Source organism: Arthrobacter sp. UYEF20 (assembly GCF_040546335.1).
Classification (GTDB): domain Bacteria; phylum Actinomycetota; class Actinomycetes; order Actinomycetales; family Micrococcaceae; genus Arthrobacter.
On record NZ_JBEPNP010000015.1, the window covers coordinates 55398 to 111292 of the forward strand.

Genomic DNA, 55895 nt, shown 5'->3' on the forward strand with positions numbered 1-55895 from the left:
CGACCGCTGACAAGCGTCATCACTTCCGCGTGACTCAGGACCGGGAACTGGCCCAGGCTTGCCAGGAGGTCCAGCACAACCTCGCGCTGCTTGATCGACCCGAGCGCCAACTCCTCGATCACGTATGGATGGCACCCAACCTCGTCGTCATCCAGGAGCGTGATGAGTCCGGGCTCGGATGCGCGCAGGTGGCCGATCCAGATCGAAGTGTCGACCAGGATCACGCGGCACCCTCTCGGCGTCGCGGCGCCGAGGTCGCGGAGCCGTCGGAGCCGCCCAGGGCTGCGAGCCGCCTGGCGCTCTCGACACGGATCAAAGTCTTCAGTCCGTCGCGCAGGAGAGCTGATTTCTCGGTGATGCCCGTCAGCTCACTTGCCCGGGCCAGGAGCTCGTCGTCGATGTTCACCGTCGTCCTCATCAGAACCTCCTTCCAGCATCAAAAGTATCATCATATGATGCCGAAACAGATGATCAACGAGCTCTGCCGCCAACGGAAACCATCCTGTTTTGCCAGGCAGCGTGACGCCCGAACGGAACGCAATTACACGTTGAAGCGGAACTCCACCACGTTCCGTAGCTAATCAACCTCTGCAGAAATCAGTTTCCCTGGGGATCTACGCCCGGTACTTCTCACCGCGTGGATTGGACGGGTACGACGCGCTCACGCCGAATGTCAGACCAGCGGCTCCAGACGTGGGTTCGCCTTCGGCGGCAGTTCCCAGCCGTGTCGTGCGTGGAGCGTCTTGGTAATGTCATCGGCGTGTGCCAGTAGCTTCGACAGCGATGGTATTTATCGAAGGACTGTCCGCGTTCGCAAACGTAGTCAAACTCAAGCTTTGCGGAGACTCCGTCCGCCAGCCGCTTCCCAACATCTTTTCGCTGCATCTGGTAAGCGTAGTGGAGCCGCCCGTTAGCCGGCCCCCCACCGACGCAAGCGCCAGCCAAGGTTCCAGATCACCATCGCCGTCTTTCCGCGGCCGGCCGATTCCCGTAAGACCCGCCCGCAAAAATGCGCGGTGACGCGGGGGATAAACGGTCTGGGAAACGCCGACCGCCTGCCGAAACGGGGAACACCCTGGTCGTGACCAAACTCAACCGCCTGTCCTCCATGCGGGAGTCAACTTCGGCCGCGGGTTCTGGCTGTGCCGGTTCTTCCGGTTTTGCTGCGTCGGCCATGAGCTGGTCTATGCGTGCCGAGTCCGTCTGGGCGGCTTTGAGCGCGTCGGCGTGCTTGAAGGGTTCCGCCAGTGCTTTATCTGCCTGTTCGACGCGCGACCCGTACGGTTCACACCGCCATCGAGCGGGTGGTTAGGCTGGGTGGATGGCGACAGTTATTCTCGTGCGGCACGGCCGCACCACAGCCAATGCCACTGGACTGCTGGCCGGTCGGGCCGTCGGCGTCAGCCTGGACCAGATCGGGCGCGACCAGGCGGCTCTGACCGGAGACCGGCTCGCGGCCGTGCCCGTAGTCGGGGTGGTGTCGAGCCCTCTTGAGCGTTGTCAGCAGACCGCCCAGCTCATCCTCGAGCGCCAGGCTGGCACGCCGTACGCGCCGGTCGATCTCGATCTCACCGAGTGCGATTACGGCCGGTGGCAGGGCCGCACACTCAGTGATCTCGCGACCGAGGATTTGTGGCCGGTTGTGCAGTCGCAACCGTCCGCCGTCGTCTTTCCCGGCGGTGAATCCATGGCCGCGATGCAGGCTCGGTCAGTGGCAGCGATTCGACGCCACGATGCAGCCTTCGAAACCGAGTACGGGCCAGGGGCGGTGTGGGTGGCGGTGAGTCACGGTGACATCATCAAGTCAATCCTCGCCGACGCGCTCGGCATGCACCTTGATCTGTTCCAGCGTATTAACGTGGGCCCCGCCTCCGTATCGATCGTGCGCTACGGCGCTAGTCGGCCGAGCGTCTACGCAACCAACACCGACGCGGGTGATCTGTCGTGGCTGTCGAACGGCATCCACTCTGGCGATGCGCCGGTGGGCGGCGGTGCAGGGCAAACGGCGCCATGAACCTCATGTGCCTAGAATACTGACATGCCTACACGTGTTCACGAGTTTGCCTGGCCTGATCGGGTCGTCGTTGGCACCATTGGCCTTCCGGGGGCGCGCACGTTCTACCTGCAGGTGCGCGGAGGGACGCAGATCGTGAGTATTGCCCTGGAGAAGCAGCAGTCGGCTCTGCTCGCGGAGAAGATCGACGAAATTCTCGACCAGCTCATCGCCGTCGAGGGCAACCCCTTCAGCGTCCCCACGAGTACTCCCATTGAACTTGTCGACAATGACCAGCTCGAGGCCGTTCAGGAGCAGTTTCGCACCGGCGCCATGAGCTTAGGTTGGGACCCAACCACGGCCCAGGTCGTAATAGAGGCCCACCCCATCAGCGATGTCGATGCTGATGACAACGACGAATCGCTTGAGGAGGACGGCGCTAACGAGCCCGAAATGCTGCTGGTACGAATGCCGGTCGGCACCGCGCGCGCATTCGCCAAGCGCACCCGTGAGATCGTGGGCGCGGGGCGTCCTACGTGCCCGCTCTGCGGTTACCCCATAGACGCCGACGGGCACATCTGCACCCTTCCCGAGTTCTGATGCCACCGCCGGACCTAGAGACCGCCGAGCTGACGCTCACCGGCCGCATCACGACGGCTTCAAACGCTACATTCCTGGGCAGCCTCGGCGACGTGGTGGTCGTCTATAAGCCGATAGCAGGCGAAAGTCCGCTGTGGGATTTTTCCCACGGCACCCTGGCTCACCGGGAGGTGGCCGCCTACCTGGTCTCGCAGGTCTTCGGCTGGGACGTCGTGCCGCACACCTGGCTGCGCGATGGTCCGATGGGCGAAGGAATGGTGCAGCTCTGGCAGGAGCAAGATCCCGCCCAAAGCGCCGTGAATCTGGTCGCGACGGAGCACGTGCCGGAGACGGGCTGGAAACACGTTCTCGAGGGACGAGATGAGAACGGACGGATGGTCGCCCTCGTTCACGAAGACTCGCCAGCGCTCAGACGCATGGCGGTGTTCGACGTGGTCGTCAACAACGCCGACCGCAAAGGCGACCACATTCTTGCCATGACGGACGGACACCGGCACGGCGTGGACCATGGGCTCACCTTTCACCGTGATCACAAGCTGCGCACGGTGCTGTGGGGGTGGCTGGGAGACGCTCTGACCGCCGAGGAACGCGACGGCATCGATCGTGTCAGCGAAGGACTGCACGGTGGGCTGGGCCGAAACCTGGCGGACTTGCTCAGCGCCGAAGAAATCGCTTCGCTCGCCGCGCGCTGCGCCCGGTTGCGCTTGGCAGGGCGGTTTCCGGCTCCGAGCGGTGAGATGTCGGCGGTCCCCTGGCCGCTGTTCTAAGGGAATGACGGCTACTGGCTTCGCAGTCTGTGTCACGTTGAGTCGTCCTCTGCGGGCGCGCCCGCAGAGTGGATCCAATGCCAGGCAAGAACGGTGCCTTAAGTCTTTTGACCGACTTTGATTGCGGCCACGAGTTTGGTCACTCGTTCGTCATGCAGCAAAATGCTGGCGGCATCATTTTGACTTCGCAACAGGTCGCAGAAAGCGCATGGCCGCCTAGAACATGTGTTCTTAGCGGCCATCGCAAAAGGTCTCAGGGGGTCAGGGGCTACACATTGAATCTAAATTCAACCACGTCGCCGTCGGCCATGACATATTCCTTGCCTTCGATCCGGACCTTGCCGCGGGCCTTCGCCTCGGACATCGAGCCGGCTTCGATCAGGTCGTCGAAGGACACCACTTCAGCCTTGATGAAGCCGCGCTGGAAATCGGAGTGGATCACGCCTGCGGCCTGCGGGGCAGTATCCCCCTGGTGGATGGTCCAGGCCCGGGTTTCCTTGGGCCCCGCCGTCAGGTACGTCTGCAGCCCGAGGGTGTGAAAGCCGACGCGGGCCAGCTGGTCGAGGCCGGATTCGTCCTGGCCGTTCAGTTCCAGCATTTCGCGGGCCTCCTCCTCGTCCAGCTCGACGAGGTCGGATTCCAGCTTGGCATCGAGGAAGATGGCGTCCGCCGGGGCAACCATGGCCCGCAGTTCTTCCTGCTTCTCCGGACTGCCCAAAATGCCCTCGTCCGCGTTGAACACGTAGATGAAGGGCTTGGCGGTCAGGAGGCTGAGCTCCTTGAGGTGCTCCATCTCCAGCTTGTCGCTCTTGACCGAGGCGAAAATGGTGTCGCCACGTTCCAGCACGGCCTGGGCCGCCTTGATGGCAGCGAGCTCGGCGGCTTCCCGCTTCTTGATCTTGACTTCTTTTTCGATCCGGGGAATGGCATTTTCGATCGTCTGGAGGTCAGCCAGGATCAGCTCGGTGTTGATGGTTTCCATATCCGAGCGGGGATCCACCTTGCCGTCAACGTGGATGACATCCGGGTCGTCGAAAACGCGGACAACCTGGACAATGGCCTCGGCCTCGCGAATGTTCGCAAGGAACTTGTTGCCCAGGCCCTCGCCCTCCGACGCGCCCTTGACGATCCCGGCGATGTCCACGAAGGACACCGGAGCGGGCAGCAGGCGCTGGGATCCGAAGACGGCGGCCAGCTTCGCAAGCCGCGGGTCCGGCAGGTTCACGACGCCGACATTGGGCTCGATCGTGGCGAACGGATAGTTCGCTGCGAGCACCTGGTTGCGGGTCAGTGCGTTGAAAAGAGTTGATTTGCCGACGTTGGGCAGTCCGACGATGCCAATAGTAAGAGCCACGAGCATAGATTCTACCTGCTGCGGCTGGGGATCTCTCCGGGGCCAGCCTGCGCGGCGGGTCAACGAAGGGGCGCACACTTGGTGTCATGGCTGATTCAGACGCGGTTACAACTCAACGCTCGACGGTTGAGGATTGGACGCGAGCTTTGGCGGAGTCCATCGGTTCTCCAGGCGGCGGGGCCGGGACGGGAGTGATGCTTGCCATCGCCGCGTCATTGACATCAATGGTTGCCGGATATACAGAAGCTGAGGAGAGCCCGCGCGGGGAGCTCACCAACGTTCACGCGCGGGCGCGTTCCCTCCGAGAAGCCGCACTCCGGTCAGCCGATGACGACGCGTCAGCATCTAAAGCTTTCGGTGCAGCGTTTCGGCTGGAACCGGGGCCGGAACGCGACGAGGCAATACACCGAGCATCCGTCGACGCAGCCAGGGCATCCGCCGTGCTCGGCGAGCGAGCCATCGATGCCATTGAAGATCTGGGGTGGCTTGCTTCCAACGGTAACCCGGCGCTTATTGCCGATATCGTCGTCGCGTTCGGTGCCCTAAGAGCAGCGGTAACAGGGGCGCGCACAAACGTGAGTTTCGATCTCGCTGCGCTCACCTCCGCGGGAACCACCCTCGAACTTATCCGGGAACAGCATCCAGCCCTGTGGGCGACGGTCGAGCATCTCAACGCCGCACTTCACCGGATCGACGAACTAACAGCCGAGATAGATCACCGTGCCGCCCCAACCGACGTCCTCTGACACGGCGCAACGTCCGGTCAGGCCGGCCGGGCCCTCCCGATCATTTCCGGCGAAAAGGACCACGCGTCACCAGCGAGTCAGAACCGCGCAGTTATCCGGTGGGGCCCGACTGTGCGGCGTAGGCACGGGCCCGGTCGTGTACCTGGGCCACGTAGGCATCGGACTGGTTGTAGGAATAGATGGCGTCAGTCCAGCCCCTTGCGGTGGTGAGGTCACGGCCGTTGGCGCACAGGTACGAAGCGGCACTTAGCGCGGCGTCGTCGATGTTAAACGGGTCGGCGTCTCCGTCTCCGTTCCCGTCCCGTCCTGCGTGCTGCCAGGTAGAGGGAATGAACTGCATCGGTCCGACGGCGTGGTCCCAGAGGGCATCGCCGTCCAGTGCACCGGCGTCCGTATCGGGGATGGCCGCGAAACCGTCGCCGTTGAGGCTCGGGCCAATGATTGGCCCGCTCGCCTGCCCGGTAGTCGTCAGTCTTCCGCCGCCGTAAGATCCGTGGGCGGATTCGATGAAGCCGACGGCCGCCACCGTATTCCAGCCGATCCCGCACGTCGGAGCGGATTCGTTGGCCACGCCAGCGGCAGCAACGTAGGCCTGGAGCGCGCGGGCAGGGATACCGGTCTGCGCGGCAGCCCGGATGAGCCACTGGGCGTCCGCGCTCCGGGTTACGTTCACGGCGGGGGTGATGCCGGTGGACAGCATTTCGAGTTTCGCCCCCGCTCGCGGCGGTGGGGGCAGGGTCCCGCGGGTCTCCGCGCCGGATTCTCGGAGTGCCCAAAATAGAAACCCGGAGATGACGCAAATCGCGAACGGGGCGAAAACCGCAAGTCGTTTCAGACGGAGCATGGACTACTCGGGCCTGCCGTGGACGTTAGTGTTCCGCTGATCCCGAGGGGTGCGGAAAATGGCGCCCGTGCCGCCATGCTCCAGTCGGACGCCCTGGGTGCTCTGGGCGGCGAGGACAAAAGCGCTGGTGCCGGACACGCGGACTTCGTCGAAATCGGTTCCCACTGAGGCGACTCACATTCCAATGTTTTGTTCTGACGGGTAGCCAAAGTACACCATTGCGCGCGCATCCCTGCGCCATGACAGCTGAAGGGTGGGCCGCACAGGGTCGTCGTTCCGCCGTGCCCGCGGAGCCGCGGCTAGTTGAGGGCCGGCACGGTTACCCGCTCGCCGTTGAAGTACTCGAGCTGCCAGCCGTCAACGGTATGGTGGTGGGCCAGGTTGAGCACGGCGTTGTCGATGCGTTGCAGGGTGCGGCCGATGGCGCGGCTGAGGCTCACGCGGATGAGCGTGCCGTGGGCGACGGCCAGGACGCGTCGGCCGCGGAATTCCTCGGCCAGGGCTTCCAGCGCGGCCAGCCCGCGACGCGCTGCTTCATCCTCACTTTCTGCGCCGCGGAAACCACCGGGGGTGCGCAGTGCGTCCAGTTCAGGGCCGGCCTGCAGGCCTTCCGCGGCTCCGAAGCTACGTTCGGTCAGCTCCGGCACGCTCCGGGTCTCGCCGAGCCCCAGCCCGGCGCCAATCAGCTTGGCGGTTTCTTCGGCACGGCTCAGCGGCGAGGACACGATCGCGTCCCACTCGTAGCCGGACAGGACGGCGACGGCGTCGCGCGCCTGGCCACGGCCGACGTCGTTCAGCGGAATGTCGGTGGATCCCTGCAGCCGGCCCTGCGCATTCCAGTCCGTCTGGCCATGGCGGACAAGGGCGATCGTCGTAAAAGTCATGCATTCCATTCTGCCCTGACAGCGGGCGCAAGGTGTTGGGCGTGGACACGCGGCGGATCACGGCCCTGGGATACTGGCGGGCCAAGTAGCCTCCTGTGCGCCGTGCCAAAACTGTCACACCGGCATGCCACAGTGAAGCTATGGATGCTTTCGCACTGATTCTCGCCCTGCTCATGTTGCTCGTGGGCGCCGTTGCCGGCGCCGCTGCGGCCTATGTGTTCCTCCGCCGCCGCTACCGGGCCGTGGAACAGGACTTCGACGGCGTTTCGGCCCGGCTCTCCGAGGTCAGCGCCCAGTTTGCCGCGGCCGACGCCGAGCGGCGCCTTCTCGCGGCACAGAACCGGGAGCTGGGCGAGTCAAGGACCCAGGACGGCAGCGTGCTCCGCGCCCTGGCCCCCGTGGCCGAAAAGCTCACGGCGGTACAGCAGCAGGTTTCGCTGCTGGAGCGGGACCGGTTGGAGCAGTATGGACAACTGGCCCAGCAGCTGCAGGAGGCACGGCTCTCCGACGAGCAGCTGCTGCGCTCGACGCACGCGCTGGAGTCGGCGCTGCGGTCCAACAGTGCCCGCGGGCAGTGGGGCGAGGTCCAGTTGCGCCGCGTCGTCGAAGCGGCCGGGATGCTGCGGCATGTCGATTTCCATGAACAGCTGCACAGCGCCGGCACCGAGAACAGCGTCCGGCCCGACCTCGTCGTGCAACTTCCGGGAGCGAAACAGCTGGTGGTGGACGCCAAGGTGCCGCTGGCGTCCTACCTTGAGGCACAGGAGCTCGGCTCCGCCCCGGGACAGCGCAGCCAGCAGCACTCACTCAACGGACAGCAGGCGCTGCTCGTGGCCCATGCGAAGGCCCTCAAGGCCCACGTCGACGCGCTCAGCAACAAAAAGTATTGGGACATTCCGGGCAACTCCCCGGAGCTTGTGGTGTGCTTCCTGCCGGCGGAATCCATCCTGGCGGCTGCTCTCTCGGCGGACCCGGCCCTGCTGGACTATGCCCTGTCCAGGAATGTGGTGCTGGCCTCGCCCGGAACCCTGCTGGCTGTCCTGAAGTCTGTCGCCTTCACCTGGCGCCAGGACGTGCTGACGGACAGCGCGCGCGAGCTCTTCGAACTCGCCCACCAGCTCTACGAGCGGATGGGAACGCTGGGCGAGAACGTCACCAAGCTGGGCACTTCGCTGAAAACCTCCGTGGACCGCTACAACTCAATGGTCGGCACGCTGGAAGCGAGGGTCCTGCCCACCGCGAGGAAGCTCAATGCCCTCGATGTCGCCGGGCTGACCACTCCGGTGTCCGTCGAGGTTACGCCCCGCGCGGTGGCGGCCCCGGAGCTTCAGCCGGAAAATGACGCCGCGGAGTCCGCCGCTTAGGGGAGCTTAGGAGTGCTCGGCGGGGCGCGAGCCGCGGCCACCTAGGGCCCGCGTAACGTCCCCGGCCTGCTTGAGGGTGGCCCGGAGCTCCTTCGGCAGGGAGAAGAGCAGGTCTTCCTCGGCGGTGACGACTTCCTCCACCGAGCCGTAGCCGTAGTCGGCCAGAAGCCGCAGCACGTCCTTGACGAGGACTTCCGGGACGGATGCCCCCGAGGTCACGCCGACAGTGGCGACGCCCTCGAACCAGGCCTCGTCCACCTCGTTGGCGAAGTCCACGCGGTAGGAGGCCTTCGCACCGTATTCCAGCGCGACCTCCACGAGGCGGACGGAATTCGAGGAGTTGGCGGATCCGACCACAATCACCAGATCGGCCTGGGGCGAGATCTTCTTGATCGCCACCTGGCGGTTCGTGGTGGCGTAGCAGATGTCATCGCTGGGCGGGTCCTGCAGGGTGGGGAACCGCTCCTTCAGGAGCCGGACAGTCTCCATGGTCTCGTCCACGCTGAGGGTGGTCTGCGAGAGCCAGATGACCTTTTCCGGGTCCCGGACCGTCACCTTGTCCACCTCGTGCGGGCCGTTGATGATCTGGATGTGGTCGGGGGCCTCACCGGCCGTTCCTTCGACTTCCTCGTGGCCGTCGTGGCCGATCAGCAGGATGTCGAAGTCGTCCTTGGCGAAGCGGACGGCCTCTTTGTGCACCTTGGTCACCAGCGGGCAGGTCGCATCGATGGTCCGCAGGCCGCGGTCCTCGGCGGACTGCACCACGGCCGGTGAGACGCCGTGCGCGGAGAAGATGACCAGGGCGCCCTCGGGCACCTCATCGGTCTCGTCCACGAAGATGGCTCCCTTTTCCTCGAGCGAGCTGACCACATGCACGTTGTGCACGATCTGCTTGCGCACATACACGGGCGGCCCGTAGTGTTCGAGGGCTTTTTCCACCGCGATGACTGCCCGGTCCACGCCGGCGCAGTAGCCGCGCGGAGCTGCGAGCAGCACCTTCTTCGGCCCGGAGACGGCGGCCGCCGCGAGCACGTCGTCCGGTGTGCGCCGCCGGCGCGGAACGGTTGGCATCGGAATGGAAACAGCGGTGGAGGTCATCCCTCAATGCTACCGGTGTTGGGTGTCCCCCTGTTTTGGGCCGGAGTTGTGCCGCGCGGACACGGGCCGGGGACACGGGCCGGGGACCGGCCGGGCCTCAGGCCCGGCGGCGTCCGCCGACGATCCGCAGCACGAGCCCCAGTACCAGCAGGACGGCACCGGCCACGGCGGCGGCCAGGATCCACTGGCCGAAACCGGCGGCCGACGCCGCGACGAATTCCCGCTTGAAGATCTCCGCCACGGCATTTCCGCTGGAGGTTCCATCCACTGCCCGTCCGACGGCGTCGGAAGCCAGCTTCCAGACGCCGGCCAGAACCAGCGCACCGGCTCCCGCGCCGGCCAGGACCGTCCACCGGCGCCGGGCTGCAGCAAAGGCCAGGACAAAGGCGATGGCCGCGCCAACCGCCACGGCGTAGCCCATCGGCGCGTAGGCGGATACCTGTTCAATGATCTGGCGCTGGTTGGACTGGCCGATGGTGATCAGCACCTGGTCCGGTGCTTCCAAGGGCAGGCCGGTGGCATCGGCGACCTGCGTCGCCACCAGCCCGACGAGCGGCGCGACGTCCAGGGTCAGGGCGCTGGTGCCGTCCACCTCGGCCGGCAGGGTGTTCGGATCGGCAAAACTGAGCCGGTGGCTCTTGCGGAGGGTTTCAGTCCAGGCCTCGGGGTAGCCGGGCAGCCCGGTCAGCGACTGGGCGGCGTTGTCGAGGACCGGACGGGCCAGTTCGGTGAGGGCTTCCGGGATCCGGTCCGCGCTGAGGCTGTTCACCGCGGCGGCGGCCAGCCGCTGCTGGAACGCGGGATCCGTGCCCAGCGGGCCGGTGAGGGCGACGAAGCCGTCTTCCTGGACGATGTTGCGGTCCACCCACATCGCCGGAACGGCAACAGCCGCCATCAAAAGCCCGATGAGTACTGCCATGGCCGAGACAAAAGTGCGCAAGAGAGAGTCCTAGAAAGTTGTTGGGGGTAGTGCCATCCTACGGGGGCCGCCGTCGGGATGGACAAGGGGGCCATAACGTCGGGCCCCCGTGATAGAGCTATGGATAGAGTTGAACCCGACCAAGACAGGCTGCCGGGCGGTCACGCGCCCCGCAAACGCCTGCCGACAGCGCCCCGGCAAAGGACCACCACGCACATGTACAAGGCAAGCCCCGCCACGGAGTACAGGCATGTCTGAAGACCTCACGGCGGCCACAACGGTCCCGGCCACGGCCGCGGAAACCAGCCCGGACAACCCTTGGCCGCTGCAGCTGCTGTCCCAGAAACTGAAGCTGCACATCGACCGGGCCCCGTCCGCCTGGGTCGAGGGCCAGGTCATCGAATTGAACCGGCGCGGCACCAACGCGTACCTGACCCTGCGGGACATTGATGCCGAGATATCGCTCCCGGCGTCCGTCTGGACCAAGGTGCTCGACCGCCAGGACATCCCGCTGGAACGCGGTTCCCGAGTGGTGGCCCTGCTCAAGGCCGAGTTCTGGCTGAAGACGGGCAGGCTGAACATGTCGGTCAAGGACATCAGGCCGGTGGGGCTCGGTGACCTGCTGGCCCGGATCGAGCGCCTGCGGCACGCCCTGGCGGCGGAAGGCCTGTTCTCCGACGCGCGCAAGAAGAGACTGCCCCTGCTCCCCCACCGGATCGGACTGATCACCGGCCGGGACTCGGACGCCAAAAAAGACGTGCTGCGCAACGCGGCGCTGCGGTGGCCGGCGGTCGAATTCGAGATCCGCGAGGTGGCGGTCCAGGGCAATACCGCCGTCGCTCAGGTGATCGGCGCGCTGCGGGAACTGGACGCCCGCCCGGACGTGGACGTGATCGTCATCGCCCGCGGCGGCGGCGCCTTGGAGGACTTGCTGCCGTTCAGCAACGAGGAACTCATCCGCGCCGTGGCCGATGCGGTCACCCCGGTGGTGAGCGCGATCGGCCACGAGGCGGACCGGCCGATCCTTGACGACGTGGCCGACCTCCGCGCCTCGACTCCCACCGACGCCGCCAAGCGGATCGTTCCGGACGTCGTCGAGGAACTCGCCCGGGTCCGCCAGGCGCGGGACCAGCTCCGGCGCGGAGTCACCCGGCTGGTAGAGCGGGAAACCGACCGGCTGTCCTCGCTGCGTTCCCGCCCGGTGCTGGCGTCCCCCGAGGTCATGGTCGCCGCACGGCACGACGACGTCGAACGGCTCAAGGGCCGGGCGCACGCCGCCATCACCACCGCCGTGGTCCGGTCGGCCGACCAGCTGGTGCACCTCAAGGCCCAGGTGCGCGCGCTGTCGCCGCAGATGACCCTGGACCGCGGCTACGCCGTCGTGCAGCTCGCCGACGGCGGGTCGGCCCCCGGGACCCGGCACCACGTGGTCCGGCATCCCACGGAGGCACCGGCCGGCACCGATCTGACGGTGCGCGTGGCCGGCGGCAGGTTCACCGCACAGTCCACCGGGCACGAGGAGCCCGCCGGGGGCTGATCCGGCGCCACCCCCGCCCGGTCACTTCCGCCCGGGTAACCATTTATCAGAGCAACGCGTCCCCCGCGGACCAAGCAAGGAGCATCACATGGCAGCAGAGAACATGGCAGAGAACAATGGATCACAGAGCACTCCGAACGCCGACATCGAGGGCCTGAGCTACGAGGACGCCCGCGAGCAGCTGGTCGGCGTCGTCGGCAGGCTGGAGACTGGCGGCGCGAGCCTTGAGGAATCCCTGGCGCTGTGGGAGCGGGGCGAAGCCCTGGCCAAACGTTGCGAGGAATGGCTCGAAGGTGCCCGCAAACGCCTGGCCGCCGCCAAGGACCGGGCCGGCCAGGAAAGCTGACCCGGCGCTCCGGCGTCAGGACCGCCCGGCGTCAGGACCGCCCGGCATCAGGACCGCTCGACGAGGTCCCGTTCCAGCGAGACATCGAGGTCCGGAACCGGCCAATCCAGTCTCAGCCCTTCCAACGCTTCCAGCAGCAGCCGCTGGACAGCAATCCGGGCGTACCATTTCTTGTTGGCCGGCACGACGTACCAGGGAGCGATGTCAGTGGTCGTCTTCTCAAACGCCTTTTGGTAAGCGTCCATGTAGTCGCTCCAGAAGGCGCGTTCCTTGAGGTCGGTGCTGCTGTACTTCCACTGCTTGGCCGGGTCATCCAGACGGGCGAGGAGTCGTTCCTTCTGCTCGTCCCGGCTGATGTTCAGCATGACCTTGACGATCTTGGCGCCGGCGGCCGTCTGCCGGGATTCGAATTCGTTGATGGCTTTGTAGCGTCGCTCCAGTTCGTCCGGGCTTGCCCAGCGGTGGACCCGGTGGATCAGGACGTCCTCATAGTGTGACCGGTCAAAGACACCCACCATGCCGGCTGCCGGGACCGCCTTCTCAATCCGCCAGAGGAAGTCATAGGACTTCTCCGCCGGCGTGGGGGCCTTGAAGGACGTCAGCTGGACTCCCTGCGGGTCCATCGCCCCCATGACGTGGTTGACGATTCCGCCCTTGCCGGCGGTGTCCATCGCCTGCAGGATCAGCAGGATGCGCTTGGTGCCGCCGAAGCGCGACTCGGCGAAGAGCTGCTCCTGGAGCCGGGTGAGTTTTCCGTCCAGTTCGGCGAGCAGCGTCTCGCCGTCGGCCTTGTCCCCCGGATAGCCGGGCGTGGAGTCCGGATCCGAGTCCCGGAGCTTGAATCCCTTGCCGACCCGGAGGGTCTCGGACGGGTGACGTTCGAAGTTCACGGCCGCTGTCATGGAAAGCCTCTTTCCCGTTCGTGCAGCCTGTGCGCGGGAAAGTCGCCCGGGCCGCGCTGCTGCCCTCAGGCTAGTTCCCCTTGTACCTGCTCAGGAAGTCCGCCAGGCGTCCGATCGCCTCTTCGATGTCCTTGACGAGCGGGAGCGTGACCATGCGGAAGTGGTCCGGACGGACCCAGTTGAAGGCCCGGCCGTGGGATACCAGGATCTTCTGCTCGCGGAGCAGGTCCAGGACGAACTTCTCGTCGTCCCGGATGCGGTAAACCTCGGGGTCCAGCCGCGGGAAGAGGTACAGCGCGCCGCGGGCCTGCTGGGTGCTGACACCGGGGATCGCGTTCAGCAGCTCGTAGGCCTTGTTCCGCTGCTCCAGAAGCCTGCCCCCGGGCAGGATGAGGTCGTTGATGCTCTGGTAGCCGCCGAGTGCGGTCTGGATGGCATGCTGGGCCGGCACGTTGGCGCACAGGCGCATGTTGGCCAGCAGGTTGATGCCTTCGAGATAGTCCGCGGCGTCGTGCTTGGGACCCGAAATGGCCATCCAGCCGGCCCGGTATCCGCACACCCGGTAGGCCTTGGACAGCCCGCTGAAGGTCAGGCAGAGGACGTCGTCGCCGGTGAGGCTCGCCATGTTCACGTGGACGGCGTCCTCGTAGAGGATCTTCTCGTAGATCTCGTCGGCGAAGAGGACCAGGCCGTGCTTCTCGGCGAGGGCAACGATCTTCTTGAGCGTCTCCTCCGGATACACGGCACCGGTGGGGTTGTTGGGGTTGATGACCACGATGCCCTTGGTCCGCGGGGTGATCTTCGCTTCGAGGTCTTCGAGATCGGGCTGCCAGCCGGAGTCCTCGTCGCAGAGGTAGTGCACCGGCCTGCCGCCGGCCAGGGCCACGGAGGCCGTCCACAAGGGGTAGTCCGGGGTGGGGATGAGGACCTCGTCGCCGGCATCGAGCAGCGCCATGAGCGACATGGTGATGAGTTCGCTGACGCCGTTGCCCAGGTAGATGTCATCGACGTGGATGTTCTGGATCCCGCGCGTCTGGTAGTACTGCGAGACGGCGGTCCGGGCGGAAAAGATGCCCCGGGAGTCGCTGTACCCCTGGGCATGCGGAAGGTGGCGGATCATGTCCACCAGGATCGCGTCCGGCGCTTCAAACCCGAAAGGGGCCGGGTTTCCGATGTTCAGTTTGAGGATCCGGTGACCCTCCGCCTCCATCTGCTGGGCGGCCTGAAGAATCGGTCCACGGATGTCGTAGAGGACATTATGAAGCTTGGTGGACTGCTTGAATTCTGCCATTCATCAAATATGCCATATAGGGGATGTACTTCCCGTGAGACATGTCTCACAGGCGATTCACGCCGCCACAGGCGCGGAACCCGGCACGGAACCGTCACGGCAAGCGCGACGGCGGCCGGCGGCCCCCTTGCGCGTGCCAAGGTGGGTCCGGCAGCCGCCGTCGTGCGTCAGGAAGTCAAAGCAGCCTTACTTGACCAGCCCCTTGTCCTTGAGCCACGCGGCCGCCGCGTCCTTGGGGTTCTGCTTCTGGCTGCCGCTGACGGCTCGGTTGAGGTTGATCAGGTCCTCGGTGGTGAGGATCTTGGACACCGCGTTGAGGGCTTCCTTCGCCTTGTCCGTCATCTTGGACTTGTTGTAGAGCGGAAGCACCTGCTGGGCGATGAAGTTGTCCTTGGGGTCCTCCAGCACCACCAGGTCGTTGTCCGCGATGGACGGGGTGGTGGTGTAGATGTCGGCGACCTGGACCTGGTCCGAGAGCAGGGCCTTGAGCGTGACAGCCCCGCCGCCGTCGCTGAACGGCTCAAGCTTTTTGGGCTCGCAGCCGTAGTTCTTCTTCAGGCCCGGCAGGCCGTAGGCGCGCTCGGCGAAGGTCGCCGGGGCGCCCACCACCAGCTCGCTGCAGACTTTCGCCAGGTCAGCGATGGACTTCAGCTGGTACTTCTCCGCTGTGGCCTTGGTGACCACCATCGCGTCCTTGTCCTCGGCCTGGGCGGGTTCCAGCACGGCCAGGCCCTCCGGCAGCTTGCCCGGCAACGCCTTGTAGATCTCCTCGGCGGACACCTCCGTGGCATCCTTGTTCACATGCAGGAGCAGGTTGCCGCTGTAGTCCGGGATGACGTCCACCGATCCGTCCTGCACGGCCTTGAAGTAGACCTCGCGCGAACCGATGTTCGGCTTGGTGCTCGCCGTGACGCCGGCACCGTTCAGCGCACCGGCGTACACCTCGGCAATGATCTGGCTCTCCGGGAAATCCGCGGAACCGATGACCAGGGCCGCGCCCGAGCCGGACGTGGCTCCGCCCGTGGCGGGGGACGATGACAGCGGATTGGAGGAGCCTCCGCAGGCGGACAGTGCCATGGCCAGGCCTACACCGGCGGCCAGGCCGCCGAATGCGCGCCTGCCGAGTGCGCGTCTGCCGAGTTCTCGTTGGCGGGTTTCCTTCATGACGTACCTCCTTGAACAACAGTCTCCGCGGTTACGGGGTCTGTGAGATCAACCGCAGCCTGCTGGCTCCGGTTTGGCTGAGCAGAGGCTCCCCGTGACAGGAAGAGCCTCTGGAAAAGAGCAAGGACAAGGTCGACGGCGATCGCCAGCGCCGCGATGAGCAGGGAGCCGCCGAGCATCTGGGGGAAGTCGGAGAGGACAAGCCCGTCGAACAGGTAGCGGCCGAGGCCGCCCAGGTTGATGTAGGCCACCACCGAGACGGTGGCGATCACCTGCAGCACACCGGTCCGGAACCCGCCGAACATCACCGGGAGCGCGTTGGGGAATTCGGCCCGGAAGAGCACCTGGAGTTCCGTCATGCCCATGGCCCGGGCGGCGTCCACGACGTTCCGGTCGACGCTGGAGATCCCGGCATAGGTGCCGGCCAGCAGTGGCGGCACCGTCAGGATCACGAGCGCCCAGATCGGCGGCATGAGCCCGATGCCTGCGAGCAGGACAAAGAGCGTCAGCAGGCCGAGGGTGGGGAGGGCGCGGAGGGCGCCGGCGAGGGCCACCACGGCCACCCGCCCGCGTCCGGTGTGCCCCACGTAGAGGCCGATCGGGACCGCAATGGCGGTGGCGATCAGCATGACCAGGCCGGTGTACTGGACGTGCTCAACCAGCCGGGTCGGGATTCCGGCGCTGCCGGACCAGTGTTCAGGATCCGCAAGCCAGGCGAAGGTATCCGTGATGACGTTGCTCATGCGGAGCCGGTCCCTGCCGGTGCCGCAGCCCCGGCCGGTTCTGTGGTCCCGGCACGGCGGGCCGTCGCAGCCCGGCCGGCTTTGTCCGGGCCTGCCCCCGTTCCGGTTGCGGCCCGGGTCCATGGGGTGAGCAGACGCTCCAGCAGCACCAGCACGGCATCCATCAGCAACGCCAGGACGAGGATGGCGATAATGCCCACGATGACCTCGGTGACGAAGTCGCGCTGCAGGCCGGAGGTGAAGAGCATCCCGAGGTTCCCGATGCCCAGCAGCGCGGCGACGCTCACGAGCGAGATGTTGCTGACCGAGACCACCCGCAGCCCGGCAAAGAGCACGGGCAGGGAGAGCGGCAGGTCGATCTGGAGGAAGCGGGCGGCGGGCTTGAAGCCCATGGCCACGGCTGCCTGGCGGAGGTCTTCGTCCACGGAGTCGAAGGCATCCAGCGCGGCGCGGACCAGCAGCGCGACGGCGTAGATGGTCAGGGCCACCACGACGTTGACGGGGTCCAGGATCCTGGTCTGGAGGATGGAGGGCAGGATGATGAAGAGTGCCAGCGAAGGGATCGTGTAGAGCAGCGATGAGGCCGTCACCACTATGGAGCGCAGGGCTCGGTTCTGCCGGGCGAACTGGGCCAGCGGAATCGAGATCAGTAGCCCGAAGATCATCGGCAGCACGGCGAGGACGAGGTGCTGGCCGGCGAGGCTGTAGACCTGCCCGCTGTTGGCCAGGAACCATTCCATCAGAGCGCGCCCTGCCGGACCCGGCGGTCCGATTCGATCACGGCGAGTACTTCGTCGGCCTTGATGACGCCGGCCACCCTGCCGTCCGTGTCCACGGCTACGCCGAGACCAGAGGGCGAGGACAGTGCGGCGTCCAGCGCCCGCCGGAGGGTGTCGCCCTTGTGGAACAGGGACCCGCCGGGGACCATTTCGGCGCCCTTGCCGGGTCCGGCCCAGCCCAGGGGGCGCAGGCCGTCGTCGACCACGAGCCGCCATTCGTCCGAGGAGCTTCCGTCGTGCCGGAGCTCGCCGGGGGTCAGGGTGCTGGCCGGGTGGATGGTGACGCCGTCGGAAGGGCTGAACCCGAGGTGCCGGAAGCCGCGGTCCCGGCCCACGAACGACGCAACGAAGTCGTTCGCCGGGGCCCGCAGGATTTCCTCGGGCGTGGCGTATTGCGCCAGTTTGCCGCCGATGCCGAACACCGCCACCTTGTCGCCGAGGACGGTGGCCTCGTCGATGTCATGCGTGACGAAGACGATGGTCTTCGCCAGGTCGCGCTGGAGCCGGAGGAGCTCCTGCTGGAGTTCATCGCGCACCACCGGGTCCACGGCGCTGAAGGGCTCGTCCATGAGGAGCACGGGAGGGTCGGCCGCCAGGGCCCGGGCCACCCCGACGCGCTGCTGCTGGCCGCCGGACAGCTGGGAGGGAAAGCGTTTGCCCAGCACGGAGGCCAGCCCGACGACGTCGAGCAGTTCCTGGGCGCGCTTCCGCGCATCGGCCTTGGACACCCCGTTGAGCCGGGGGACGGTGGCGATGTTGTCCAGGACGGAACGGTGTGGCATCAGCCCGGAGGACTGCATGACGTAGCCCATGGACCGCCGCAGCTTCGCCGCCGGCACCGAGGTGACATCCTCCCCGCCCACCGTGATGATCCCGGACGTCGGCTCGACCATCCGGTTGATCATCCGCAGCGACGTGGTCTTCCCGCAGCCGGAGGGTCCGACCAAGACCGTGATGGCGCCCTTGTCGATGGACATGGTGAGCTTTTCCACGGCAGCCTGACCGCCCTGGTACTGCTTGGTGACGCTCTGGAACTCGATCATGGCTTCAGCCATTTCCGGGCTTACCTAACTGTTGGCGGCAATATCGGACGGTCCAGCGAACTGATCATATGCACGCTGATTTTTGGCTGTAAAGCGGTAAAACCCAGCGTAGCCAGCGGTACTGACAATTCGATAGAAATAGTCAGCGGCACCGAGGCTACCGTAAGGCTTCGGATCCGCGGGGGTTTCGGATGGGTGCCGCGCCGGAATGCCCTTCCGGCGCGGCCCTGGTGCTTCTCCGTGCCCGGTCAGCGCCCGGTCAGTGCACGGTCAGCGCCCCCGGCGGCGGCCGCCGCCGCCCTTGCCGCCCTTGCCGCTCTTTCCGTCCTGGCCGCTCTTTCCGCCAATGCCGTTGTTGAGTTCGGCTTTTTCGTGCTGATACCGCTCGGCGGCGCGCTGGCTCTGGCCGGCCGCCGCGATCTTCTGGTGCCACTCCCGCGCATAGGCCCTGCGCGCGGCAGCGTCGTGCCGGCGGGCCAGGGCCGAGAGCTCGCGCTGGAGTTTCAGGTAGCGGCCCACCGCCGGTCATCGAGGGTGCCGTCCGCGAGCGCGGCCTGTACAGCGCAGCCGGGTTCGCTGTTGTGGGCACAGTCGGAAAAGCGGCACTGGCCAAAGAGCTCTTCCAGGTCGCCGAAGATTTCCTCCATCCCGTCGTCGGCGTCGAACAGCCCGAAGCCGCGCACTCCCGGGGTGTCCATCAATACCGCGCCGCCCTGCAGCGGCACGAGTTCCCGGGATGTGGTGGTGTGCCTGCCCTTGCCGTCGCCGGTCCGGACTTCCCCGGTTTCCTGCGCGTCGAAGCCGGCGAGTGCGTTGATGAGCGTGGACTTCCCGGCCCCCGACGGCCCCAGCAGCACCAGGGTCCCGCCGGCGGGCAGGTGGGCCAGGAGTTCGTCAAGCCCGTCGCCGTGTTCGGCCGAGGTGGTCACGACGTCGACGCCGGCGGCCTGCAGCACCACCTGCCCGACGACGTCGTCCGCCACCTCCGAGAGGTCCGCCTTCGTGATGATCACGAGCGGCATGGCTCCGGAGTCCCAGGCCGCGACGAGGGTGCGCTCGAGCCGGTTGTGCGTGAGCGGCCGGTCCACCGGAACGACGACGCCCACGATGTCCATGTTGGCGCCGAGCACCTGCGCTTCCGAGGACGCCTCGAAGGCACGCTTGCGGCTCAGTTCCGAGTGGCGCGGCAGGACCCCCACGATGGCGGGCTCCCCCGCATTATTGACGCCGAGCCAGACCCAGTCACCGGTGGCGGGAAGGTCCCCGGCGCGGGGGTAGGGCAGGTGGGCAGTACCCTCCCCGACGGCGACGAGGACGCGGTTGCGGTCCACGCGGATGACCGGCCCGGGCCGGCTCCGCCCGGAACGGGGTTGGCCGCGAAGCGGTCCGCGACGGCAGGGGTGTAGCCGTAGCGGAATGGACCTGCTGAAAGGATGCCGGTTTGGCTGGCGCCCGGGGCGCCTGGACGTGCAGAAGAAGTAGTCAACGAAAACCCTTTGATGGGGCCCCGGTGCACGTGCCGCGCTGCGGGTTGTTGAGGAACCGGGCAGCTGTTGAGGGCTAGGAGGTGCGAAAAGCCGGGGCAGGAATAATGACGTGGCCGTTTGCGCGCGTTGCGCGCAGGTCAATTGCAGTCATCGTCTCCACCTCCCCCGCTCTTGCTACCGGTCTCGCCGGTGCGCCCGGCGGCGTTCCCAGAATAACCCTGCCCGCCCAAGCCTGGCTAGGGAAATCCTCAGGAAAGTCTGCCGTCCAGCGGCCGTTCCCGGTAGAGCCGGAGCGCAACGTCCACGAGCGAGACCTTGTTCAGGCCCTCCAGCTCCGCCAGCGGGATCCAGGCCGCATGGGTGGTGCTGCCGTCCACCTCGTGCCGAAGCTCCCCGCCGGTGATCGTCGCCTCGTAGACGAGCCGCAAGGACTGGAAGTCCCGTTCGCCGCCGTCGATCCGGATCTCGGCGGGCCAGTGCCCGACGTCGACCCCCAGCATGGTGCCGATCTCCGCGCGGTAGCCGGTTTCCTCATAGACCTCCCGGCGGCACCCGTCCACCGGATGCTCGGCCAAGTCCAGGCCGCCGCCCGGCAGGGTCCAGCCTTCCTTGCCGCCCTGTTTCCAGTACGCCAGCAGGATGGCGTCATCACGCACAATGACGGCGTAGGCGGCCGGGCGGGTATCGAAATTCAGGCTCATCCCTCCAGCGTAGTGTCCCGGCGCCGGACCCGGCCGGAGCCCTTCGACGGGCCGCACGGCGCCGGACGGGTTCAGCCGTTTTCGGCCACGAGCCGGAGCACACCGAAGACAGGCTCCTGGTCCAGGACTCGGACATCGCTGATCCCCGCCGCGGCGAGCGCCGAGCGGAACGATTCCTGCAGCCGCGGCACATTCATGCCCAGTCCGCTGCCCAGGATCACCGGCCCGTCAAGGCCGAGCTGCCGGAGGGCCTGCTCGGCAAGCCCTGCCAGATCACGTCCTGCCTGGTCCACGAGTTCCTGGCTCGTGGCGTGGCCGGCATTGGCGGCATCGACCACGAGCCGTGCCCGCTGCGCCCAATACCGGCGGCCCGTTTCCGCGGAGTGGAAGAGCGCGATCAGCTTGTTCGGGTCATCCACCCCGCAGGATGCCAGCAGGGCGGTGGTCAACGCGTCGGGCTCCAGCCCCTGGTTCATCCGGCGCAGGCTGTGGCGGACAGCCTCACGGCCCAGCCAGTAGCCGCTGCCCTCGTCCCCCAGCAGATAGCCCCAGCCGCCGGCGCGGGCCTCCGCGCCCGCACCGTTCCGGCCCCAGGCCGCCGAGCCGGTGCCGGCAATGACGGCAACACCGGTGCTGGCGCCTCCCGCAGCCAGCAACAGGCGGGAGTCGTGGACCACGGTGATTCGGGCGCCGGGCACGTGCGGTGCGATCAGGGCGGCGAGCGCCGCGGCGTCGTCGTCGGTGTCGATGCCTCCGGCCCCGGCGTAGACCTGGGCCACGGCGCCGCCGCCGATCCTGCCGAAGAGTTCCGCGAGGTGGCGTGCTGCCTCCTCGCGGCTGACGTTCTGCACGTTCGAACTGCCCACCGACTCGTCCGCCACGGCGCGGCCGGCTTCGAACCGGACCCCGCGTGTCTTGGTGCCGCCGATATCGAGGCCGATGACGGCGCCGCCCGCGCCGTTCCCGGCCGCGTCCCCGGCTGCGGCGATGGAGTTTGAGGACGAAGGAGCAGAATCCGCCGCCCGCGGGATGTCAGTATTAGTCACCAGAACAGCCTACTGAATCGTCTCCAGGAGTGAGCCATGCCGCACAACCTCTTCGGTACCCGCATCATTGCCGCCCCCATGGCCGGCGGAACCTCCACGCCGGCCTTCGTGCAGGCCGTCCACGAGGCCGGCGGGCTTGGCTTCCTGGCCGCAGGATACAAGACCGTGGCGGCGATGCAGGCGGAGATCCGCACCACCCGGGCGTCCGGGGCCAGGTTTGGGATGAACGTCTTCGTCCCCGACCCTGCCCAGTTGCGGCCGTCCCCGGCCCTGGTGACGCAGCTTGAGGGGTACCGCTCCCGGCTCGAGGCAGACGCCCGCCGGTACGGGGCCGAGCTCCCGCCGCTTCGGCTCGATGACGACGACGCCTGGCAGGGAAAGATCGACGCGCTGCTGGCGGATCCGGTGGAGCTGGTCAGTTTCGCGTTCGGGCTCCCGGGTCCCGATGTGGTGCGCGCCCTCCGGCGGGCCGGCTCCGCGGTCATCGCCACCGTCACCACGCCGGCGGAGGCGCTGGCCGGCGCGGACCAGGGCGTGGATGCACTGGTGGTCCAGCACGCGAGCGCCGGCGCCCATAGCGCTGCCTTCCAGAAGGCCGGCGGAGGCAGCGGCGGCCAGACACTCAGTCAGCAGCGCACGACGGCGGAGCTGGTCACCCAGGTGCGGTCCGCCGTCGGGCTCCCCCTGATCGCCGCCGGGAGCGTAATGGACCGGGACGGGCTCGCGGCCGTGCTGGCTGCCGGAGCAGAGGCAGCGCAGCTGGGCACTGCGTTGCTCCGCTCGGACGAAAGCGGCGCCCGGCAATTGCACAAGGACGCTCTCGCCAGCCCGCATTTCACGGGGACCCGGCTCACGTCCGCTTTCACCGGCCGGAAGGCTCGGGCGCTGGTCAATGAGTTCGTCCGCGACCACACCGACGCCCCCGAGCTGTATCCGGCCGTCCATCACCTCACAGCCCCGCTGCGTGCGGCCGCGGCGGCCGCCGGGGACCCGGAGCGGCTCAACCTCTGGGCCGGCACCGGCTGGCAGCAGGCGAGGCCGGGACCGGTCGCGGGCATCCTGGCCGGGCTGCTTGACCGCGACTGACCGGCCCGGGCCGACGCCGACGTCGCCGGAAACGTGCCGGGATCGCCGTAATTCCCCGGCGATGTCGCGGGCTCCCGGCGAACCCGCGGCAGAAGGGCGGCAGAAGGGCGGAGCGGCTGCAGGGCGGGCACCCGGTGCCTCAGCTGCCCGAGCGCTCCCGCACGAAACCTGCCAGAAGCTCCGGCCCCTCGCTGAGCACGAGTTCGCGGAACAGCCGCACCGGGTCCGGCTCCGCGTCCGCTCCCCCGCGGTGCTGCCGCCAGGCCAGTCCGATCTCGCGGAACGCCAGGCGGGAATCCAGGGCGATCTCCACCCAGCCGAGGTCGCCGGATTCCGCAGCCGGGTGGCGGCCGGGGGCCTGGCCGCCGGGCGGGAGGATACTCACGCCCAGACCGGCCGAGACCAGTCCCCGGGCCGTATGTGTGTCCTGGCTCTCGAAGGCCATCCGGGGCCGGAAGCCCGCTTCCCGGAACAGCGCGTCGGTCAGCGAGCGCATGCCGTAGCCCGGCCCCAGGGCCACGAAGGGCTCCCGCCGGATCTCCTCGAGCCGGGCGCGCCGGCGCATTGCCAGCCGGTGCCGGTGGTGCACCACGAGGCGCAGCGGCTCCCGGTACAGCGAGGCAGAGCCAATCGTCCGGCTTGGCGCCGCGACAGGCGCGGTCAGGGCCACGTCGGCGTCACCCGCGGCGAGTTCAGCCAGGCAGCCGTCCCTCGAGCCCTGGCTCAGGTGGAACGCCGTCTGCGGATGCCGGGCCCGGAAAGCGCTGATGAGCAGCGGCAGCATCGCCTCGCCAAAGGTGTGCTGGAACGTCACCGAGATCCGGCCGCGCACCACCTCGGACTCGTGGCGGACCAGGTCCAGCCCGGCCTGGAACGCGCCCAGCGCCGCCTCGATGTGCGGCATGAGCGCCTTGGCGGCCGGGGTGAGCCGCACCCCGCGGCCGTCGCGGATCAACAGCTCGGCGCCGACAATGGCGCTGGCCCGCGCGATCCCCCGGCTGACCGTCGACTGCGGCAGTCCCAGCACTGCAGCCGCCGCGGTGACGTGCTGGGTGCGCCCGAGCTCTGCCAGCAGCGGCAGCAGCGGCAGCAGCTGCACGAGTTGTTTGTGCTCCACGTCCATGGTCCCGACCTCCGGATTGTTCCACTTCTGACATTGATTATATGCAAATCATGCATTGGAAGCATGCCTTGATGAGGCCTATTCTGGGGAGATGCCACGTTTTCTCCCGCGCCGCAGTTCCACCGCCGCCCGGCCAGGGACGCCGGTCCCGGCCGCCATCGAGGGCGCGGGGTCCGCCGGCGCCGGGACTGCGGCGGGCGCCGGGAACCCGCCCTGGCCAGGACACTCCAAGGGGTCCCGGGCCTACGGAAAAATCCTCGCCGGACTGGCCTTCGCCGGCGTCGCGACCTTCGCCCAGCTGTACTCCACTCAGGCGGTCCTGCCCATCCTCGCGGCAGACCTCCAGATCACGGCGGCCGAGGCCGCGCTGACCATCTCGCTTGCCACCGTGGGGCTCGCGGTGACCGTGCTCCCGTGGTCCTTCCTGGCGGACCGCATCGGCCGGGTCCGCGCCATGGCGTGGGGCATTTCGGCCGCCACCGTGCTGGGGCTCCTGGTCCCGCTGGCCTCAAGTTTCCCGATGCTGCTGGGCCTGCGGATGCTCGAGGGGATGGCGCTCGGCGGGATCCCGGCCATCGCAATCGCCTACCTCAACGAGGAGGTCAACAAGGCCCACGCCGCCCTCGCCGCCGGCAGCTACGTCGCCGGCACCACCCTGGGCGGACTGGCCGGGCGCCTCGTGGCCGGCCCCGTCGGTGAACTGTGGGGCTGGCGGGCCGCCGCCCTGGCCGTCTCCGTGCTTGCCACGGTGGCCGCGGTCCTGTTCCTGGTCCTGGTGCCGAAGGCCCGGGGATTCACGGCCGCGGCGGCCAGCGGCTTCCGCGGTGCGGTCCGCACGCTGGCCGGCCACGGGCGGAACCCACGGCTGCTGGCACTCTACGTCCAGGCGTTCCTGCTGATGGGCGGGTTCGTGGCCGTCTACAACTACCTCGGCTTCCGGCTCTCGGGCGAACCCTTCAGCCTGCCCGCCACGGCCATCAGCCTCATCTTCCTGGCCTACCTCTCCGGGACGGTCTCCGCCCGCTGGTCCGCGGGCCTGACCCTCCGGTTCGGCCGGCGCAACGTCCTGCTCGCGGGCACGGCCCTCATGGTGTGCGGGCTGGCACTGACCCTCACACAGCTGCTGCCGCTCATCCTGCTGGGGCTGCTGGTCTTCACCGGCGGGTTCTTCGCGGCGCACAGCATCGGCGCAGGCTGGACCGGAGTGATCGCCACAACCGGCCGCGCCCAGGCCGCCTCGCTCTACAACCTCGCGTACTACCTCGGCTCCAGCATCATCGGGTGGGCCGGCGGGCTGGTCTTCCAGTCGTTCGGCTGGACCGCTTTGGCCCTGACCGTCATCGGGCTGGCAGGCACGACGGCGGTGATCACCGCCGTCGTGCACTCCTCCCCCGTGAACCCGGCAGCCGTGCACCCGGCAGGCGGGGCGCCGCCGGCAACTGTCAGCGGGTAGCCTCGATGGCCTGCACGAGGTCGGCCACCACGTCCGAGGGATCTTCCAGCCCCACGGAAACGCGCAGCAGGCCCGCGTGCGGCTTGGCGTCGGCGGCCACCGGACGGTGTGTCAGCCCCGCCGGGTGCTGGATGAGGGTGTCGATGCCGCCCAGGGAGACGGCGTGCGTGATCATCCTGACGGCGGACGGAATCCGCTCGGCATGCCCGGCCGTAGCCACCTCGAAGGCCAGGAGCGAACCGGGGCCGGCCATCTGCGTCCCCACCAGGCCCTGCGGATCGCACTCCGGCAGTCCCGGGTAGAAGACCCGCCCCACCAGCCCGTGCTCCGCCAGCGCGACGGCGACCTTCTGGGCGCTGGCCTGCTGGGCGCGCACGCGGACCGGCAGCGTCGCCAGCCCGCGGTGCAGCAGGTAGGCCGGCCAGGGCGTCAGGATGCCGCCGGTCACGGCCCGGATCTGGCGCAGCCTCGTGGTCCACTCGGGCGCCGCGGCAACCACTCCGCCCATCGCGTCGCCGTGCCCGCCGAGGAACTTGGTGGCGCTGTGCAGCACCATGGCGGCGCCGTGCCTGAAGGGCTGCTGGAGGACCGGGCTCGCAAAAGTGTTGTCGACCAAGAGCGGCACGCCGTCCGCCGCAGCGGCCACCCGGGCGATGTCCACGAGTTCCAGGCTGGGATTGGCCGGCGTCTCCAGGATCACCAGGCCGGTGTCCGGGCGGAGGGCGGCATGGACGCCCGCCGGGGTGGTAAACGTGACCTCGTTGCCCAGCACGCCCGAGGCGAGGAGGTAGTCGCTGCCGCCGTACAGCGGCCGCACCGCCACAACGTGCTTTTTGCCGGTGGCCACCACGGCGAGCAGCACGGCGCTCAGCGCCGCCATGCCGGTCGCGAACGCCACCGCCTCCGGGGTGTCCTCCAGCAGCGCGACGCCCTCCTCGAAGCGGGCCACCGTGGGATTCCAGAGGCGCTGGTAGACGGTGCTCTGGCCCTCCGTGTGGGTGCCGCCGGTGGCCATGTGCTCATAGGCCAGGCCGCCGTCGTGCACCGAGGGAAGGGGTGCCGTGGTGGACAGATCGATGGGCACCGCGTGGACGCCCAGTTCCGTGAGGCCGTTCCGGCCGGCGTGGACCGCCAGCGAGTCTTGAGAAAGCACTTTGCTCCTTATGAATATTCACCATTGAATGCGGCAAGTATCTGGCAATAATTCGGGCTTTTATAGGGCCTGCGAATGGAAGTGCCGGAATGTGCCGTTTATGATGAACTGACAACACTTCAAGGAGGATCCGTGAGTAGCAGCGCGAAGAATATTCGGCCGGGAGCGGGTGCCGGCGAGCCGCTGGACGCGATCGACGAGCGCCTGCTTGCTGCCCTGGTGGCGGATGCCCGCATTTCCAACAAGCAGCTGGCTGAACTCGTGGGCATCGCACCGTCGACGGCCTTGATGCGCACCCGAGCCCTCTCGGAGCGCGGGATAGTCCTGGGTTTCGAAGCCCAGTTGAGCCTGTCCGCCATCGGGCGCTCGGTGCAGGCGCTCATTGCCGTCCGGCTCAGGGCCCACGACCGCGAGCAGATCGACCGGTTCACCGCCAGGGTGCCCAAGCTCCCGGCCGTGCTTTCAACCTTCCACACCTCGGGCTCGGTGGACTACCTGCTGCACATCGCCGTGGCCACCACCGAGGATCTGCGCGACTGGGTGCTGGACAACCTGGCCACCGATCCGGTGGTGGGCCACACCGAGACCACCCTGGTGTTCGACCACATCCAGGGCAATCACGGGCCGCTGCCGGATTAGCGCGGAAGCCCGCGGCCGTCAGGCGCGGCGCGGCGGAGCGCCGCGCGCAGGGTGATCAGCGCGAGGGCACCCGCCGCGATCGAGCACAGCACCACGAAGCCGGCCACGGCCGCCTGCAGGCCGACCACTCCGGCCGCGAGCCCCAGCCCGACGACCGGGATGGCGCTGCCCAGATACGTGATGACGTAGAGGGTGCTGATGACCTGGGCGTGGCGTGGCGCCTCCACTTTTCCGGCGACGTCGTTGAAGACCGTCCGGAAGGACACGCCCTGGCCGACGCCGGCGGTAATGCTCGCCATGATCAGCAGCCAGGGGCTGCTCCAGGCGGCGGCCGCGGCGATCAGCAGCACGGACACGGCCAGCATGCCGAGCCCCACCGGAACCACAAAGCGTCCGCGCACGGCCAGCAGCTGGCTCAGCGCCGACGAGCCCAGCGTCAGTCCCGCCAGCAGGCCGATCAGCGGCCGCGAGTCGGCGTGGACGATCTGGGCAAAGTAGCCGGGCGCAAGAGAGAGGCAGAAGCCGAAGACGGTGAAGCTCAGGAAACCCACCGAAGAGGCCAGCCAGAAGGCGCCGCGGGCCTCGCTGGACACGGACGGCCGGCGCGGCGCCAGGACACTCAGCGGCTGCGGGCCGGTGGCCGAGCTGATGGCCGGGCGGGCCTTGAGCACGTACAGCGGCACCAGCAGCGCCGCCAGGGCCAGGGAATGCAGGTAGTACGGGGTGGACGTGGGGCCGGGCAGGAGCGAGAGCACCCCGCCGATCGCCGGGCCGGCGGCGACTCCTCCGGCGGATGCCAGGAGGGTGAACCGCGAGGCCCAATCGGGACGGCTGGGCAGCAGCTCGCGCAGGGCGGCGGAACTGGCGCCGGTGGCCAGCGCCACCGCGACGCCCTGCAGCGCCCGGCCGGCGGAGAGCAGGAACAGGCTGTCCGCCGTGGCGAAGACGGCACCCCCGGCGAGACCGACGAGCACCGCCAGGACGAGGGCGGCCCGGCGCCCGATGTGGTCCGACCAGTGCCCGGCGAGTACAAGAGTGGCCACCAGCGCCAGGACGTAGGCGGAGAACGCAACCGTGACGTCCAGGGCGGTAATGCCGAGCTTGGCCTGCAGCAACGGATACAGCGGCGTGGCGAGATTCGCGCCGACCAGCAGCGTGAAGATCACGACGCCGGCCATCACCAGCCGTGCCGTGACGGAAGCATCCCAGCCCCAGCGGTCAGCCGTGGCCGGGCGCATGCGGAGTTCGCTGAAGACAGTCATGTCCGTGCCCTTGCGTGAAACCGGACCGCACAGCGCCCGTGGTGTGGGGTGCTGCCGGTCCGGAAGAAGTTTGATACCTAAAGAATGCGGCATTCATGATCCAACCGGCCAATTTCTGTGCCAAAATTGATCAAAACCGTCAATCACAGGCCACCGAAGTGAACCGGAGTGATGATTTGAACAGTCTGGACCCGACCGACCTGAAAATCCTGCTGGAACTGATCCGGGATCCCCGGATCCAGATCGGCGAGCTCAGTGAAGCCCTGGGCATCGCGCGGAACACCGCGCAGTCGCGGGTGCGGCGGATGCAGCGTTCCGGTTTGCTGCACGACGGCGGCCGCGAGATCGACCTCGAGGCGGTGGGCTACGACGTCGTCGCGTTCGTGACGATCGAGGTGACCCACCGTGAACTCGACGGCGTCGTGGGCGCCCTGCGCCTGATCGCGCAGGTCCTTGAAGTGCACGAGATCTCCGGGCGGGGCGATGTCTGGTGCCGTGTCGTGGCCACCGACACACACAACCTCCAGGCCGCCCTGCGGTCCATCCTCAGGATCAAGGGCGTGATCCGGACAGAAACGGTGCTGGCCCTCCACACCCACATCCCGTACCGGACGGAGCCGCTCATCAGCCGCCTTGCCCAGGGCAGCTCGCTGGCCCCCGGCCGCGCCACGTGACACGCCGCGCAGGGCGGGCCAGCGCGTTCGGCAGCCCTTGCCGCCCAACTGCGCCGCGAGACAGGATAATTGGCCCGTGACTATTATCGATAACGCCGTCTACGTTGACGGCGTCCGCAGTGCCGAGCCGCAGAGCCTCGAGCAGACCTTCGAGACCCTGACCCGGCACGGCGGCATGGCCTGGATCGGCCTCTACCGGCCCACCAAGGGTGAAATGGCTGCCGTCGCCGCGGAATTCGGCCTCCACGCGCTCGCCGTGGAGGACGCGATCTCGGCCCACCAGCGCCCCAAGCTGGAGCGCTACGAGGACAACCTCTTCACCGTGCTGCGCCCGGCCCGGTACCTCGACGAGACCGAGACTGTGGAGTTCGGCGAGCTGCACGTTTTTACCGGTAGGAACTTCGTGGTCACCGTCCGGCATGCGGAGACCGGAAGCGTGGCGCAGGTGCGGCGGCGGCTGGAACAACGGCCGGAACTCCTGGCCCACGGCCCCGAGGCGGTGCTGTATGCGCTCTTGGACCAGGTGGTGGATGACTACGTCCCCGTGGTGGCCGGCCTGGAGAATGACATCGACGAAATCGAGGACCAGCTCTTCAGCGGTGACCCCAGGGTGTCCCGCCGGATCTACGAGCTGGCCCGGGAGGTCATCCAGTTCCAGCGCGCCATCCATCCGCTTCCTGCCATGATGCAGCTGTTGCGGCGCGGCTTCGAGAAGTACTCGGTCAACACCGAACTGCAGCACAACCTCCGCGATGTGGAAGACCACGTGGAGCGGCTGATCTCCCGCGCCGATTCCTTCCGGGACCTGCTGCAGAACGCACTCACGCTGGACGGAACGCTGACCGCCAACCGGCAGAACGAGGTCAGTGTGGAACAAAACGAGCAGGTCAAGAAGATCTCGTCCTGGGCCGCGATTTTCTTCGCGCCCTCCTTCGTGGCCGGCGTGTACGGGATGAACTTCGACAACATGCCGGAACTGCACTGGACGTTCGGCTACCCGATGGCGATCGGGCTCATGGCCGGCACCGCGGCCCTGATGTACGCCATCTTCAAGCGCAAGGGCTGGCTCTGACCGGCCTTACCAGGACGAGCGCCGGTTCCGCGCCTGGGCCAGCAAGCGGGTAAACGCCAGGATAAAAAGGGCCTCGATCAGGACCATGAGTCCGAGCCACCACCACTGTCCCTGCTCGACGAAGACGACCGCCCCGATCACCACCAGCACGGTCCCGAGGCACAGGGCATAGACGGCAAAGCCGATGGCCACCTTCGCGCTCCGCACGCCCGTCCGGAAGCCGAAGCCCTGGGGTTCGCCGCCGGGGTAGCCTGCGACGCGGTCGGAACCCGCGGGCTTGAGTCGGTCGAACTCTTCCCAGGGGTCGCGGTCCTGATCCTGCTCGGTCATGTTCCCATTATCCCGCGGATCCGTCCGTCCGGGGCTGGCTAGGCGGCGCGCACATCGATTTCACCGGGGACGGCGCCATCGCTGCCGAAGACGAGTTGCCGGTTGGCGATCTTCTCGCTGAAGAAGCGGTCGTGGCTGACCACCACCACGGCCCCTGGGAAGTGAACCAGCGCCCGTTCCATGACCTGGGTGCTGGACATGTCCAGGTGGTTGGTCGGCTCGTCCAGCAGCAGCACCGAAGCTCCGGACAGCAGGCACTGCGCCATGGCCACACGCGCTTTCTGCCCGCCGGAGAGGTTCCCGATCTTCTGCTTGAGGTCGGCCTCGGAGAACTGGAACATCGCGAGGAACCTGTTGACGGACTTCTTCGTGGCGCTGAAGGCCAGGCTGTCCGGCAGCGCGTTGACCGCATGGGACACGGTGTCGGCGTCGTCGAGCTCCTCAAGCATCCGGTTGTAGGAGACAAAACCCGGCCCCTTGGCCCAGGCCACCTCGCCGGCGTCGGCCTGCTCCTCGCCCGTGAGCACCTTCAGCAGCGTGGACTTGCCGCTGCCGTTGGAGCCGAGGACCACGATCCGGTTGCCCCGGCGGATCTCAAAGCTCAGGTCCTCGAACAGCACCTTTCCGCCGTAGGACTTGCCCAGCCCTTCCACCCGGCAGAGCACATCCTTCACATGCAGGCCGCCGTAGATCTCCGTGACGATCTGGTCCACGGGCCGCGGCGTGCGGGACTTCTTGATCTTGGCCAGCTGGTTCCCCAGCCCGCGGCTGGCGGCCTTGGCAGCTTCGCGGCGGTCGGCTATGCCCTCGGCCTCAAAGGCCAGCAGCTCGGACTCGTGCACGAACTGCGACTCGAGCGTCTTGAGGCGGAACTGCTTCTGCACCACATACTCGGCAAAGTTGCCCGGGTACTCATGCAGATGGAAGTTCTCCACCTCGATGATTCGGGTGACCACAGCGTCGAGGAACTTCCGGTCGTGCGAGACGATGATCGCGGCGCCCTTGAAGTCCCGGAACCAGCTTTCGAGCCATTCGACGCCGGCCACGTCCAGGAAGTTGGTCGGCTCGTCGAGCAGCAGCACATTCGGGCCTTCGAGCAGGATCTTGGCCAGGGCGGCCCGGTTCCGCCAGCCGCCGGACAGCTCGTCGATCGCGCAGCCCCGGTGGGCCTCGTCGAAGCCGAGGGTGGTGAGCACGGCGTCGATGCGCCGCGGGTAGTCCCAGCCGTCGAGGCGTTCCATGTCCTCGAACAGCTCCGCCTGGCGCTGGACCAGCCGGTCCAGCTCGGCGCCGGCGCGGTCTGCGGCGATGGACACGTCGATGGACGCCAGTTCCGCTTCGACGGCCTTGATCTCGACGAACAGTCCGTCGAGCACTTCCAGGATGGTGGCTTCGCCGTTGAGTTCGGAGAACTGGGAGAAGTAGCCCACCTTGGTGCCCGGCTCCAGCGTGACCGTGCCGGTGTCCGGCGTCACCTGATCGAGGACCAGCTTGAGGATGGTGGTTTTGCCCGAGCCGTTCTTGCCGATCAGGCCCACCCTGTCCCCAGCCTCGAGGCGGAAGAACGCCTCGCGCAGGATCTGGGTGTTGTCAAAGCGGACGCTGACGTCTTGCAGCCGGATCAGGCTCATTGGCTGTCCTCTCGAGGGTGTTCCTGGGGCGCCAAAGGGAAAGCCCTCCAAGCCGGCGGATAGGCCGGCCAGAGAGCCGCGCTTGTGGAGCATGTGACGGATTCCTCCGGTATTCACTCCATTTTAGTTCACGCTGTGGCCCCGGCTGTCCGCGCCGCCGTCACAGGGCGGGGACCCCGCGAGGTTCCGCCCCTGGGCCCGGGAGCCGAGTGCGGGGTCATAACGCATCCCCGGAGTCATGGACACAGGGAAGGCCCGCTCCTATCCTTATGCCCTGGGGAACGGCTCTCACGAGTCACGTCGGACACGGCAATCACTTTGGTCTCGTTGATAACAAGGAGTGCCCCATGGCCCGCCAATTATCCGCCACCGTACCTCTGCTCCTGGCCGCGATGATGCTGTTGACATCGTGCGGCCCGCAGGGCGGCACGACGCCGCCCCCCGCAGAAACCGCCTCCAGCGCTCCCGGGACCGCATCCCCCAGCGACACAGCCAGCGCAACTTCGACCCCGACGGCGACGCCGGGCACCCTGGCCCCGGAGCCTCCCCCGACAACGTTGAAGGCGGCCACCCCCGCGACCGCCGAGGAACTGGCGGCCTACCGGGACGCGCTCTACTGCCCGACCGGGGGGCCGGAAGGCTGCCACAGTTACGAGAGCATGGCGGGCTACTTCGACCATTTGCTCGGGATAGTCGCCCCGATGTTCGACGAGCGGTACGGCACGGTCAGCCGCCCGGCGGCCTTTTACTATGTGGCAGCGGGGGTCACGGGCCCCACGGCCTGCCTCAAGGACGACGGCACCCCGGACCCGTACAGCAGCGCGGACTACTCGTATTGCCTGACGGACCGGGCGATCTACACCGGCCAGGACGCGCTATGGGCCCTTTACAAGGGAGTCGGCTACGCGGCTCCCGCCGTGGCATATGCCCACGAATGGGGGCACCATATCCAGAACATCATGAAGGTGCCCGAGCCGGAGACGCCCGAGGAAAATGCCCTGCTCGAAAAGCAGGCTGATTGCATCGCCGGCGCCTGGGTGCAGCACGCTGCACAGTCCGGGAACCTCAAGTACCCCGCGGATCTAGGCGATCTGAATGCCCTGATGGCCGCCGTCGCTCCCCCGGATCCGGGCGAGGAGCCGACCCCGGTGCAGGAACGGATCGATGCGCTCCAGCTCGGGTACACCAGCGGCCTGCCGGGCTGCAACTCGTTCTTCCCGGAGACGCCCGTCTACGCGGGATAGCCGGCTCCGGCCGGGTAACCTGCCGGCTACCTGGTTAGTACGACTCGAATGTCAGGTCCGGGCTGCCGGCCAGCACGTCAGTCTCGGCGCCGGTGAGCTTGTTATTGACCGAGTCGATGAGGAAGTCCGGGCCGCCGGCGGCCAGGTTCGGGTTCGGCACGTAGGTCAACTCGACCTTCAGCACACCCTTCATCACCCCTTCAGCGTCCCCCTTCTCGGTCAGGGAAACCGGGACCACAACGTCGTAGTCAAAGGCGATCCGGTTGGGAACCGACAGGTCCATGGTGGCTTCCTGGGCGCCCCCGGCCTGCTGCATGGCTCCGGTGTCGCCGTCGATCTCCTGGATGAACAGGCAGTGGGTCTCCGGGGCGGCGGCGCAGGCGGGCGAGGCCTTGACGGCATCCTTGCTGTCCGGTCCGGGCAGGGCAAACACGGCCCAGTTGCCGAACGTGGAAACGTCGCCGTCCTTGCCAGCGGCAATCAGCTTGGCTTTGAGGTTGTCGCTGAAGCGGTTGTCCCAGAGCTTGGCTGTGTTGGCGTGTGAGCCACCGTCCTCGATCCAAAGGCCGGAGAGGCTGTATTTGTTGGTCACCAGCTCGGTAATGAAGTTTTGCGCCAGTACAGATTGGATGGCGGCGGGGTCGTTCACGTCGAAGCCGCCCTCGGGCTGGGCGTACGGAACCGCCTCGGGCCCGGCCGGTGGCGGCGTGGGCTCCGGCGTCGGAGCGGATGTTGCTTCTGCTGCTTCTGTTGGTGCTGCTTCTGCTGCTTCTGTTGGTGCTGCGGCGGTGGTTCCGGCCGGCTGCGGTGCAGCGGCCGGAGCCACGCAGGCAGAGAGCGAGAGCGCCCCGGCGAGGGCTGCTGCCGCGACGAGGCGGCGCGTGGTGAATTCCACCATGAAAGGCATTCCTGACTGTAGATGAGACCTGCAGTGCGGGCCCGCCACTTCGGCCGCACGAAACGGCGCAGAGGTTCCCCGTCCGCACTCTAACATCCTGCGGAACCTGCGCCCGTCTGGCCGCGGGCCAGATGCAACGGCTAGGCTCCTGGCATGGGCTACGGGAGGATCAACCAGCAGGGGCGTGCCGTCCGGGTAGCGGGCGCAGGGCTCATGATCATTACGGCCTACGCCCTCACCGGCACACTCCAGATCCTGGTGTGGAATCCGCTGGCTGCCGTGCCGGGCGCAACACTGGACGAAATCCATGCCGGTCTCCACGGAGCTAACGAATCCCTGGCCGCACCCGTAGTGATTGCATGGGCAATCAGCGGAATGGTGCTGGCGGCTCTCGTGCTAATCCGTGCGCTGACGCAATCTGGTTCTCGGGTGAAGGATGGTCTCGTTCTCGATCTCCTGCTTCTTGTGCTTGCAGCGCCGTCACATTGGTTCGCCGCGTTCCCGGCAGGAATGGGCCTTGCCGATGCGTTCGCAACGAGAGGGGGCGATCACACGCCGTGGGGCATGGTGCTCTACGGCGTCAGCGCGGTTGCCCTTGCGGCGCTCGTAGCGATGGCGACGATAAAGTCAGGCAAAGCCCCTCGAGCGTAGACGGCCGCATCCCTGCAGCGTGCAGCACGACGAGGCGGGCACTACCCCTCGGTGGCGGGAACTGCGAGACTGGTTGGCGGTGAGAGTGAGGCCGGATTATGACGGATGTACATCAGGTGAAGGTAGGCCGTGTCTACGTCGAGCGGGTGCGCGGGGACGGGACCCGGGTGTTGGTGGACCGCATCTGGCCGCGGGGGCTAAGCAAGGAAAAGGCAGACCTTGATGAGTGGTGTAAGACAGTGGCCCCTTCCACGGAGCTGCGTAAGTGGTACGCCCACGATCCGGAGCGCTTCGAGGAATTCGGCCGCCGGTACCGCAGGGAGCTCGAAGAGCCGGAGCGTGCCGAGACTCTCGGGCACCTCCGCGCACTGGCACGGAAGACAAACCTGACGCTGCTGACCGCAACCAAGGATGCCGGCATCAGCGAAGCCGTGGTGTTGGCCGATTTGATCCGGGGCTAGCGCGGGGTACGCCGATCAGCTGCGCACGCCGCCGACGTCGGCGTCGTCGTCGTCACGGACCTCACTGAGTTGTTGCACGGGTGAAGCGCGGACAGTCGAAACTCTCCGCCGGGCCGACGGGCCGACGGGCCGACGGGCCGACGGCTCCCTTCTGGCCAAGCCGGAGGAAGCGGGCAAGAATGGGAAAATGGACTAGACAGCTAAGGTCGCATCGTCCGTCATCTTCGTCACCGAGCTTGATCGCTCGGTGGACTTTTATGGAGCGGTATTCGATTGTAAAGTCGCCCTCCGGGAAGAAGGCAGGGCGCTCCTGCTGGCTCCTGACGGCTTCCAAGTCTACCTGATAGCCAAAGGGTCCCGCGAACCTCACCCCACGGGCGGCATCGGGGATCGGTACCTGATGTGGGCCACCGACAGCGTCGAAGCGCTGGATCATTTCGCGCAGCTGCTCAAGGATCTTGGCCGCTACACCTATACGCATTCCGCCGGGGAGGTAACTTTCGTTGAGGGAGGGGACCCGGATGGCCTCCGCGTGGTGATAGCGCACCCCAGTCCGCTGCAGCGGCCCCGTTCTGTCCTGGACGCGCGCCTCTACAGCTGATGGCGCCCCTCAGCCAAGGGGAACCGGACATACTGCCTTCAGTAGCCGGCGAACTCCTCCGTGCGGATGTCGTCGTCGTCCACGCCCGCAGCATTGAGGAGGCTGCGCATGGCCCTGACCAGGGCGGCCGGGCCGCAAAGGTAGTAGATCGGAGCGAGGTCCTGGGACGCGAGCTGGCGATGGTCACGGAAAACGTCGCCAAATGGCTGTACGAGTCCGTCGGCCAGGGAGCAGGCAACCGAGCTACGCGATTCTTCGACGCCGAGCGGCAACTCAGCTCGCAAACGGCGGGCACCGGGCCGCTGGGCACCCGGCTTACACAGAAGACCGCCCGCCTGGCTGCCGACCAGGACAAGTGGCGTTTTCATCCCAACCAGTTGGTCATCGTCGACGAGGCCTCCATGGTTTCCACCCTTCAGTTGTCGGCGTTGGTGCAGCAAGCCCGGGATGCCGTGGCCGAGGTGCTCCTAGTCGGCGATCCCGGACAGCTGGACGCCATCGACGCTGGCGGAGTACTCGGGTGGCTGGACCGGCAGGGCAAGACGGTGCGGCTGAGTACAATATGGCGGTTCGAGCAGGCGTGGGAGCAGGAGGCTTCACTGAAGCTCCGTGCCGGGGACTTTGCGGCCATAGACGGCTATGAGCGGTACCGCCGCATTCAACACGGCTCGTGCCTCGACATGGTGGACCACGCCTACCAAAGCTGGCAGTCGCACATCCGCGACGGCAAGTCGTCCATTCTCATCGCTGCCGATAACGACACCGTCAACATGCTCAACCAGCGAGCTCAGGCCGACCGGGTCATCCAAGGTTCCGTGGACGCCGAACACACGGTACCACTCAGTGACGGCTCGCGGGCCGGCATCGGAGATACCGTCATTGCCCGCCGCAATGACCGCCACATCACGGATAGCAGCGGCGATTTCATACGGAACGGAACAATGCTCGACGTCGTCCGTACCGGCAGGGGCGACGGCTCGCTGACCGCGGTCCGCCGGGACACCGGCGCCACAGTGATGCTGAATCGCGACTATGTTGAGGCCTCAGTTGAGCTGGGATATGCGACGACGGCCCACCGGTCGCAGGGCATCACCGTGGACACGGGACACACTGTGGTCACGCAGGGACGGCTCACGCGCGAGCTGCTTTACGTCAGCATGACCCGGGGACGCGCGGGAAACTACGCGTATGTTAGCGAAAACGATCCGATGGACGACGAGCCCCTGGATCCCGCGTTGCAAGCGTCGTGGCGACAGATCCTGGGTGAGGTCCTTGCCGCGGAAGGCGCCGAACGCACCGCCCACGAAGTCCGCGACGCCGAGCAGTCGAAGGCGGACAGCCTGGAGCAGCGCAGCACTGAATACGACTACCTCGCACAAATCGCAGCAGCCGAGGACCTGGCGACGTTCCTTGATAGTAATGCGCCCGGCAGGACCCCCGAGCTTCAGGAATCACCCGCATGGGGCGCGGCCGTCGCAGCGTGGCGCCGATCCCTTGAAGTCAGCCGTCCCAGCACACAACGGCTGGTGCTCGGCGCCCTGGAAACGAACGCAGGCGCGCGAGATATGGCGACCGCGATCCATGCCCGACTCCGGCATTTCGTTTCGAGGATGCCCGCCGGCGGAGTCGATTCGATGGCCGAGCCCATTCGTACTGCCCGACCCGACCTCGATGACATGATCAACCAGGTGCGGGACCGGCTCCTTCAGAGGATGGACCACGTCACCGAAGCGGCAATGATGCAGGACACTGAATGGAAGCGGAATCTCCTGGACGCCCTGGGCCCAGCCACCCGTCCAGAGGACGCGACCAGCCTCATTCGCCGTGTCGCCATCTACAGGGACAGGTGGGGCATCGACGATTCAACCCTTCCCCTGGGACCGCTCCCGGCATCCTACGAATGGAACACCTGGAGCAGCGAGCAATCATCGACCAACTCATTGATCAAGCCGCTCTCGCGTCCGACGGCCAGCGGCAAGCTCCAAAGTGGATCGACGGTCCGGTTACTTGGGAAGACAGCCTTATCGATGTCGGCTGGCAACTCTAAGCTGGTCGAGTAGTGAATCCATGAACACCAACCCAGCCCTGAAACCGAAGCTTGCGACACCCGCGTTGATCCTTGGCAGCGTGGTCGTCTCCAGTTGCGTCTTCTACCTTCTCGGATCCGTCGCCGCCAACGGGCATCCCTCATTGATCCTGGGGCTTGCGGCTTTGGCGTCCTGCCTTCTTGCGGCAGTAATCGGCGCGATTTGGTTCGCCCGAGTCCGCCGGCGTCGTGAATGGACGGCGGCAGCAATCGCGAAGTGGACTGACTTCGACGAGGCGAAGCGAACTCACCGCACAACAGCAGAGATTACCGTGTTGAGCGTCGATGCCCTCGAACCCACGGGCTCGTGGATCACGATCTGGTGGAACCGTTTTGATCATGTTCAGCGCGCTTGGATAGAAGCTCTCCGTGAGCCAATCTGGCCCGGTTCCGTACTCCTGATTTCACCTGACCCTGTCCAGGTCAGGCCTGGTGCCCCATGGCCAGCAACGTACTACATCCGGGCAGCGGACTGCCTGGCTTGGGCTCCATCCGGCAAATAGCTGCCGCCAGCGAATTAACTCGCGGCGGAGCACGACCGCGAACGCGACTGGCACTGTCAGCGGGACGGCCGCCTGGGCCCCCAGCCTAGGTCATGCCCGAGCTCAGAGCCAGCACCTGTGAGCGTGCAGGAAGCCGCCCTCGCCCGCATTTCCGCCTGCGTAAGGCGCCGACTGACGGCCCCCAGCACCGATAGAAGCCCGCCCCGAATCAAACAATGGAGCGGGGCTTTCGTCGTTCTGGCCCGATAGAGCACAACTGCTGGGGCGGCGAGCCCCTCCGGCGAAGGTATATCGCATCCTGACGACTCAGGAATGTCAGGCCTGGCCTCCTTGCGGGGGCAGTTCCGCATATCGTGCCCGTGGTAGGTGCAGTTTGGTGCCCTGTAACAAATGGCCCCTCCTAAAGCCCAGGAACTACATCCCAGGCTGCGACAGCGTCCTTCTCGCTTTGGTTTCAGGTCATACAGGAACACAAGTCCCACGCGCTCGTTGCAGACCCCAATTATCTGGATATCAGCCGCTCCGACGACGTGGTCTTCATCCACATAACTCTCAACCAAGGCCGATCCGTGGAACAGAAAAAGAACTTGTACCGGACTATAGCCAACCGTTTGCATACCCGCCTCGACATGCGCCGTGAAGACGTATTCATCGGCCTTATCGAAGTGGCCAAGGAGAATTGGTCCTTCGGGAACGGTGAGGCCCAATACGCTCGGTGATCACACGCTCTGCAGTGGCGTCGGGTGGCAGGAATTGGCGTCAGTTTCCGGGCTGAAGAGTCCACTTGGAGGCTGGAAATCCTACAGGACGTTGCCGTGCCCCCGAGCCGGCATCCTGGCGACATGGCTCGCCCCAGGCGGCTACGAGGCCCGGTTAAATGCTGAACTGCCACATCTGCTACGGCAAGGGAAAGCTGGGCCGCGTCCTCCGATGAACCAAGACAACAGTGGTGTCGCCGGCGAAAGGCCGTGAGTTTGATGCTGGGCACATGCCCCAGGGAGGGCAAACGTCGCTGCGCGTCCGGGCGGACCTATTGACGACAACCTCCGCACACGTTTTCGACCGGCACGGCCCGGAGGCGGCTGCGACGCCGATGGGCTGCGGGAGGAGACCGCCCTGACAGCTGTCCCGGATTATCTACGCGCGGCCCGGGGAGCAGCTCAGACGCTGCCGACAGACTCGGCCACCAGCCGGTGGCCCTCTGTCGTGGGACGGAGGCCGTCGCTGAACAGGCCCGGCGGTCGGCCAGGACGTCCCGGGGGTCGAGGAAGTCCCGGAAGGTCCGCTGGCACCAGGACCGCATGCTCTCCCGCAGGTCCAGGATCTCGCCCAGTTGGAAGCCGGGACCACGGTGCCCGCCAGTTCGGGGACATCACGACCACGCGTCGGCCTTGAAGTTCCATGGCATCGCAGAAGGACTCCAGCCGGGCGATAACGTCCTGGCCCACTCGTGCTCCGCCACGTCCGTCGGCGTGGAGCAGGTCATTGATGCCGGCCGCCACCAGGACCGTGTCGGCGCGGCGGGCGGACACCTCGGCCTCGGCGGCGTCCAGGATCTCGAGCATGGTGGCGCCGAGCCAGGAGAGGTTGAAGGACCGGTTGTTTTCCTCGTGCTGGCTATGTGTCGCGATGCGACCCGGGCGGCCCAGCCGCCGTCCAGGGTGCAGCGCCCATGGCGATACTGTCGTCGATCAGGGCCATGCGTTCGGCCACGTCCAGAGGGTCGGCGGAGACGTAGCACCAGGCTTGTCCGGGGGCTCCTGTGGGCACACGGCGGCGGGCGTAGGCTTCGACCTCGTATGCGTCGGCTGCGGCCAGCTCGTCGGGGGTTAGAGCCAGCAGCCCGCCGGATACTGTGTCACCTTCACGCCGGACGAGGCCGAGGTGAACGTTCTTGCCGCTCTTGGCAATCACATTCAGGTCGGTGATGACGACCTCGGTGGTTCCGTGCCCGATTAGGGAGTTCTTGACCATATTGACCCGGGTGCCGAACATAGACTGCTGCACCGTCTCATCCAACAGGGTGCCGAACGAGAAGCCCTAGCTCGGTCGGGTCAGAGGTTGCAGTGGGTTCCGGGTGGGCCACAGCGGTGCTCCCTGGGCAGAATTTTCGTCACTTGGATGCGCGCCGCGGGCGAACGGAAGCCTTACCGATCCGACAAACTTAGCAGCGCCGTCGTCCTCTGGGAGCGCCCCATCTGACGGCCTCACTGAATCCCGGGCGAAAAGTTATCCTCGTCATCCACTCAATCGAAAGTTCAGCCATGATAAGCCGTCAGCGTTTCGCTGTTTCCGGTGGCGTGCCACCGGACACAGCGAAACGCTGTCGGCCCGCCTTATTGTCGGCCGAAGTAGAAGTGGATTTTGCCGAGGTTCAAGTGGATTTTAATAGCCGTAAGTTCGCCGCGTGCGTTCGCTGCTGGCGGTCAGCATCCCCACACGGAGGAAGACGCGGCCAGTTCCATGCCGCTGACACCTTGTTCTTTTCTTTCGCGGGCAAGCTCGCCCGGCAGCGAGTAGCGCGGCGCGGCGGCGGCCGAACGCGCGGCGTGAGTGACGATCGAGTCAGTGAGCGACTTGACCATGTCCAGCCGCGGGTACTCTGCGTGGATGCGTTGCTCCTGTGACATGACGACGTCGGCCTTGTGGCCAAAGTCGATCCCGATCCCCTCCGTTGTCAGGTAGGCGAGAAGCCCTCGACGCTCCGCGATGCCCGGTGAACAGTGCAAGGCGATCGCTTCCCAGACCCGGTCAACGTCCCCCGCCGCCACGCCATTCTGAGTCAAGACTTCGGCTGCCAGATCGGCGCCTTCCACCTCAAACCGCTGCTGGCCAGGTGCTTTGGTCCCGGTACCCAGGTCGTGCATGACACAGGCGGCGAAGAGAAGGTCCCGGTCATATGCCGCATCGTTCAGTGCGCCCTCGTGCCTCGCGAGAAGTACAGCAAACAGGAAGCTCCGAATGCTGTGATTGGCTACCGAGGGACTCTCCGATGCCTGTACTACAGCGAATGCCGCGCGGGCGACCGGGGTGGCCGGCAGGTCGATTGAAGATGTCATGTCCCCTACGCTAACGATTGGCCGCCTGAATTAAAATGGCAGAAATGACAGATATCAACCATATACTGCCATTCCGCGCGTTCCCTTCTCCTGGGATATGTATCCAATGTTGGAGATCTGCCGGAACCGGTGCCACTGCGCAACGCCTTCGCCTTCTCGTTCTCCAACGGCAAAACGACTGAGCTATCCATTGAGCAAGGTCCCGAGCGTCCTGGTGGCCACTTCGACGCGTGAAGGCCTTCTACTGCTCCGTATGTTCATGCAGGACAAAGGAAACATTGACGAACTTCGATATATCTGCGAAACTCTAAATATTGATGCATATCAATATTTAGAGCCCTCGGGGCCTTTTGAGAGGACATTTCCGTGAACTATATTCCGCCCGAGGAATGGCTGAAGCTGCAGCACCAAGAGCGTGAACATCTCGTCAAGCAGCTACGCGGGGAGCGGGCCGCCAGCTCCGGGGCAGGCTGGGACATCCGGGATGGCCTGAGGGTTCTGAGGACTTGGCGCTTTCTAACCCTCCGGGAATTCTGGCGCACCTCGTCAACAACCGAAAATCAGGCCTGCTGCTGACGCCCGCGTGGGATTCGTCGCGGAAAGATCGCCGGCCAGCGCGCCTCAGCAGGACACGCTTCGGCTGGTACCGCGCGGAAATTCCGCTCGTCAGGGAGGTGTCTCTGGCCAAGCAGGTCCCTGACCATGCTTGGATAGGAGCATGTCTGTTTCTCCGACGGTCGCTGTCTGCGGCCCCGCTTCGTGGAACCACCTCATCGTCCTTGACCACCTCCCGGAGCCTGTCCCGCACATGCAGTTCGCGCGGCGCTCCTGGCAGACTGTCGGGGGCACCTCGGCGGGCAAGGCTCTGCACCTTGCGGATCTCGGCATCGGAGTGCGCTTATGCTCGCCTCTTGGGACGGACGGCGATGGCAAGCGGGTCCGCCGCGCCCTCATCGCCGCCGGCGTTACCGTCGAAACGATTGCATCTGACCGCACCGAGCGCCACGTCAACCTCATGGCCGAGAGCGGCCGGGTATCCCTTTATGTTTCGACCCCTTCCACGCCGCCGGAAGATGAGCTCGAAGCTGCCGCGGCGGTGATGGCGGCAGCGGATCTAACCGTGATTGACCTGAGCGAACTCGGCGTGCTCCTGCTGGAACGCGGAAAAGTCCGACAGTCACCGCTGTGGGTGGATCTTCACGACTACGACGGATCGTCGGCGTTCCATGAGCCATTCCTGCGTGCGGCCGACGCCGTGTTCATGAATGACGACCGGACGGACGATCCCTGGGAGCTCATGCGCTCCTGCCTAGAGCGGGGCCCTCGCCTGGCAGTGTGCACACGCGGGGCGGCAGGGGCGAGCGCGCTCGAAGCGGACGGGACGCAGCATGAGGTTGACGCAGTTCCCGCCAACGTGGTGGACACGAACGGTGCCGGCGATGCGTTCATGGCCGATTTCCTGGCTGCGACCCTGCGCGGCGCGCCGGTTGCTCGTGCCCTCCAGGCAGCTGCGGCGCAGGCCCGCATCGCGATTGAGAGTGAGCATCTGCACCCGGTGCTCGGGCGTTGATTCCGCCCCAGCGTTGCAGGGCGTTCCTCGCCCCACTAACCCGTGAACCACCTACCCGCAGATGAGAACCACCATATTACGAATGTTGCTCTTTCTTCGGTGGTCTCTGGTTCTCAGCGCGCGCGGTTGGAGGCGCTCTCGAAGTCCCGGACGGCGTCTCACAGGGAGGTGGAGTGCCGATGTCTTACGAGGGGCCTTCGAGTGGGTGGATCGCCCGGGTTGTCGAGGTGAGCCGGCGACGGTGCGGTCCTGGCGGGTCAGGCTCGCCGAGGACGGTCTGGCCCGCCTGGGCCAGATGCGTGACGGTCGGGGCCGCAAGCTGTGTTCATTCCGCAGTCGAAGATCGATGAGGTCATTCATCTGACGCTGAATTCCAGGCCCGAACGGCAGACGCTCTGGCCTGTGCGGACCAAACACCTGGCCGCGCACCAACCGCCTCAAACCCGGTAAATACAGGCCATTGCGACGCTCGGCAAAACCTTAGCGTCACAAGCCACCTCAGGCATGGTGCGCGGCGAAATGGCTGCTTCATTTCAACAGGGCTCCGGTGTGTGTCAATGGCCAATAGTTTGCGCCCATGGACGGCCAGCAAAAATGCGCCGACGCCGGGACAGGATTTACAACCGGCCCGTGGCACCACGGGCAAGAAACTCATGAAGCTCCTCGCCGCCGCCAGCGTCAGATTGACCGCAGCTGCCCCCGTATCCGGAACCAAGATTGGGTTTCCCGGTCTTGACATTGACACCCCCGGGGCAGCCCGGAAGATCGCCCGCGCTGCGGGTTGGGTGCGATCCGAAGCCACCCCACCAGCGCCGCCGTCTCGGCCTCAGCAGCCCAATCCCAGGAAACTTCGAAAAACCACAGGATCCGGAACCACATCAGTGCGGCGTAGCAGTAGGACCGCATTGTGCAGACACTTAGGTCAGCAACGGCCAGGTACGAGAGGAATCACCGAGTGGGTTTTCCTCCGGATCGGATTTTTCGCTCGACGCGGTCACCATGATCGGCAGCACCGGTAGAACATCGACAGACCGTTCCACTGCTTCTCGGGGCCCCGATCTTGCCGGACCGGAGCTCGAATGACTCGTCGACCTGCAGCCGAGGTAGTACGTCTGCCCCAGGCGCGGCAATCTTCCCCTTTCTTCGGCATTGCGGAGCAGGCAGAGAACACGTTACTGTACGAACGTTCGCATATGTAGTAGGAGAGGTGTTATGAGCGTGCCTGGCTGGATGGTTCCCGTAGCGATGCGGTTGTTGGACGCAGTAAGCCCTTACATCGCTGCCCGCCTAGCGTCAGTGCTGTTTTGGCATCTTGGCAGGCCATCTTCCGTCCGAGCCGTAGAACGAGAGGTCCACGAGTCCGCCGCCGTGGAGCAGGTGGTGTTCGGCCGCACTGCAGTGACGGTATACACCTGGGGCACCGGTAACTCGGTTGTTCTGCTTGTGCACGGTTGGCGGAGCCGGGCGTCCCGGTTCAGTCATCTTGTGAAGGCACTGGTGAGCCGTGGTCACATGATCGTTTCGTTTGACGCTCCCGGCCACGGGGCGTCTGGGAAGGGACCTTCCAACGTAGTCGAATGGGCAGGCATCATTCGGGAACTGGAAGCACGCTATGGTCATTTCGACGCGGTTGTCGGGCATTCATTCGGCGTTCTTGCCGCTTTCCACGCGGTGCGGATGGGGGTCACCACGGGCCGAATGGTAACAATCGCTGGTGTGCATAGTCTTGAGCACCTCGTGACGTCCTTTACCGGAGTGATCCGGTTGCCGGCGCGGGCCCGTGAGCGCTTCCGAGACCGGATCAATCAGCTGGTGTTTGTCGACAGCGCCTTCGAGTGGGGGCAGATTGTGTCCCAGCTTGAGTCAGACGGCAGCTGGATGCCTCTTCTCGTGGTTCACGATTCCTCGGATCCTGTAGTCGGCATCGATCAGGCTGGTCTCATTGCCGAGGGCCACGCTTATTCCGCTTCGGTGATGTACACCGATGGGCTCGGTCACAACCGCCTGCTGGCCGATCGATGTGTCGTGGATGCCGTCACCGAATTCGTTTCAACGCAAGTCGAGTCGCGAGTCCAAAACCCTGTACAACAGGAAAATGGAGTCTCGAACAGGCCGCCCCGGATCACGGAGGAGCCCGGCGTCGACGGCGCGTACTTAGGCGGTGCTGTCCGGTGTACTGACACTGGGAAGAAACCAAGGCCGTGAAAGTAGCACGTTGTTTAGTTGACGGGAAAGTATGGACGGCTGTAGAGCTCGGTGCGATTCCTTCATCGACGAGGCGGGCGCTGCGTGCAGGACTTGTCTGCCTCGGTTGCGGAGCTACTGTGGAGCTCCAGCGAGGACGCAATATCGGGCCTGCCAGGTTTTGTGCTGAACATGATCCGACCTGCCCTGCAGTGGCGTCTACGGCGAGCGTTTTCCGATTTCTGCAATAAGGACGCACTTCCACCATGCCCTCCTAGGGCCAGAAATACTTGACACAGTCACTCAGCCCAATCCGGCGAACACCAAGGAAGCGATACATTGAAAGAAGACCCCATGAACACCCACTATGACGTTGTAGTCCTCGGCGCCGGCCCTGGAGGCTACGTCGCTGCAATCCGCGCCGCACAACTGGGTAAACGTGTTGCCGTGATCGAAAAGCAGTACTGGGGAGGCGTCTGCCTGAACGTCGGCTGCATCCCGTCCAAAGCACTACTACGTAACGCGGAACTGGCGCACATCTTCACCCATCAAGCCCAACAGTTCGGCATCTCCGGCCAAGCCCTCTTCGACTACGGCGCTGCCTACGATCGCAGCCGGCAAGTTGCAGACGGCCGGGTCAAAGGCGTTCACTTCCTAATGAAGAAGAACGCGATCAGCGAGATTGACGGCCACGGCACCTTCACCGATCCCCACACCATCGAAGTAGCCCTCACCACCGGCGGCACCCGCAAGGTCACCTTCGACGATGCCATCATCGCCACGGGATCCACTGCCCGTCTCGTGCCAGGCGTCGAGCTCAGCGAGAACGTCGTCACCTACGAGACACAAATCCTCACCCGAAAACTACCAAATTCCATCGTGATCATCGGTGCCGGCGCCATCGGTATGGAATTCGCCTATGTCCTGGCAAATTATGGTGTGCAGGTCACCATAATCGAATACTTAGACCGAGCCCTCCCCAACGAGGACATCGAAGTGTCGAAGGAGATCGCCCGACAGTACAAGAAACTCGGCATCAGCCTCCTCACATCAACCAAAGTCGAGACGGTCACCGACGATGAAACCTCGGTCACCGTGACCTACTCGGCGCCGACCGGCGAACGGTCGCGCATCCGCACGGATAAGGTCCTCATGTCGGTGGGCTTCGCACCCCGCACCACCGGATATGGGCTAGAGAACACCGGCGTAGAACTCACTCAGCGCGGTGCTATCGCAATCGACGACTACATGCGCACGTCTGTCCCCCACCTCTACGCCATCGGGGACGTCACTGAAAAGCTCCAGCTCGCACACGTGGCCGAAGCTCAAGGTGTCATAGCCGCCGAAACAATCGCCGGCGCCGAAACCTTTCCCATTGGCGACTACCGCATGATGCCCCGAACTACCTTCAGCCAACCGCAGGTCGCTTCCTTCGGCCTTACCGAACAGCAGGCTCGCGACGAAGGCTATGACGTCATCATCGCCAAGTTCCCCTTTACCGCCAATGGCAAAGCGCAAGGTATCGGAGACCGACCGGGTTCATCAAACTCATCGCTGACACAAGGCACGGAGAACTCCTCGGAGCCCACCTCATTGGCGCCGACGTCGCGGAGCTCCTCCCTGAACTCACCCTCGCCCAGAAATGGGATCTCACCGCAACCGAACTCGCACGGAATGTCCACGCTCACCCCACGCTGGGCGAAGCACTCCAAGAAGGATTCCACGGACTCACCGGGCACATGATCAACCTCTAGAACCACATCGAATACTCCCGGCTGGCTGGCGCACTACGTCTACTTGCCGAAGAACTGAACTTTGGCGAAATACCCATGAACTGGGGAGACCATCTCATTAACGGTGTATCCGGCAGTTTCCTTTAGTAGTTCTCAGCTGCCGGGAATCGGTCGCCGAAGGTGATGGCGAAGGCGTTCAAAGCGGGCTTCCAACGCACGGCCCATCGGGTTCTGCCGGCACCGGCCGGATCGAGTGACCGGGTGACCAGATACATGAACTTTTGAATCGCCCCGGGTTTGCTTGACTCGGGCCACAACAAAAACGGGCTGTTGCCTGGCAAATCGGACCACTCTAACGCCCGCACTCAACATACCAACGTGACAGCGAGGTTCACGATGACAGCTACAGGCTGTAGGGAATTCACCGCAGCACGATTCCTCCTTTGTTTCCAGCAGCAGGGACATGTCCGCCACCACGTCTCCCGTGGTGTGGAAAGGCAGCACATGGGCCATGAGCCAGCGCGAATAGCCGGAGGCCACGGTGAGCACACGAGGTGAATGCATGGCATCGTGCCCCGGTGGGAATGATTCGCTCGGTGGGAGACAATAGGTCCCACTGGATCATTTCCCTGGGATCGAAGCTGCGGTGATTTGAGAGATCCGGGCCCTAATTTCGGCTGTCTTGGCGCGAAAGACCGAACGTCCGCCCGTGTAGCCAACCGACTGGCGATTTCGCGCACACACAGGCCCCCAGCCATACGCAATCGCCGGATCTCAGCCCGTTCACCGACGTCAATCATCGTCCGAATCCTCTCAGTCGCTCACCGCTCAGCTCCGGCTGGATCATCACATTATTAACTGTCAAAGTTTCGCGGTTAGCTGGCGGAGGCTTTATGTTCCCGGGGTGCATCCCTTCGGGCCTGGGCGACCTCGATCCGTGGGGTGGCTCTCGCCTGGCGAATCGACGAGGCCAGCCAGTTGCTGGAAGAAAATGACGCATCCATAGCGGAGATTGCCTTGACCGTTGGGTTCGCGACACCAGTGACTTTTTCGCCAGCGATTCCGGGCGGTCACAGGTGTGGCGCCGTTTGCATATCGCAGGGCGTTTCAATTGCGAAACTAGGCTCCCGCCCGCTTACCCCCAGTGTTGATGCGGGCGCCGGCCGTTCAGGCCGTGTTCGTAGGCGAAGATGACGGCGTGCACGCGGTCGCGCAGCCCGAGTTTCATCAGGATACGGCCCACATGGGTCTTCACCGTGGATTCGGCCACGAACATGCGTTCCCCGATCTCCGTGTTAGTAAGTCCTCCGGCGATGGCGGAGAGGATTTCGCGTTCCCTCGGGGTCAGGGACGCGACAGCTTCATCGCCTCCGGCGGGTGGACCGGCGGGAAGCCGTTGGCTGAAGAGGTCCAGCATCCGGCGGCTGACCCTGGAGGAAATGGCGGCGTCTCCTCCGGCGACAGCCCTGATGGACGCAAGCAACTCAGCTGGTCCCACATCCTTGAGCAGAAAGCCGCTGGCACCGGCCCGGAGCGCCGCGAAGGCATACTCGTCGAGATCGAACGTCGTGAGGACAACGACCCGTGAATGCGGGCACTCCTGGGCGATCAGCTCCGTCGCGGCGATGCCATCCATGCCAGGCATCCGCACATCCATCAGCACCACATCCGGCGCAAAGGTGCGACACATTTCGATTCCCATCCTGCCGTCGGCGGCTTCACCAACGACCTCGATTCCCTCCTGGGCGTCGAGGACCATGCGGAATCCCATGCGGACGAGAATCTGGTCATCGACAAGCAGCACTCGGATCGGTCGCCGGGGTGAGGCAGTTACCGGTTCCATGAGGCTCCCTCCTGCGGGACGAACCGCGCGGTCACGGACCATCCACGGCCTGCCATTGGGCCTGCCTGCATCGTGCCGCCATACAGTGCGACGCGCTCACGCATTCCCACGAGGCCACGTCCGGGGTGGCCTGCCGGAATGACCTCGTGTTGGCCGTCGTCGGTCACCGAGACCGTGATCTCGTCGGCGCTGAACTGCAAGCCGACAACCACCGCCGATGCTTCCCTCGCGTACTTAAGCGCATTGGTGAGCCCCTCTTGGACGACGCGGTAGATTGCCAGCTGGATCCCGGGGTCGGTCGGAGGAACACCGGCTGATCGCAGGGCCACCGGAAGGCCCGTGGAACGGAAAAGTTCCACCAGGGCCGGGACGTCCCCGACGCCGGGCGCTGGCGCTACCGTGCCGGGTGGTTCCCCGGTGGTGCCTACGTTCAGCACTCCGAGCATCCGGCGCATGTCCGCCACCGCGGTGCGGCCCGTCTCGGCCACTTGACGCATGGCCGCGGCGGCGCGGGCAGGATCAGAGGGGGCAATCTCTGCAGAACCATGGGCGAGGGAAATCATCACTGCCAACCCGTGCGAGACGATGTCGTGCATCTCCCGGGCGATCGCGTTCCGCTCCGCGGCTGCGGCGATGCTGGCCAGGTGCTGCCGTTCCCGCACCAGCCGGTCCGCGCGGTCCACGAGGGCGGCGACGTAGCTGCGGCGCGAGCGGACGTTGAAGCCGATCAGTGCCGCGATCACGAGCACCGCGATTGCCTGGCCGGCCTCGCCGGGGTCAACTATTGACCCGGGCAGGAGGACCGCGGCCAGAAGGAGCACGCCGCTGGTCCCCAGCAGAGCAAAGGCTGCGTGCCGGGTCGACCTGTAAACGGCGACGGCGTACAGTGCCATGGCTGTCGCCACCGCTGCGAAGCTCGCCGGCGCCGGGAACGTGATGGGCATGATGCCCGCGGTGCCAGCAAACGAAAGCATCGGAGCCCGCCGGCGGAAAAGCAGGGCAGTTCCGGAAATCACCCCAGCGAGCAACTGGAGAACGAACCCCAGGCCATTCGTCTCGTGAACGATCGCGGTCGCCGCCAGGGCCGGCCCTGCGTACAAGGCAGCGATCAGAAGGTCTGTCATTCGGGGGCGGGAGCCCCATGGGCGTTGCTTGATCGCGCCAGGGGGACCCGGTATAGGCAAAGCCGGTTCCGCCGACGCCACCTTGCCCTTCCCGTCTCCTGCCCCGGTCATGCCCCGGACTCTACCGGTCGTGACGTGCATAAACGTCCTCCGGTCTTCAGTTGGCGGGTCACGGGTAGTGCCGGCGTCGAAGTTCATTGGAGTGCAAGGACCAGGTAGAGGGCTGCAAGGGAAGCTGTAATGGGGGTCATCACCAAGCGTTCAGGTTTGCTGCGGGAGATGCCGTTCATCAGGACGCCGAGCGCGAAGTAAGCCGTCAGCACCCACATGGTGACGGACGTAAAGGATTCGCCTATCAACGGCGGTGCCACGCCGGCCTTGGCCAGCGCGGCATAGGCGAAGAGTGCGTACAGGCCTATGGAGACCGCACTCCCGATTCTGAGGTTGGCCGGGAGGATACGGTGTTGTCCGCCCCACGCCATCTTCCCGAGCGGGGCCCCGGCAATTAGAGCGCCCTGGAAGACGGCCAGGCCTGCCAGAAGCGCGCAGGCGAGTATTGCGGAAAGCTGATCCAACGGCATTACAAACCACTCTCCTGTGCGCTGGCGGGCAATCCATGCCCCTGCTTGTGTCCGGCATATTCGCGAAAGCGGAGCATCATGGCGATCGCCATCAGCGGGATCATTGTTGCATGGCTGAGAGACATCAGTGCCCCGGCTGTCATAACCCCCAGAAGGTAGGGGATCGTTGTCAGGGCTGCGGGAAGAAGCATCGCTGCCGACATTTCCACGATGGCCCGCCACTGGTGGCGCCGGTGGCGCATGTACAGGACCATCGGCACGCTCATGTTGAACGCCATGATGAAGTTCGACAGGACGGGTAGCCGGCCCCACGGGTCGTCGACTCCGGCAAGGGCCACCGCCATCTCGTAGGCAGGGTCCAGCACGAACATTCCCGCGTACATCAACGCAACCATCACACCGAGGTGCCTAAGGAAGTAGACGTATCCCGGCCGGATCTTCGGGGCCTGCGCGGCCCCGCCCAGGGAGGCGGCCGGGCGCTGACGGAAATCGGGGATGTACCGGGTCATTTCATCTGCCCCTCTGCCCGTCGCCGGATGGCGGTTCGAATGACCGCCGGCAGGGCACCGATCAGGATGGCGAACAGCAGGCCGAGCACCATCAGGACAGGAACGCGGGCATAGGTACCACCGGCCGGAAGCTCCAGATGCGCAGTGGGATAGTCGATCATCTTGGCTGCCGACACGGCGGTGGCACGGTCGGTATGCTGCGCCAGATACTCCAGGGCGCCATCGAAGCCGAGCACACCATCAGCGCCGGCAAAGGCATCGACGGGCACGTTGCGGGACGCAGCCCAGTCTCTCAACTGGGGGTTGATGTCCTGGTCCCGGGCAGCGCCGGGGGCGATGATCCTGTCCACCGGAGGTGCCTGTGCTTCCGGGACGGTGAGGAGAACCATCCCGTGTCTGGTGGTGACCGTCTCCGTGGCGGCGACCGGCATAGCCCGGGCGGCAAAGGACATGTTGTAGACCTCGAAAGCGCTGGCGACGTCGGCTTCTCCTACTCCGTTGAAGAGCCCGACGGCGATCGTCGGCCGGAACCACGGGACGAGGGCGTTGAGTCCGACGGGGAGGTCAGAGGCGGCGAAGGACTGGACGGGTATTGATGCTGGCGCGGTGAGCGACCAGTCCGGATAGTTCATCAGGCGGCCGACTCGTACGGCTTCGTCAGCGCCGGCCAGGTCCTCCATGACTTTCAGCGCGCCCGGGATGCCGGACGTGACACCGGCTGTTGTGGTGATCATGCCGTCCTGGACGTATCGCAGGCCTTCCGCCCATTGGACCTGGGGATGGCTCTTCTTCAGAGAACCCAGACGTGACCAGTGTCCTGTTGCTTTGTGCCCGTCGAGGATGCCGGTCACGGCCAGGACGTTCGATCCGTTGCAGACGCCCAGGATGCGGGCCCCGCGGCCTGACTGCTCCACGATCCACTCCCGCATTGCGGTTTCTTCCGGCCCCTCCGGGGCACCGACCGCGGGGACAACGACGACGTCCGGCTGCCGGGCCTTGCCCGATCGAACGTCCTCGAACGTGTACGTCGGCACAATCGCAGGACCTCCGTCAATCGCTGCAGGAGCCGACTGCGCTGCAATCGTGTAGACGGAGAATTCTGGGGAGCTGGCAAACACCTCGTAGGGAGCCAGAACGTCGCTCCCCACGGTGCCAGACGAGCCCATGACAACGGCGACAACGATCTCGCCCGAGGAGGAGGGCCGATTCGCCGGGAATCCCTGCAGGACCTGTTGTGGCGGCGCGACATGGCTTTGCGCATCAGCCACCGCTACGCCGGCAAAAGCCAGCGCAGCCACAGCGGTCAGGGATAATGCCACCGAGAGAGCGGCGTGGAAAAGGCGTCGTGAGCGGGAAGCCATAAGCGGGGTCTCGATTCTGTGAACGTGCGGGCTGCCACCGTGCGTGCGCCCTGCGTTGCTCTTCACGCTACGGATTGCCCGTTTCCCAAACATCGGTCCAGCGGATACTTCCCAGCACGTGCATGTGGTACCGCGGTACTACGCGTGTGCCATTTCGGCTCCGCCGGCTTACGAATGCCGGTGCCCGCCAGGTTGTTGCACGGCGTGGATGCGATGTCACCACCGGCATCCCGTTAGGACAGGCAACTAAAAGCGACGTTTGCCAACGTTGCACCAGCAACGAAATCGACAGTGGCGGTGCTCAAAGGCATCGGCTTAGGCAATCGGGCCGGACTCACCCGGGCGGTCCTTTCGGCGATCAGGGCCGAGGACAGTCGAAGTTTTATCGAGGCCGAGGAAGAGGCGGTGATGGCCATGAACCGACTACGGCAACATTGTAGGGACGGCACCGGCGGGACTAAGGACGGCCGCGGTCCGGATTCGGACGGTACAGTCGACGGTAGCTGGTGGGCGTCATTGAAAGCTCGCGCATGAAATGCAGCCGCATGTTAGTCGAAGTCCCAAGGCCACAGCGGTGGGCAATGGCTTCCACGGTCAGATCACTATTTTCTAGGAGCCTTCGGGCCTCCGCCATCCGTTGTCCCGTTAGCCACCTCAGCGGTGTCACGCCCACTTCCGCCACAAAACGGCGGGCAAACGTGCTGGGTGCCCATCCGGCATGGCCAGCCAAATCTCGAACCGACATAGGCTCGGAGAGGTTCTTCCGAGCCCACACACAAGTCGCTCCGAAGAGTCCAATCGGGGCAGCGACAGGATTCTCGATGAACTGAGCCTGTCCGCCTTCCCTGTGGGGCGCAACTACCATGCGGCGGGCAATTCTGTTGGCAGCCTCGGTTCCGAAATCGTTTCTGACCAGATGGAGGCAAAGATCTATGCCAGCGGCAACACCAGCGCTGGTACTAACTCCGCCCTCATCTACGTAGAGCACGCCGGCCTCGACGGTCGTCGACGGATACATCGCGGCGAGCCGTTCAGCATTCCGCCAGTGAGTTGTGGCCCGCTTCCCATCCAGGAGTCCCGCGGCTGCCAGAGCGAACGCACCCGTGCAGACGGAAATGATTCGCGCTCCACGACGACTGGCCTGGCGCAGCGCATTACTCACCTTCTCCGGAGGGTCGTCCAACGGACTGAAACCCGGAACAACCACAGTGTCAGCAGCGCGAAGTAGGTTGAGTCCATGGGTTACTTGGACGGCGTAGCCCGTCGTCGTGGAAACGAGACCAGGCTCTGCGGCGCACACCTTGAATGAATACCGCTCTCGCTCGTCTAGGTGGCCGAATACCTGGGCGGGTATAGCGAGATCGAATGCCACTACGCCCGGCAATGCCAGAGCCACGACGTTGTGCATGGCCATCACTGTACAGGTGAAAGAGGCGGTCGGCAGAATAGTTTCGATACGCGGCAATTCTGCCCATTCTTTTTCCAGAACTCGGCTGACAGGGTCGTACGTATGGAAATTTTCCCTCTTAGAGCTCCGAGTAACAGCCGACGCGTCGTGGACCTGAGCCACACCATTGCAGAAGGCGTCATCACCTATCCTGGCCTCCCTGCCCCAACGTTTGAGTCCTACCTTTCCCGAGCCGATTCGCCCTCCCGATTCGCCCCTGGAACGGAATTCTCGTTGGATACGATCTCTCTGATCGGCAACACGGGCACCTATTTGGATAGCCCGTTCCATTGCTTCGCAACCGGAGCAGACTTGGCCTCCTTGAACTTGGAGACCCTGGTAGGCCTTCGAGCTGAGGTAATCCATGTTCCAATCAAGTCCGGAAGGGGCATAACTCCTGCCTTGTTTCAGAACAGGGACCTGAAGGGCGCGGCAGTACTCTTCTACACCGGCTGGGATCGCTATTTCGGCACACCGGAGTATGGAGTCGGCGCGCCTTTTCTGACAGAAGACGGTGCCCGGCATCTGGTCCAGGCGGGGGCTGCACTCGTCGGGATCGATTCACTGAACATCGACGACAAGGATTCCAGCGGCGAAAGGCCGGCCCATACACTTTTGCTGGCTGCTGGTATTCACATAGTCGAGCACCTCACCAACCTCGGAAACGTACCCGAGCAAGGGGCACGCTTCACGGCCGCACCTCCAAAAATCGAGAATTTCGGAACGTTCCCAGTCCGAGCCTATGCAGAAATCTGATCTCCCACGTGCGACGGCAAGCCGCTGCTGACTGCGGTGTTTAGCCGTGGCAAACATTGACTCATGAGGGACTTCAGCACGCTAGGACCTAGCCGCAGTGAAGCTGGAGCAATCACGCGAACGGCCCTCTCGTCGGCACACGTGCCGTCGGCCGCCGTGGTGTGGGGGGTGATCATCGGAACAGGGCAGGTCGCTTCACCGCTGGCGGTATGGTGGGTCACTCCGTCCACTGTCTATCCTTTCGGTCTTGCGGATATCGCCTCGGTTTACATCGGTTTTGCTGTAGCGGACGGGCGTACCAAAGTGCTCGTGGTGGAAACCGGCGTTGCCGCCGTCTTTATTGTGGGCGCTGCATCGGCGATCACCGGCCCTGCCTGGATTTTGGTCGCGTGGTTGGCAACACACGGGCTGAAGGACCTGTGGCAGCATCGTACGCAGTTCGTACGCAACACCCGGTGGTGGCCACCTTTCTGCGCCACTGTCGACTTCGTCGCCGCAACAATTCTTGCGGTACTCCTCGTTACGGGAACAGGCTTCCATGCCTGACCGCGAGTCCAGTACGCATCAGCTGCCCTCTATTGGCGAGGAACCCACGCCTTTAGGCTGGGGTGAGATCGTCAATCTGAGTTGCGACATCAGGAGGGCCGGTTTCTGCGCCCGGCTATTGGCCGATGCCCCAGTTGGAGGGGCGGGTGCACGCAAACGTCTAAAAGAGGAAGACCACAGATGAGCAACGACATTGACCACATGGCCGACAATGAAAGCGCCACAGGCCGGCGCCTCGACCGCAGTCAATATAGTCTGGAGTTCTGTGACACTTTTGAGGGACCCGATCTGCACAGCACCAAATGGATTCCGAGCTACCTCCCGCAATGGAGCAATACCGAACGAGCACGGGCCAGGTATCGCCTCGATTCCGGGGTGCTGGCCTTAATGATTGAAGAGGACCAGCCCCCTTGGTCCCCAGAACACAATGGCGGCCTCCGCGTTTCCAACCTTCAAACCGGGGTCTTCTCAGGGCCACTGGGAAGCACCGCAGGCCAGCACAAGTTCACAGAGGGACTAATAGTCTGCGAGGCCCAGACTGAGCAGCGACTGTACACCCCTCACTACGGACTCATTGAAGCCCGCGTTGCTGCCATCGCCGATCCCGCCTGCATGGTGGCGTTGTGGATGATCGGCTTTGAAGACGTCCCGGAACAATCGGCAGAAATATGTATCTTCGAGATCTTCGGCTCCGACATTGGCTCTGA

At 65.5% G+C, this 55895-nt stretch carries 53 protein-coding genes and 4 pseudogenes (2 of these 57 cut by a window edge); 25 read left to right on the forward strand and 32 right to left on the reverse strand.

Features of this window, described 5'->3' with window-relative positions:
• Together ABIB26_RS16340 and ABIB26_RS16345 are read right to left on the reverse strand one after the other, a co-directional pair.
• Window positions 1–224 carry the 5' portion of a type II toxin-antitoxin system VapC family toxin gene (locus ABIB26_RS16340; RefSeq protein ID WP_354245329.1) on the reverse strand. The gene continues 148 nt to the left of window position 1, outside the view, so only the first 224 of its 372 coding nucleotides appear in the window; it begins with the start codon at window positions 222–224; its stop codon lies beyond the left edge, outside the window.
• A complete protein-coding gene (locus ABIB26_RS16345; RefSeq protein WP_354245332.1) occupies window positions 221–418 on the reverse strand; it encodes a type II toxin-antitoxin system VapB family antitoxin in 198 nt (65 codons plus the stop codon). The genes ABIB26_RS16340 and ABIB26_RS16345 overlap by 4 nt, the downstream gene beginning before the upstream one ends.
• 903 nt (window positions 419–1321) lie before the next feature.
• Here ABIB26_RS16345 and ABIB26_RS16350 point away from each other — a divergent pair.
• The 3 genes from ABIB26_RS16350 to ABIB26_RS16360 are packed head-to-tail and all read left to right on the forward strand — an operon-like array spanning window position 1322 to window position 3360.
• Window positions 1322–2014 carry an MSMEG_4193 family putative phosphomutase gene (locus tag ABIB26_RS16350; protein WP_354245334.1) on the forward strand — a complete coding sequence of 231 codons (693 nt, stop codon included), beginning with the start codon at window positions 1322–1324 and terminating at the stop codon, window positions 2012–2014.
• Between the two features lie 24 nt (window positions 2015–2038).
• Window positions 2039–2593, forward strand: a complete 555-nt coding sequence (locus tag ABIB26_RS16355; RefSeq protein ID WP_354245337.1) for a DUF3090 domain-containing protein — start codon at window positions 2039–2041, stop codon at window positions 2591–2593.
• Window positions 2593–3360 (forward strand): SCO1664 family protein, encoded by a 768-nt coding sequence (locus tag ABIB26_RS16360; RefSeq protein WP_354245340.1) that lies wholly within the window; start codon window positions 2593–2595, stop codon window positions 3358–3360. The genes ABIB26_RS16355 and ABIB26_RS16360 overlap by 1 nt, the downstream gene beginning before the upstream one ends.
• A gap of 268 nt (window positions 3361–3628) precedes the next feature.
• Here ABIB26_RS16360 and ychF read toward each other — a convergent pair whose 3' ends face one another.
• A complete protein-coding gene (gene ychF, locus ABIB26_RS16365) occupies window positions 3629–4714 on the reverse strand; it encodes a redox-regulated ATPase YchF (RefSeq protein ID WP_354245343.1) in 1086 nt (361 codons plus the stop codon).
• 86 nt (window positions 4715–4800) lie between these two features.
• Here ychF and ABIB26_RS16370 point away from each other — a divergent pair, with 86 nt between their 5' ends.
• Complete coding sequence (locus tag ABIB26_RS16370) at window positions 4801–5460, forward strand: cyclodeaminase/cyclohydrolase family protein (RefSeq protein WP_354245345.1); 660 nt, start codon at window positions 4801–4803, stop codon at window positions 5458–5460.
• 91 nt (window positions 5461–5551) lie between these two features.
• Here ABIB26_RS16370 and ABIB26_RS16375 read toward each other — a convergent pair whose 3' ends face one another.
• Together ABIB26_RS16375 and ABIB26_RS16380 are read right to left on the reverse strand one after the other, a co-directional pair.
• Window positions 5552–6160 (reverse strand): lytic transglycosylase domain-containing protein, encoded by a 609-nt coding sequence (locus tag ABIB26_RS16375; RefSeq protein WP_354245348.1) that lies wholly within the window; start codon window positions 6158–6160, stop codon window positions 5552–5554.
• Between the two features lie 443 nt (window positions 6161–6603).
• The gene (locus tag ABIB26_RS16380) at window positions 6604–7188 is read right to left on the reverse strand and encodes a histidine phosphatase family protein (RefSeq protein WP_354245350.1); all 585 of its coding nucleotides are present in this window, start codon (window positions 7186–7188) and stop codon (window positions 6604–6606) included.
• A 140-nt stretch (window positions 7189–7328) separates the two neighbouring features.
• Between ABIB26_RS16380 and ABIB26_RS16385 the strand changes: the two genes are divergently transcribed.
• Complete coding sequence (locus tag ABIB26_RS16385) at window positions 7329–8552, forward strand: DNA recombination protein RmuC (protein WP_354245353.1); 1224 nt, start codon at window positions 7329–7331, stop codon at window positions 8550–8552.
• A 6-nt stretch (window positions 8553–8558) separates the two neighbouring features.
• Here ABIB26_RS16385 and ABIB26_RS16390 read toward each other — a convergent pair whose 3' ends face one another.
• Both ABIB26_RS16390 and ABIB26_RS16395 read right to left on the reverse strand, forming a co-directional pair.
• Window positions 8559–9650, reverse strand: coding sequence for a 4-hydroxy-3-methylbut-2-enyl diphosphate reductase (locus ABIB26_RS16390; RefSeq protein ID WP_354245355.1), 1092 nt, complete (start codon window positions 9648–9650; stop codon window positions 8559–8561).
• Window positions 9651–9747: 97 nt separating this feature from the next.
• The gene (locus ABIB26_RS16395) at window positions 9748–10590 is read right to left on the reverse strand and encodes a hypothetical protein (protein WP_354245358.1); all 843 of its coding nucleotides are present in this window, start codon (window positions 10588–10590) and stop codon (window positions 9748–9750) included.
• A gap of 229 nt (window positions 10591–10819) precedes the next feature.
• On the opposite strand from ABIB26_RS16395, the gene xseA reads away from it, so the two are divergent.
• On the forward strand, window positions 10820–12106 hold the full coding sequence (gene xseA / locus ABIB26_RS16400; protein WP_354245361.1) for an exodeoxyribonuclease VII large subunit: 1287 nt from the start codon (window positions 10820–10822) through the stop codon (window positions 12104–12106).
• A 103-nt stretch (window positions 12107–12209) separates the two neighbouring features.
• On the forward strand, window positions 12210–12452 hold the full coding sequence (locus tag ABIB26_RS16405; protein ID WP_354245487.1) for an exodeoxyribonuclease VII small subunit: 243 nt from the start codon (window positions 12210–12212) through the stop codon (window positions 12450–12452).
• A 47-nt stretch (window positions 12453–12499) separates the two neighbouring features.
• Here the strand turns inward: ABIB26_RS16405 and ABIB26_RS16410 are convergent, their stop codons facing one another.
• The 9 genes and pseudogenes from ABIB26_RS16410 to ABIB26_RS16450 form a co-directional block, all read right to left on the reverse strand.
• Window positions 12500–13354: a polyphosphate kinase 2 family protein gene (locus ABIB26_RS16410; protein WP_354245364.1), complete on the reverse strand. Its 855-nt coding sequence runs from the start codon at window positions 13352–13354 to the stop codon at window positions 12500–12502.
• 70 nt (window positions 13355–13424) lie between these two features.
• The gene (locus tag ABIB26_RS16415; RefSeq protein WP_354245367.1) at window positions 13425–14645 is read right to left on the reverse strand and encodes a pyridoxal phosphate-dependent aminotransferase; all 1221 of its coding nucleotides are present in this window, start codon (window positions 14643–14645) and stop codon (window positions 13425–13427) included.
• 186 nt (window positions 14646–14831) lie between these two features.
• Entirely contained in the window at window positions 14832–15809 is a 978-nt protein-coding gene (locus ABIB26_RS16420; RefSeq protein WP_354245369.1) for an ABC transporter substrate-binding protein, read from the reverse strand.
• Entirely contained in the window at window positions 15806–16552 is a 747-nt protein-coding gene (locus ABIB26_RS16425) for an ABC transporter permease (protein ID WP_354245372.1), read from the reverse strand. Before ABIB26_RS16425 ends, ABIB26_RS16420 begins: the two co-directional genes overlap by 4 nt.
• Window positions 16549–17292, reverse strand: a complete 744-nt coding sequence (locus ABIB26_RS16430; protein WP_354245375.1) for an ABC transporter permease — start codon at window positions 17290–17292, stop codon at window positions 16549–16551. The genes ABIB26_RS16425 and ABIB26_RS16430 overlap by 4 nt, the downstream gene beginning before the upstream one ends.
• Window positions 17292–18386 carry an ABC transporter ATP-binding protein gene (locus ABIB26_RS16435; protein ID WP_354245377.1) on the reverse strand — a complete coding sequence of 365 codons (1095 nt, stop codon included), beginning with the start codon at window positions 18384–18386 and terminating at the stop codon, window positions 17292–17294. The genes ABIB26_RS16430 and ABIB26_RS16435 overlap by 1 nt, the downstream gene beginning before the upstream one ends.
• Window positions 18387–18644: 258 nt before the next feature.
• Window positions 18645–19809 (reverse strand): annotated as a pseudogene (rsgA, locus tag ABIB26_RS16440) (ribosome small subunit-dependent GTPase A).
• 300 nt (window positions 19810–20109) lie between these two features.
• Window positions 20110–20562 (reverse strand): NUDIX hydrolase, encoded by a 453-nt coding sequence (locus ABIB26_RS16445; RefSeq protein WP_354245379.1) that lies wholly within the window; start codon window positions 20560–20562, stop codon window positions 20110–20112.
• Between the two features lie 71 nt (window positions 20563–20633).
• Window positions 20634–21551: an N-acetylglucosamine kinase gene (locus tag ABIB26_RS16450; RefSeq protein ID WP_354245490.1), complete on the reverse strand. Its 918-nt coding sequence runs from the start codon at window positions 21549–21551 to the stop codon at window positions 20634–20636.
• 93 nt (window positions 21552–21644) lie between these two features.
• Here ABIB26_RS16450 and ABIB26_RS16455 point away from each other — a divergent pair, with 93 nt between their 5' ends.
• Window positions 21645–22694, forward strand: a complete 1050-nt coding sequence (locus tag ABIB26_RS16455; RefSeq protein WP_354245382.1) for a nitronate monooxygenase — start codon at window positions 21645–21647, stop codon at window positions 22692–22694.
• Window positions 22695–22833: 139 nt separating this feature from the next.
• On the opposite strand, the gene ABIB26_RS16460 is transcribed toward ABIB26_RS16455, so the two are convergent.
• Window positions 22834–23817, reverse strand: a complete 984-nt coding sequence (locus ABIB26_RS16460) for a LysR substrate-binding domain-containing protein (protein ID WP_354245384.1) — start codon at window positions 23815–23817, stop codon at window positions 22834–22836.
• A gap of 91 nt (window positions 23818–23908) precedes the next feature.
• Between ABIB26_RS16460 and ABIB26_RS16465 the strand changes: the two genes are divergently transcribed.
• Window positions 23909–25270, forward strand: a complete 1362-nt coding sequence (locus ABIB26_RS16465) for an MFS transporter (protein ID WP_354245387.1) — start codon at window positions 23909–23911, stop codon at window positions 25268–25270.
• Here the strand turns inward: ABIB26_RS16465 and ABIB26_RS16470 are convergent.
• Window positions 25260–26423 carry a trans-sulfuration enzyme family protein gene (locus tag ABIB26_RS16470; RefSeq protein ID WP_354245388.1) on the reverse strand — a complete coding sequence of 388 codons (1164 nt, stop codon included), beginning with the start codon at window positions 26421–26423 and terminating at the stop codon, window positions 25260–25262. The two genes, ABIB26_RS16465 and ABIB26_RS16470, sit on opposite strands and share 11 nt — an antisense overlap.
• Before the next feature lie 132 nt (window positions 26424–26555).
• Here ABIB26_RS16470 and ABIB26_RS16475 point away from each other — a divergent pair, with 132 nt between their 5' ends.
• On the forward strand, window positions 26556–27062 hold the full coding sequence (locus ABIB26_RS16475) for an Lrp/AsnC family transcriptional regulator (RefSeq protein WP_354245390.1): 507 nt from the start codon (window positions 26556–26558) through the stop codon (window positions 27060–27062).
• On the opposite strand, the gene ABIB26_RS16480 is transcribed toward ABIB26_RS16475, so the two are convergent.
• Entirely contained in the window at window positions 27059–28324 is a 1266-nt protein-coding gene (locus ABIB26_RS16480) for an MFS transporter (RefSeq protein WP_354245393.1), read from the reverse strand. The two genes, ABIB26_RS16475 and ABIB26_RS16480, sit on opposite strands and share 4 nt — an antisense overlap.
• 176 nt (window positions 28325–28500) lie before the next feature.
• Here ABIB26_RS16480 and ABIB26_RS16485 point away from each other — a divergent pair, with 176 nt between their 5' ends.
• Both ABIB26_RS16485 and corA read left to right on the forward strand, forming a co-directional pair.
• A complete protein-coding gene (locus ABIB26_RS16485; protein ID WP_354245395.1) occupies window positions 28501–28998 on the forward strand; it encodes an Lrp/AsnC family transcriptional regulator in 498 nt (165 codons plus the stop codon).
• A gap of 76 nt (window positions 28999–29074) precedes the next feature.
• A complete protein-coding gene (corA, locus tag ABIB26_RS16490; protein ID WP_354245397.1) occupies window positions 29075–30070 on the forward strand; it encodes a magnesium/cobalt transporter CorA in 996 nt (331 codons plus the stop codon).
• 6 nt (window positions 30071–30076) lie between these two features.
• On the opposite strand, the gene ABIB26_RS16495 is transcribed toward corA, so the two are convergent.
• Together ABIB26_RS16495 and ABIB26_RS16500 are read right to left on the reverse strand one after the other, a co-directional pair.
• Window positions 30077–30400 carry a hypothetical protein gene (locus ABIB26_RS16495; RefSeq protein ID WP_354245400.1) on the reverse strand — a complete coding sequence of 108 codons (324 nt, stop codon included), beginning with the start codon at window positions 30398–30400 and terminating at the stop codon, window positions 30077–30079.
• Between the two features lie 38 nt (window positions 30401–30438).
• On the reverse strand, window positions 30439–32031 hold the full coding sequence (locus ABIB26_RS16500) for an ABC-F family ATP-binding cassette domain-containing protein (protein ID WP_354245402.1): 1593 nt from the start codon (window positions 32029–32031) through the stop codon (window positions 30439–30441).
• A gap of 347 nt (window positions 32032–32378) precedes the next feature.
• Between ABIB26_RS16500 and ABIB26_RS16505 the strand changes: the two genes are divergently transcribed.
• Entirely contained in the window at window positions 32379–33275 is an 897-nt protein-coding gene (locus tag ABIB26_RS16505) for a neutral zinc metallopeptidase (protein ID WP_354245405.1), read from the forward strand.
• Between the two features lie 34 nt (window positions 33276–33309).
• Here the strand turns inward: ABIB26_RS16505 and ABIB26_RS16510 are convergent, their stop codons facing one another.
• Window positions 33310–34173 (reverse strand): hypothetical protein, encoded by an 864-nt coding sequence (locus tag ABIB26_RS16510; protein ID WP_354245407.1) that lies wholly within the window; start codon window positions 34171–34173, stop codon window positions 33310–33312.
• Between the two features lie 153 nt (window positions 34174–34326).
• Here ABIB26_RS16510 and ABIB26_RS16515 point away from each other — a divergent pair, with 153 nt between their 5' ends.
• From ABIB26_RS16515 to ABIB26_RS16540, 6 genes are all read left to right on the forward strand, one after another.
• On the forward strand, window positions 34327–34824 hold the full coding sequence (locus tag ABIB26_RS16515; RefSeq protein WP_354245410.1) for a hypothetical protein: 498 nt from the start codon (window positions 34327–34329) through the stop codon (window positions 34822–34824).
• Window positions 34825–34922: 98 nt separating this feature from the next.
• Window positions 34923–35285, forward strand: a complete 363-nt coding sequence (locus ABIB26_RS16520) for a DUF488 domain-containing protein (RefSeq protein ID WP_354245412.1) — start codon at window positions 34923–34925, stop codon at window positions 35283–35285.
• 220 nt (window positions 35286–35505) lie between these two features.
• Window positions 35506–35886: a VOC family protein gene (locus ABIB26_RS16525; protein ID WP_354245493.1), complete on the forward strand. Its 381-nt coding sequence runs from the start codon at window positions 35506–35508 to the stop codon at window positions 35884–35886.
• Window positions 35886–37946: an ATP-dependent DNA helicase gene (locus tag ABIB26_RS16530; RefSeq protein WP_354245415.1), complete on the forward strand. Its 2061-nt coding sequence runs from the start codon at window positions 35886–35888 to the stop codon at window positions 37944–37946. Before ABIB26_RS16525 ends, ABIB26_RS16530 begins: the two co-directional genes overlap by 1 nt.
• A 7-nt stretch (window positions 37947–37953) precedes the next feature.
• On the forward strand, window positions 37954–38475 hold the full coding sequence (locus tag ABIB26_RS16535; protein WP_354245418.1) for a hypothetical protein: 522 nt from the start codon (window positions 37954–37956) through the stop codon (window positions 38473–38475).
• Window positions 38476–38936: 461 nt separating this feature from the next.
• On the forward strand, window positions 38937–39194 hold the full coding sequence (locus ABIB26_RS16540) for a tautomerase family protein (protein ID WP_354245496.1): 258 nt from the start codon (window positions 38937–38939) through the stop codon (window positions 39192–39194).
• 441 nt (window positions 39195–39635) lie between these two features.
• Here ABIB26_RS16540 and ABIB26_RS16545 read toward each other — a convergent pair whose 3' ends face one another.
• The 3 genes and pseudogenes from ABIB26_RS16545 to ABIB26_RS16555 all read right to left on the reverse strand — a co-directional run bounded on the left by ABIB26_RS16545 (window position 39636) and on the right by ABIB26_RS16555 (window position 41534).
• Window positions 39636–40040 (reverse strand): SGNH/GDSL hydrolase family protein, encoded by a 405-nt coding sequence (locus ABIB26_RS16545; protein WP_354245420.1) that lies wholly within the window; start codon window positions 40038–40040, stop codon window positions 39636–39638.
• A gap of 52 nt (window positions 40041–40092) precedes the next feature.
• Window positions 40093–40500 (reverse strand): annotated as a pseudogene (locus ABIB26_RS16550) (gamma-glutamylcyclotransferase); the annotation flags it as partial.
• A 401-nt stretch (window positions 40501–40901) separates the two neighbouring features.
• Window positions 40902–41534, reverse strand: coding sequence for an HD domain-containing protein (locus ABIB26_RS16555; RefSeq protein ID WP_354245423.1), 633 nt, complete (start codon window positions 41532–41534; stop codon window positions 40902–40904).
• Between the two features lie 718 nt (window positions 41535–42252).
• Between ABIB26_RS16555 and ABIB26_RS16560 the strand changes: the two genes are divergently transcribed.
• From ABIB26_RS16560 to lpdA, 3 genes and pseudogenes are all read left to right on the forward strand, one after another.
• Window positions 42253–43104, forward strand: coding sequence for a carbohydrate kinase family protein (locus ABIB26_RS16560; RefSeq protein WP_354245426.1), 852 nt, complete (start codon window positions 42253–42255; stop codon window positions 43102–43104).
• Window positions 43105–44472: 1368 nt separating this feature from the next.
• A complete protein-coding gene (locus ABIB26_RS16565; protein ID WP_354245428.1) occupies window positions 44473–45309 on the forward strand; it encodes an alpha/beta hydrolase in 837 nt (278 codons plus the stop codon).
• 333 nt (window positions 45310–45642) lie between these two features.
• Window positions 45643–47042: pseudogene (gene lpdA / locus ABIB26_RS16570) on the forward strand (dihydrolipoyl dehydrogenase).
• A gap of 122 nt (window positions 47043–47164) precedes the next feature.
• Here the strand turns inward: lpdA and ABIB26_RS16575 are convergent.
• The 7 genes and pseudogenes from ABIB26_RS16575 to ABIB26_RS16605 form a co-directional block, all read right to left on the reverse strand.
• Window positions 47165–47311: pseudogene (locus tag ABIB26_RS16575) on the reverse strand (IS256 family transposase); the annotation flags it as partial.
• An 845-nt stretch (window positions 47312–48156) separates the two neighbouring features.
• Window positions 48157–48864 carry a response regulator gene (locus ABIB26_RS16580; RefSeq protein WP_354245430.1) on the reverse strand — a complete coding sequence of 236 codons (708 nt, stop codon included), beginning with the start codon at window positions 48862–48864 and terminating at the stop codon, window positions 48157–48159.
• Window positions 48852–49988, reverse strand: a complete 1137-nt coding sequence (locus ABIB26_RS16585; RefSeq protein WP_354245433.1) for a sensor histidine kinase — start codon at window positions 49986–49988, stop codon at window positions 48852–48854. Before ABIB26_RS16585 ends, ABIB26_RS16580 begins: the two co-directional genes overlap by 13 nt.
• A 194-nt stretch (window positions 49989–50182) precedes the next feature.
• Window positions 50183–50569, reverse strand: a complete 387-nt coding sequence (locus ABIB26_RS16590; protein WP_354245435.1) for a hypothetical protein — start codon at window positions 50567–50569, stop codon at window positions 50183–50185.
• The gene (locus ABIB26_RS16595) at window positions 50569–51078 is read right to left on the reverse strand and encodes a hypothetical protein (RefSeq protein ID WP_354245438.1); all 510 of its coding nucleotides are present in this window, start codon (window positions 51076–51078) and stop codon (window positions 50569–50571) included. Before ABIB26_RS16595 ends, ABIB26_RS16590 begins: the two co-directional genes overlap by 1 nt.
• The gene (locus ABIB26_RS16600) at window positions 51075–52439 is read right to left on the reverse strand and encodes a DJ-1/PfpI family protein (protein WP_354245440.1); all 1365 of its coding nucleotides are present in this window, start codon (window positions 52437–52439) and stop codon (window positions 51075–51077) included. The genes ABIB26_RS16595 and ABIB26_RS16600 overlap by 4 nt, the downstream gene beginning before the upstream one ends.
• Before the next feature lie 457 nt (window positions 52440–52896).
• A complete protein-coding gene (locus ABIB26_RS16605; RefSeq protein WP_354245443.1) occupies window positions 52897–53904 on the reverse strand; it encodes a helix-turn-helix domain-containing protein in 1008 nt (335 codons plus the stop codon).
• A 45-nt stretch (window positions 53905–53949) separates the two neighbouring features.
• Here ABIB26_RS16605 and ABIB26_RS16610 point away from each other — a divergent pair, with 45 nt between their 5' ends.
• The 3 genes from ABIB26_RS16610 to ABIB26_RS16620 all read left to right on the forward strand — a co-directional run.
• The gene (locus ABIB26_RS16610; protein WP_354245446.1) at window positions 53950–54642 is read left to right on the forward strand and encodes a cyclase family protein; all 693 of its coding nucleotides are present in this window, start codon (window positions 53950–53952) and stop codon (window positions 54640–54642) included.
• Window positions 54643–54810: 168 nt separating this feature from the next.
• Window positions 54811–55188: a hypothetical protein gene (locus tag ABIB26_RS16615; RefSeq protein WP_354245449.1), complete on the forward strand. Its 378-nt coding sequence runs from the start codon at window positions 54811–54813 to the stop codon at window positions 55186–55188.
• A 180-nt stretch (window positions 55189–55368) separates the two neighbouring features.
• Window positions 55369–55895: the 5' portion of a glycoside hydrolase family 16 protein gene (locus ABIB26_RS16620; protein WP_354245451.1), read on the forward strand. It continues 337 nt past the right edge of the window; 527 of the gene's 864 nt are visible here — the first part of the coding sequence; the start codon lies at window positions 55369–55371; the stop codon falls past the right edge of the window.

What these genes read in the sequence shown, in the direction of transcription:
- ABIB26_RS16405 (WP_354245487.1), top strand. Translation starts at nt 12,210, where the DNA reads ATGGCAGAGAACAATGGATCACAGAGCACTCCGAACGCCGACATCGAG.
- ABIB26_RS16515 (WP_354245410.1), top strand. Translation starts at nt 34,327, where the DNA reads ATGGGCTACGGGAGGATCAACCAGCAGGGGCGTGCCGTCCGGGTAGCG.
- ABIB26_RS16480 (WP_354245393.1), bottom strand. Translation starts at nt 28,324, where the DNA reads ATGACTGTCTTCAGCGAACTCCGCATGCGCCCGGCCACGGCTGACCGC.
- ABIB26_RS16410 (WP_354245364.1), bottom strand. Translation starts at nt 13,354, where the DNA reads ATGACAGCGGCCGTGAACTTCGAACGTCACCCGTCCGAGACCCTCCGG.
- ABIB26_RS16445 (WP_354245379.1), bottom strand. Translation starts at nt 20,562, where the DNA reads ATGAGCCTGAATTTCGATACCCGCCCGGCCGCCTACGCCGTCATTGTG.
- ABIB26_RS16370 (WP_354245345.1), top strand. Translation starts at nt 4,801, where the DNA reads ATGGCTGATTCAGACGCGGTTACAACTCAACGCTCGACGGTTGAGGAT.
- ABIB26_RS16455 (WP_354245382.1), top strand. Translation starts at nt 21,645, where the DNA reads ATGCCGCACAACCTCTTCGGTACCCGCATCATTGCCGCCCCCATGGCC.
- ABIB26_RS16610 (WP_354245446.1), top strand. Translation starts at nt 53,950, where the DNA reads ATGGAAATTTTCCCTCTTAGAGCTCCGAGTAACAGCCGACGCGTCGTG.
- ABIB26_RS16430 (WP_354245375.1), bottom strand. Translation starts at nt 17,292, where the DNA reads ATGGAATGGTTCCTGGCCAACAGCGGGCAGGTCTACAGCCTCGCCGGC.
- ABIB26_RS16495 (WP_354245400.1), bottom strand. Translation starts at nt 30,400, where the DNA reads ATGACCGAGCAGGATCAGGACCGCGACCCCTGGGAAGAGTTCGACCGA.
- ABIB26_RS16500 (WP_354245402.1), bottom strand. Translation starts at nt 32,031, where the DNA reads ATGAGCCTGATCCGGCTGCAAGACGTCAGCGTCCGCTTTGACAACACC.
- ABIB26_RS16510 (WP_354245407.1), bottom strand. Translation starts at nt 34,173, where the DNA reads ATGGTGGAATTCACCACGCGCCGCCTCGTCGCGGCAGCAGCCCTCGCC.
- ABIB26_RS16560 (WP_354245426.1), top strand. Translation starts at nt 42,253, where the DNA reads ATGTCTGTTTCTCCGACGGTCGCTGTCTGCGGCCCCGCTTCGTGGAAC.
- ABIB26_RS16585 (WP_354245433.1), bottom strand. Translation starts at nt 49,988, where the DNA reads ATGACAGACCTTCTGATCGCTGCCTTGTACGCAGGGCCGGCCCTGGCG.
- ABIB26_RS16590 (WP_354245435.1), bottom strand. Translation starts at nt 50,569, where the DNA reads ATGCCGTTGGATCAGCTTTCCGCAATACTCGCCTGCGCGCTTCTGGCA.
- ABIB26_RS16350 (WP_354245334.1), top strand. Translation starts at nt 1,322, where the DNA reads ATGGCGACAGTTATTCTCGTGCGGCACGGCCGCACCACAGCCAATGCC.
- ABIB26_RS16360 (WP_354245340.1), top strand. Translation starts at nt 2,593, where the DNA reads ATGCCACCGCCGGACCTAGAGACCGCCGAGCTGACGCTCACCGGCCGC.
- ABIB26_RS16530 (WP_354245415.1), top strand. Translation starts at nt 35,886, where the DNA reads ATGGCGCCCCTCAGCCAAGGGGAACCGGACATACTGCCTTCAGTAGCC.
- ABIB26_RS16375 (WP_354245348.1), bottom strand. Translation starts at nt 6,160, where the DNA reads ATGCTGTCCACCGGCATCACCCCCGCCGTGAACGTAACCCGGAGCGCG.
- ABIB26_RS16355 (WP_354245337.1), top strand. Translation starts at nt 2,039, where the DNA reads ATGCCTACACGTGTTCACGAGTTTGCCTGGCCTGATCGGGTCGTCGTT.
- ABIB26_RS16345 (WP_354245332.1), bottom strand. Translation starts at nt 418, where the DNA reads ATGAGGACGACGGTGAACATCGACGACGAGCTCCTGGCCCGGGCAAGT.
- ABIB26_RS16580 (WP_354245430.1), bottom strand. Translation starts at nt 48,864, where the DNA reads ATGGAACCGGTAACTGCCTCACCCCGGCGACCGATCCGAGTGCTGCTT.
- ABIB26_RS16535 (WP_354245418.1), top strand. Translation starts at nt 37,954, where the DNA reads ATGAACACCAACCCAGCCCTGAAACCGAAGCTTGCGACACCCGCGTTG.
- ABIB26_RS16505 (WP_354245405.1), top strand. Translation starts at nt 32,379, where the DNA reads ATGGCCCGCCAATTATCCGCCACCGTACCTCTGCTCCTGGCCGCGATG.
- ABIB26_RS16600 (WP_354245440.1), bottom strand. Translation starts at nt 52,439, where the DNA reads ATGGCTTCCCGCTCACGACGCCTTTTCCACGCCGCTCTCTCGGTGGCA.
- ABIB26_RS16390 (WP_354245355.1), bottom strand. Translation starts at nt 9,650, where the DNA reads ATGACCTCCACCGCTGTTTCCATTCCGATGCCAACCGTTCCGCGCCGG.
- ABIB26_RS16435 (WP_354245377.1), bottom strand. Translation starts at nt 18,386, where the DNA reads ATGGCTGAAGCCATGATCGAGTTCCAGAGCGTCACCAAGCAGTACCAG.
- ABIB26_RS16545 (WP_354245420.1), bottom strand. Translation starts at nt 40,040, where the DNA reads ATGCTCGAGATCCTGGACGCCGCCGAGGCCGAGGTGTCCGCCCGCCGC.
- ABIB26_RS16520 (WP_354245412.1), top strand. Translation starts at nt 34,923, where the DNA reads ATGACGGATGTACATCAGGTGAAGGTAGGCCGTGTCTACGTCGAGCGG.
- ABIB26_RS16460 (WP_354245384.1), bottom strand. Translation starts at nt 23,817, where the DNA reads ATGGACGTGGAGCACAAACAACTCGTGCAGCTGCTGCCGCTGCTGCCG.
- ABIB26_RS16595 (WP_354245438.1), bottom strand. Translation starts at nt 51,078, where the DNA reads ATGACCCGGTACATCCCCGATTTCCGTCAGCGCCCGGCCGCCTCCCTG.
- ABIB26_RS16465 (WP_354245387.1), top strand. Translation starts at nt 23,909, where the DNA reads ATGCCACGTTTTCTCCCGCGCCGCAGTTCCACCGCCGCCCGGCCAGGG.
- ABIB26_RS16555 (WP_354245423.1), bottom strand. Translation starts at nt 41,534, where the DNA reads ATGACATCTTCAATCGACCTGCCGGCCACCCCGGTCGCCCGCGCGGCA.
- xseA (WP_354245361.1), top strand. Translation starts at nt 10,820, where the DNA reads ATGTCTGAAGACCTCACGGCGGCCACAACGGTCCCGGCCACGGCCGCG.
- ABIB26_RS16420 (WP_354245369.1), bottom strand. Translation starts at nt 15,809, where the DNA reads ATGAAGGAAACCCGCCAACGAGAACTCGGCAGACGCGCACTCGGCAGG.
- ABIB26_RS16385 (WP_354245353.1), top strand. Translation starts at nt 7,329, where the DNA reads ATGGATGCTTTCGCACTGATTCTCGCCCTGCTCATGTTGCTCGTGGGC.
- ABIB26_RS16425 (WP_354245372.1), bottom strand. Translation starts at nt 16,552, where the DNA reads ATGAGCAACGTCATCACGGATACCTTCGCCTGGCTTGCGGATCCTGAA.
- ABIB26_RS16415 (WP_354245367.1), bottom strand. Translation starts at nt 14,645, where the DNA reads ATGGCAGAATTCAAGCAGTCCACCAAGCTTCATAATGTCCTCTACGAC.
- ABIB26_RS16380 (WP_354245350.1), bottom strand. Translation starts at nt 7,188, where the DNA reads ATGACTTTTACGACGATCGCCCTTGTCCGCCATGGCCAGACGGACTGG.